50 protein-coding genes and 1 pseudogene (1 of these 51 running past the window's edge) are annotated in these 57,671 nt (G+C 63.4%); 22 read left to right on the top strand and 29 right to left on the bottom strand.

All coding sequences use genetic code 11. The features are described 5' to 3' along the window. A protein-coding gene (locus BBA01S_RS27280) for a porin (RefSeq protein ID WP_084162575.1) crosses the window boundary here: on the top strand, positions 1-680 show its 3' portion. It extends 541 nt beyond the left edge of the window; only the last 680 of its 1,221 coding nucleotides appear in the window; its start codon lies beyond the left edge, outside the window; its stop codon occupies positions 678-680. A gap of 125 nt (positions 681-805) precedes the next feature. Next, positions 806-1,612, top strand: a complete 807-nt coding sequence (locus BBA01S_RS27275; protein WP_027819219.1) for an IclR family transcriptional regulator — start codon at positions 806-808, stop codon at positions 1,610-1,612. Positions 1,613-1,760: 148 nt separating this feature from the next. On the opposite strand, the gene BBA01S_RS47055 is transcribed toward BBA01S_RS27275, so the two are convergent. After that, positions 1,761-2,009 carry a hypothetical protein gene (locus BBA01S_RS47055; RefSeq protein WP_156966098.1) on the bottom strand — a complete coding sequence of 83 codons (249 nt, stop codon included), beginning with the start codon at positions 2,007-2,009 and terminating at the stop codon, positions 1,761-1,763. Between BBA01S_RS47055 and BBA01S_RS27270 the strand changes: the two genes are divergently transcribed. Genes BBA01S_RS27270 through BBA01S_RS27260 form a run of 3 tightly spaced genes read left to right on the top strand, consistent with a single transcriptional unit; the run spans position 2,008 to position 5,971 of the window. Beyond that, entirely contained in the window at positions 2,008-3,096 is a 1,089-nt protein-coding gene (locus BBA01S_RS27270; protein ID WP_027819218.1) for a phosphotransferase, read from the top strand. The genes BBA01S_RS47055 and BBA01S_RS27270 overlap by 2 nt on opposite strands. A gap of 58 nt (positions 3,097-3,154) precedes the next feature. Beyond that, positions 3,155-4,372, top strand: a complete 1,218-nt coding sequence (locus BBA01S_RS27265; RefSeq protein WP_027819217.1) for an acyl-CoA dehydrogenase family protein — start codon at positions 3,155-3,157, stop codon at positions 4,370-4,372. Between the two features lie 18 nt (positions 4,373-4,390). After that, entirely contained in the window at positions 4,391-5,971 is a 1,581-nt protein-coding gene (locus BBA01S_RS27260; RefSeq protein ID WP_027819216.1) for a class I adenylate-forming enzyme family protein, read from the top strand. A gap of 62 nt (positions 5,972-6,033) precedes the next feature. Here the strand turns inward: BBA01S_RS27260 and BBA01S_RS27255 are convergent, their stop codons facing one another. The 5 genes from BBA01S_RS27255 to BBA01S_RS27235 all read right to left on the bottom strand — a co-directional run bounded on the left by BBA01S_RS27255 (position 6,034) and on the right by BBA01S_RS27235 (position 10,618). Continuing rightward, entirely contained in the window at positions 6,034-7,212 is a 1,179-nt protein-coding gene (locus BBA01S_RS27255) for an ABC transporter substrate-binding protein (RefSeq protein ID WP_027819215.1), read from the bottom strand. Positions 7,213-7,275: 63 nt separating this feature from the next. Continuing rightward, positions 7,276-7,983: an ABC transporter ATP-binding protein gene (locus tag BBA01S_RS27250; protein WP_027819214.1), complete on the bottom strand. Its 708-nt coding sequence runs from the start codon at positions 7,981-7,983 to the stop codon at positions 7,276-7,278. Next, on the bottom strand, positions 7,967-8,734 hold the full coding sequence (locus BBA01S_RS27245) for an ABC transporter ATP-binding protein (RefSeq protein WP_027819213.1): 768 nt from the start codon (positions 8,732-8,734) through the stop codon (positions 7,967-7,969). The genes BBA01S_RS27250 and BBA01S_RS27245 overlap by 17 nt, the downstream gene beginning before the upstream one ends. Next, positions 8,727-9,752 carry a branched-chain amino acid ABC transporter permease gene (locus BBA01S_RS27240; protein ID WP_042297984.1) on the bottom strand — a complete coding sequence of 342 codons (1,026 nt, stop codon included), beginning with the start codon at positions 9,750-9,752 and terminating at the stop codon, positions 8,727-8,729. The genes BBA01S_RS27245 and BBA01S_RS27240 overlap by 8 nt, the downstream gene beginning before the upstream one ends. Further along, complete coding sequence (locus tag BBA01S_RS27235; RefSeq protein ID WP_027819211.1) at positions 9,749-10,618, bottom strand: branched-chain amino acid ABC transporter permease; 870 nt, start codon at positions 10,616-10,618, stop codon at positions 9,749-9,751. The genes BBA01S_RS27240 and BBA01S_RS27235 overlap by 4 nt, the downstream gene beginning before the upstream one ends. Positions 10,619-11,048: 430 nt before the next feature. Here BBA01S_RS27235 and BBA01S_RS27230 point away from each other — a divergent pair, with 430 nt between their 5' ends. Further along, entirely contained in the window at positions 11,049-11,831 is a 783-nt protein-coding gene (locus BBA01S_RS27230; protein WP_027819210.1) for an SDR family NAD(P)-dependent oxidoreductase, read from the top strand. Between the two features lie 61 nt (positions 11,832-11,892). Here the strand turns inward: BBA01S_RS27230 and BBA01S_RS27225 are convergent, their stop codons facing one another. Both BBA01S_RS27225 and BBA01S_RS27220 read right to left on the bottom strand, forming a co-directional pair. Next, positions 11,893-12,990, bottom strand: coding sequence for a porin (locus BBA01S_RS27225; RefSeq protein WP_027819209.1), 1,098 nt, complete (start codon positions 12,988-12,990; stop codon positions 11,893-11,895). Between the two features lie 574 nt (positions 12,991-13,564). Beyond that, positions 13,565-14,425: a LysR family transcriptional regulator gene (locus BBA01S_RS27220; protein ID WP_027819208.1), complete on the bottom strand. Its 861-nt coding sequence runs from the start codon at positions 14,423-14,425 to the stop codon at positions 13,565-13,567. Between the two features lie 95 nt (positions 14,426-14,520). Here BBA01S_RS27220 and BBA01S_RS27215 point away from each other — a divergent pair, with 95 nt between their 5' ends. Then, positions 14,521-15,954 (top strand): MFS transporter, encoded by a 1,434-nt coding sequence (locus BBA01S_RS27215; RefSeq protein ID WP_042297991.1) that lies wholly within the window; start codon positions 14,521-14,523, stop codon positions 15,952-15,954. A gap of 8 nt (positions 15,955-15,962) precedes the next feature. Here BBA01S_RS27215 and BBA01S_RS27210 read toward each other — a convergent pair whose 3' ends face one another. Beyond that, positions 15,963-17,045 carry a tartrate dehydrogenase gene (locus tag BBA01S_RS27210; RefSeq protein ID WP_027819206.1) on the bottom strand — a complete coding sequence of 361 codons (1,083 nt, stop codon included), beginning with the start codon at positions 17,043-17,045 and terminating at the stop codon, positions 15,963-15,965. Between the two features lie 265 nt (positions 17,046-17,310). Here BBA01S_RS27210 and BBA01S_RS27205 point away from each other — a divergent pair, with 265 nt between their 5' ends. Genes BBA01S_RS27205 through BBA01S_RS27195 form a run of 3 tightly spaced genes read left to right on the top strand, consistent with a single transcriptional unit; the run spans position 17,311 to position 19,740 of the window. Further along, positions 17,311-18,366 carry an aromatic ring-hydroxylating dioxygenase subunit alpha gene (locus BBA01S_RS27205; protein WP_027819205.1) on the top strand — a complete coding sequence of 352 codons (1,056 nt, stop codon included), beginning with the start codon at positions 17,311-17,313 and terminating at the stop codon, positions 18,364-18,366. Between the two features lie 19 nt (positions 18,367-18,385). Continuing rightward, complete coding sequence (locus BBA01S_RS27200; RefSeq protein ID WP_027819204.1) at positions 18,386-18,553, top strand: rubredoxin; 168 nt, start codon at positions 18,386-18,388, stop codon at positions 18,551-18,553. After that, positions 18,550-19,740 carry an NAD(P)/FAD-dependent oxidoreductase gene (locus tag BBA01S_RS27195; RefSeq protein ID WP_042297983.1) on the top strand — a complete coding sequence of 397 codons (1,191 nt, stop codon included), beginning with the start codon at positions 18,550-18,552 and terminating at the stop codon, positions 19,738-19,740. Before BBA01S_RS27200 ends, BBA01S_RS27195 begins: the two co-directional genes overlap by 4 nt. A 198-nt stretch (positions 19,741-19,938) precedes the next feature. Here BBA01S_RS27195 and BBA01S_RS27190 read toward each other — a convergent pair whose 3' ends face one another. The 6 genes from BBA01S_RS27190 to zwf all read right to left on the bottom strand — a co-directional run bounded on the left by BBA01S_RS27190 (position 19,939) and on the right by zwf (position 26,247). After that, positions 19,939-20,859 carry a LysR family transcriptional regulator gene (locus BBA01S_RS27190; protein ID WP_042297982.1) on the bottom strand — a complete coding sequence of 307 codons (921 nt, stop codon included), beginning with the start codon at positions 20,857-20,859 and terminating at the stop codon, positions 19,939-19,941. A gap of 169 nt (positions 20,860-21,028) precedes the next feature. Further along, positions 21,029-21,688: a M24 family metallopeptidase gene (locus BBA01S_RS27185; RefSeq protein ID WP_027819201.1), complete on the bottom strand. Its 660-nt coding sequence runs from the start codon at positions 21,686-21,688 to the stop codon at positions 21,029-21,031. A 91-nt stretch (positions 21,689-21,779) separates the two neighbouring features. Continuing rightward, positions 21,780-23,126 (bottom strand): MEDS domain-containing protein, encoded by a 1,347-nt coding sequence (locus BBA01S_RS45305; protein WP_052391912.1) that lies wholly within the window; start codon positions 23,124-23,126, stop codon positions 21,780-21,782. Positions 23,127-23,305: 179 nt separating this feature from the next. Beyond that, complete coding sequence (locus BBA01S_RS27175; protein ID WP_027819200.1) at positions 23,306-23,740, bottom strand: GNAT family N-acetyltransferase; 435 nt, start codon at positions 23,738-23,740, stop codon at positions 23,306-23,308. Then, the gene (locus tag BBA01S_RS42995; protein WP_042297989.1) at positions 23,737-24,501 is read right to left on the bottom strand and encodes an ROK family protein; all 765 of its coding nucleotides are present in this window, start codon (positions 24,499-24,501) and stop codon (positions 23,737-23,739) included. The genes BBA01S_RS27175 and BBA01S_RS42995 overlap by 4 nt, the downstream gene beginning before the upstream one ends. Before the next feature lie 108 nt (positions 24,502-24,609). Continuing rightward, positions 24,610-26,247, bottom strand: coding sequence for a glucose-6-phosphate dehydrogenase (gene zwf, locus BBA01S_RS42990; protein WP_084162573.1), 1,638 nt, complete (start codon positions 26,245-26,247; stop codon positions 24,610-24,612). 337 nt (positions 26,248-26,584) lie between these two features. On the opposite strand from zwf, the gene BBA01S_RS27160 reads away from it, so the two are divergent. After that, complete coding sequence (locus BBA01S_RS27160; protein WP_027819199.1) at positions 26,585-27,514, top strand: YncE family protein; 930 nt, start codon at positions 26,585-26,587, stop codon at positions 27,512-27,514. A 65-nt stretch (positions 27,515-27,579) separates the two neighbouring features. Here BBA01S_RS27160 and BBA01S_RS27155 read toward each other — a convergent pair whose 3' ends face one another. Together BBA01S_RS27155 and BBA01S_RS27150 are read right to left on the bottom strand one after the other, a co-directional pair. Then, positions 27,580-28,203 carry a glutathione S-transferase family protein gene (locus tag BBA01S_RS27155; protein WP_027819198.1) on the bottom strand — a complete coding sequence of 208 codons (624 nt, stop codon included), beginning with the start codon at positions 28,201-28,203 and terminating at the stop codon, positions 27,580-27,582. A gap of 91 nt (positions 28,204-28,294) precedes the next feature. Further along, on the bottom strand, positions 28,295-29,197 hold the full coding sequence (locus BBA01S_RS27150; protein WP_027819197.1) for a LysR family transcriptional regulator: 903 nt from the start codon (positions 29,195-29,197) through the stop codon (positions 28,295-28,297). A gap of 115 nt (positions 29,198-29,312) precedes the next feature. On the opposite strand from BBA01S_RS27150, the gene leuC reads away from it, so the two are divergent. From leuC to BBA01S_RS42975, 8 genes are all read left to right on the top strand, one after another. Further along, on the top strand, positions 29,313-30,725 hold the full coding sequence (leuC, locus tag BBA01S_RS27145; protein WP_027819196.1) for a 3-isopropylmalate dehydratase large subunit: 1,413 nt from the start codon (positions 29,313-29,315) through the stop codon (positions 30,723-30,725). Next, entirely contained in the window at positions 30,718-31,353 is a 636-nt protein-coding gene (gene leuD / locus BBA01S_RS27140) for a 3-isopropylmalate dehydratase small subunit (protein WP_027819195.1), read from the top strand. The genes leuC and leuD overlap by 8 nt, the downstream gene beginning before the upstream one ends. Before the next feature lie 108 nt (positions 31,354-31,461). Continuing rightward, entirely contained in the window at positions 31,462-32,805 is a 1,344-nt protein-coding gene (locus BBA01S_RS42985) for an MFS transporter (protein WP_042297980.1), read from the top strand. A gap of 102 nt (positions 32,806-32,907) precedes the next feature. Continuing rightward, positions 32,908-34,236, top strand: a complete 1,329-nt coding sequence (locus BBA01S_RS27130; RefSeq protein ID WP_042297979.1) for a leucine-rich repeat-containing protein kinase family protein — start codon at positions 32,908-32,910, stop codon at positions 34,234-34,236. A gap of 380 nt (positions 34,237-34,616) precedes the next feature. After that, positions 34,617-36,761 carry a type VI secretion system Vgr family protein gene (locus tag BBA01S_RS27125; protein ID WP_027819193.1) on the top strand — a complete coding sequence of 715 codons (2,145 nt, stop codon included), beginning with the start codon at positions 34,617-34,619 and terminating at the stop codon, positions 36,759-36,761. Positions 36,762-36,774: 13 nt separating this feature from the next. Then, positions 36,775-37,236, top strand: coding sequence for a DcrB-related protein (locus tag BBA01S_RS27120; protein ID WP_027819192.1), 462 nt, complete (start codon positions 36,775-36,777; stop codon positions 37,234-37,236). Continuing rightward, complete coding sequence (locus tag BBA01S_RS42980) at positions 37,233-41,444, top strand: RHS repeat-associated core domain-containing protein (RefSeq protein WP_042297978.1); 4,212 nt, start codon at positions 37,233-37,235, stop codon at positions 41,442-41,444. Before BBA01S_RS27120 ends, BBA01S_RS42980 begins: the two co-directional genes overlap by 4 nt. Positions 41,445-41,524: 80 nt before the next feature. Then, positions 41,525-41,920: a hypothetical protein gene (locus BBA01S_RS42975; protein ID WP_156966097.1), complete on the top strand. Its 396-nt coding sequence runs from the start codon at positions 41,525-41,527 to the stop codon at positions 41,918-41,920. A 279-nt stretch (positions 41,921-42,199) separates the two neighbouring features. Here BBA01S_RS42975 and BBA01S_RS27105 read toward each other — a convergent pair whose 3' ends face one another. The 12 genes from BBA01S_RS27105 to BBA01S_RS27050 form a co-directional block, all read right to left on the bottom strand. Then, positions 42,200-42,982 (bottom strand): class I SAM-dependent methyltransferase, encoded by a 783-nt coding sequence (locus BBA01S_RS27105; protein ID WP_245641603.1) that lies wholly within the window; start codon positions 42,980-42,982, stop codon positions 42,200-42,202. 208 nt (positions 42,983-43,190) lie between these two features. After that, positions 43,191-44,225 carry an alpha/beta hydrolase gene (locus BBA01S_RS27100; RefSeq protein WP_167336049.1) on the bottom strand — a complete coding sequence of 345 codons (1,035 nt, stop codon included), beginning with the start codon at positions 44,223-44,225 and terminating at the stop codon, positions 43,191-43,193. Between the two features lie 8 nt (positions 44,226-44,233). Next, positions 44,234-46,678 (bottom strand): TonB-dependent siderophore receptor, encoded by a 2,445-nt coding sequence (locus BBA01S_RS42970; RefSeq protein WP_052391911.1) that lies wholly within the window; start codon positions 46,676-46,678, stop codon positions 44,234-44,236. 106 nt (positions 46,679-46,784) lie between these two features. Then, positions 46,785-47,834 carry a FecR family protein gene (locus BBA01S_RS27090; protein ID WP_084162572.1) on the bottom strand — a complete coding sequence of 350 codons (1,050 nt, stop codon included), beginning with the start codon at positions 47,832-47,834 and terminating at the stop codon, positions 46,785-46,787. After that, positions 47,827-48,381: a sigma-70 family RNA polymerase sigma factor gene (locus BBA01S_RS42965; RefSeq protein WP_052391910.1), complete on the bottom strand. Its 555-nt coding sequence runs from the start codon at positions 48,379-48,381 to the stop codon at positions 47,827-47,829. The genes BBA01S_RS27090 and BBA01S_RS42965 overlap by 8 nt, the downstream gene beginning before the upstream one ends. A gap of 133 nt (positions 48,382-48,514) precedes the next feature. Beyond that, positions 48,515-49,072 carry a GNAT family N-acetyltransferase gene (locus BBA01S_RS42960; RefSeq protein WP_042297975.1) on the bottom strand — a complete coding sequence of 186 codons (558 nt, stop codon included), beginning with the start codon at positions 49,070-49,072 and terminating at the stop codon, positions 48,515-48,517. A 122-nt stretch (positions 49,073-49,194) separates the two neighbouring features. Then, a complete protein-coding gene (locus BBA01S_RS27075; RefSeq protein ID WP_245641602.1) occupies positions 49,195-50,610 on the bottom strand; it encodes a purine-cytosine permease family protein in 1,416 nt (471 codons plus the stop codon). A 109-nt stretch (positions 50,611-50,719) separates the two neighbouring features. Beyond that, positions 50,720-52,189 carry an aldehyde dehydrogenase gene (locus BBA01S_RS27070; protein WP_027819187.1) on the bottom strand — a complete coding sequence of 490 codons (1,470 nt, stop codon included), beginning with the start codon at positions 52,187-52,189 and terminating at the stop codon, positions 50,720-50,722. 20 nt (positions 52,190-52,209) lie between these two features. Next, a complete protein-coding gene (locus tag BBA01S_RS27065) occupies positions 52,210-53,247 on the bottom strand; it encodes an LLM class flavin-dependent oxidoreductase (protein WP_027819186.1) in 1,038 nt (345 codons plus the stop codon). A gap of 11 nt (positions 53,248-53,258) precedes the next feature. Then, on the bottom strand, positions 53,259-54,206 hold the full coding sequence (locus BBA01S_RS27060) for a flavin reductase (RefSeq protein ID WP_027819185.1): 948 nt from the start codon (positions 54,204-54,206) through the stop codon (positions 53,259-53,261). 1 nt (position 54,207) lies between these two features. Then, positions 54,208-55,038 carry an alpha/beta fold hydrolase gene (locus BBA01S_RS27055; RefSeq protein WP_027819184.1) on the bottom strand — a complete coding sequence of 277 codons (831 nt, stop codon included), beginning with the start codon at positions 55,036-55,038 and terminating at the stop codon, positions 54,208-54,210. Next, complete coding sequence (locus tag BBA01S_RS27050; RefSeq protein ID WP_027819183.1) at positions 55,007-55,609, bottom strand: amino acid synthesis family protein; 603 nt, start codon at positions 55,607-55,609, stop codon at positions 55,007-55,009. The genes BBA01S_RS27055 and BBA01S_RS27050 overlap by 32 nt, the downstream gene beginning before the upstream one ends. Before the next feature lie 230 nt (positions 55,610-55,839). Here BBA01S_RS27050 and BBA01S_RS27045 point away from each other — a divergent pair, with 230 nt between their 5' ends. The 3 genes and pseudogenes from BBA01S_RS27045 to BBA01S_RS27035 all read left to right on the top strand — a co-directional run. Next, on the top strand, positions 55,840-56,517 hold the full coding sequence (locus BBA01S_RS27045; RefSeq protein WP_027819182.1) for a GntR family transcriptional regulator: 678 nt from the start codon (positions 55,840-55,842) through the stop codon (positions 56,515-56,517). Further along, a complete protein-coding gene (locus BBA01S_RS27040) occupies positions 56,514-56,804 on the top strand; it encodes a DUF1330 domain-containing protein (RefSeq protein ID WP_027819181.1) in 291 nt (96 codons plus the stop codon). Before BBA01S_RS27045 ends, BBA01S_RS27040 begins: the two co-directional genes overlap by 4 nt. A 271-nt stretch (positions 56,805-57,075) precedes the next feature. Then, positions 57,076-57,671 (top strand): annotated as a pseudogene (locus tag BBA01S_RS27035) (muconate cycloisomerase); the annotation flags it as partial.

Here is a 57,671-nt window from a genome sequence, read left to right as displayed (position 1 = left end):
ACGCCAGCCCGCGCCGTTACGGCCTGCAATTCGAGGCGGTTTACGGTTTTGGCGGCGAGGCGGGCAGCGTCGCGGCGCGCAATGCGTGGAGCGTCGGGCTGGCGTATCGCGAAGGGCCATTCAATCTCGCGGCGGCTTATTTGCACGCCAATAGCGATGCCGCGCAGGGCGCGTGGAATGGTATCTACGACGGTTACTATTCGTCGTCGATCAATGAGGGCTTCGCTTCGGCGGCCAGGCTCGATGTGTTCGCCGCCGCGATGACGTATCGCTATCGCGCACTGACGGCGGGGCTCAACTGGAGCAACGCGCGCTACGACGCTGGCGCGGGATCGTTGTTCGCGGGCAGCGCGGTCTTCGACACGATCCAGGCGACGTTGAGCTGGCAGGCAACGGCGGCGCTGCGCGTGGCGGGCGGCTACGGCTACACGCATCGCAGTTCGGTGGGCGACGCGGATAGCGCGCAGTATCACGAGTTCAACCTCTCCGCGTTTTATGCGTTGAGCAAGCGCACGTGGCTCTATGGGCTGGTGGGCTACCAGCAGGCCAGTGGCGCCACGCTCGACGCCTGGGGCAATCCCGTGGCGGCGACGGCGTCGCTCGGCGACGTGTCGAACGGCGCGTCGTCGGCGAATGGCCGGCAGGTCGTGGCGCGGATCGGATTGCGGCAGTTGTTCTGAACGACGCGGCGGCAAGAAGTTAGGGTAGCCCACCCATTGACGCCGTCTGACGATTTTGCGATACAGAATATAATTCCGCGGACTCATGCCCGCGGGGAACCGCGCTCAATATTCCCACTATCGCAATGTCTGATACCGCGCAGAAGCCGGCCCGAGCAAGCGCTCACAAGGAAGATCGCCATTTCGTCACCGCGCTCGCGCGTGGGCTCGACGTCCTCGCGTGCTTTCGCGGCGGCGACACGACGCTGACCAACCAGGAAATCGCCCAGCGCTGCAAGCTGCCGAGGTCGACGGTCTCGCGGCTCACGATGACGCTCACGAAGCTGGGTTACCTCATTCATCTGGAAGATAGCGGGCGCTATCGCCTGGGCACCGCCTGCCTTGCGCTGGGCAGCTCGATGCTGGCGCGGCTTGACGTGCGCAAGATCGCGCGGCCCATGATGCAGGAGCTTTGCGAGTTTTCGGGCGGCACGGTGTCGCTGGGCGTGCGCGACCGGCTGTCGATGTTGTATATCGAGAGCTGCCGCAGCACGGCGGCGCTTGCGCTCACGCTCGATGTGGGCTCGCGCATTCCGCTGGGCACGTCCGCGATCGGGCGCGCGTGGCTGGCCGCGGTGTCTGCACGCGAGCGCGAGGAGGCGATGGAGCAGATCCGCGAACTCGACGACGTGGCATGGCCGAACGTGCGGCGCGGCATCGAGCAGGGCGTGAGCGACCATGCGGAACTGGGCGTCACCTGCTCGTTCGGCGAATGGCAAAAGGACGTGAACGGTATCGCGCGCGCATTTGAACCGGGCGGCGGCCTGCCCGTCATGGCGATCAACGTGGGCGGGCCTTCCTTTTCGCTTACACAGAAGTTTCTGCTGAACGAAGTGAAACCGCGCCTGTTGCAGATGATCGCGCAACTGGAAGCGGCGATCGCAGGACGATAAAAATCTGGGCGCAGGCCGCCTGCCTGCGCCTTTTTCTTTTTGTTTAATAATTCGGAATGCGAATTTAAATTTGCGCGATTGCCGCTTTGAACAGGCGTCTGGATCGGCCAGAAAGCCTGTCTGCACCGTGGAATCTTGAGCGTCCTTCTCATGCCGCATGAATTGCGGGGGCTTTCAGTTTCCTTCGCGCATAAAAATCCTGGCTTTCAAATCGAACCCTTGCCAGTGGGGTTTTTCCTGATCTCTTGAGTGGAATCGACGCTTTACAGCGCTGCAGCCCCCGCGTTAGCATTTCTGCAGTGCAGAATTCATGATTGCTTTGCAGAATAATTTCCCGGCGCAGACGCGGCTTAATTTCAGTGGCCGCGCCTCGCCTATGGAGGGCTGTCGATTCCATGAGCATCGATCTCCAGTCGAGCTTTAGCGGGACGCGTCCCGTTGCGGCCGCACATGCCTTTAATGTTGGGCGGCTTACCGAATGGATGCGCGAACACGTCGAAGGTTTTTCGGGCGACGTGAGCGTCGAGCAATTCAAGGGCGGCCAGTCGAACCCGACCTTTCTGCTGGAAACCGGCGATGCGCGCTATGTATTGCGTCGCAAGCCGCCGGGCGCGCTGCTGCCGTCGGCGCACGCGGTGGAGCGCGAATACCGCGTGATCCGCGCGCTCGCGCAAACGGCAGTACCGGTTGCAAAGGCCCACGCGCTATGTGAAGACGCCGATGTGATCGGCTCGCCGTTTTATTTGATGGAGTACGTGGAGGGCCGCATTTTCTGGGATGCGGCATTGCCCGGCATGACGCGCGCGGAGCGCGGCGCGGTCTATGACGAAATGAACCGCGTGATTGCCGCGTTGCATGGCGTCGATCCCGATGCGATCGGCCTGGGCGACTATGGCCGTGCTGGCAACTATATCGAGCGCCAGGTCGCGCGCTGGACGCGCCAGTATCGCGCGTCCGAAACCGAACGCATCGAGGCGGCGGATCGGCTGATCGACTGGCTCCCAAAACACATTCCGCAAGGCGACGAACGCCGCATCGTGCACGGCGACTACCGGCTCGACAACGTCATCTTCGCGCCGCACGAACCGCGCATTCTCGCCGTGCTCGACTGGGAGCTGTCGACGCTTGGGCATCCACTCGTCGACTTCGCCTATCACTGCATGATCTGGCGCATGCAGGCCGGCGCGCGGCGCGGCCTGGTGGGCCTCGATATCGCGTCGCTGGGTATTCCCGACGAAAAGGCCTACCTGCGCCGCTATCTGGATACCGTTGCGCACGCATCGAGTTCGACGGTGCCGGAAGCCGACTGGGGCTACTACCTCGTTTTCAATATGTTCCGGCTCGTGGGCATCCTGCAAGGCGTGATGGCGCGCGCATTGCAGGGCAACGCGTCCAACGCGCTCGCGCTCGAAACGGGCCGCCGCACGCGGCCGCTCGCGGAGCAGGCATGGGCGCTGGCGCGCGAAGTCGACGCCATGCGGTAACGCGGCGCGCGCACAGGACGCACGCTTTTCAGGCTGACAATTCACGCGGACAAGGCTTATGAACTTCGAACATTCTGGCAAGGTCAAGGAACTTCAGGCGCGTCTCACGGCGTTCATGGAGCAGCATGTGTATCCGGCGGAGAAACAGTTCGCCGCCGAAATGGACGCGGCGCGCCGCGCGGGCAATCCGTGGCAGCCTGCGCCGGTGATGGAGCAGCTCAAGGACAAGGCGCGCGCGGCCGGTCTATGGAATCTGTTCCTGCCCGCGCACGAAGGACACGGCGGCCTGACGAACCTGGAATACGCGCCGCTGTGCGAAATCATGGGACGTTCGTCCATTGGCGCGGAGCCGTTCAATTGCTCGGCGCCCGATACCGGCAATATGGAAACGCTGCTGCGCTACGGTAACGAAGCGCAAAAACGCGAATGGCTCGCGCCGCTGCTGGAAGGCAAGATCCGCTCGGCCTTTGCGATGACCGAACCTGCGGTCGCTTCGTCGGATGCGACCAATATCGAAGCGCGCATCGAGCGTGACGGCGATCACTACGTGATCAATGCGCGCAAGTGGTGGACGTCGGGCGCGAACGATCCGCGCTGCAAGATCCTGGTTTTCATGGGCAAAACCGATCCAGAGGGCGCGAACCGTCATCAACGCCAGTCGATGGTGCTGGTGCCGCTCGACACGCCGGGCGTCACGGTGCTGCGCCATTTGCCGGTGTTCGGTTACGACGATGCACCGCACGGGCATGCCGAGGTGCTGTTCGAAAACGTGCGCGTGCCGGTGACGAACGTACTGCTTGGCGAAGGACGCGGCTTCGAAATTGCGCAAGGACGTCTCGGGCCGGGCCGCATTCATCATTGCATGCGCCTGATCGGCCGCGCCGAACGCGCGCTCGAAGCGATGTGCCGGCGCACCACGCAACGCACCGCATTTGGCCGCGCGATTGCCGACCAGGGCGTGACGCGCGAGCGCATCGCCAATGCCCGCATCCTGATCGACCAGGCGCGCTTTCTTGTGCTGCACGCGGCCTGGAAGATGGACGAAGTCGGCAACAAGGCGGCGCGCAAGGAGATTGCCATGATCAAGGTTGCCGCGCCCGCCATGGCCTGCCAGGTGATCGACTGGGCCATCCAGGCGCACGGCGGCGGCGGCGTGAGCGACGACTTCGGCCTCGCGCGCGCCTATGCGAGCGCGCGCACGATCCGGCTGGCGGACGGCCCGGACGAAGTGCATCGCAACGCCATCGCCAAGATGGAACTCGCCGCTTACCTTTGAGTTGTGGAGCGCAAGGCCATGAATGCAAATTCTCATCTGGCTGCCGACCCGGTCAACGCGCCGTTTGCGAGCATCGGCGACCAGGTCCGCAAATGGGCGGTGGAGCAGGGCGACCAGCCCGCCTTGATCTGCGACGGTGCGGCCTATACCTACGCCGATCTCGACGCGATGATCGACCGGTGCGCGAGCGCGCTGCAACGCGACGGACTCGTGCCCGAGGACGTGGTGGCGATCTGCGCGAACGCATCGCCCTGGTATGTGGCGGTGTTCCTGGGCGCGCTGCGCGCGGGCGCGGCCGTCGCGCCGCTCGCGCCTTCCTCGCATCCGGACAGCCTCGCGGGCATGATCGCGAATTCCGGCGCGCGCGTGCTGTTTGTAGACGCCGCCGTGCGCGAGGCCCTGCAAACGGCGGCGACGCCGCCTGCGGTGCGCAGCGTGCGGCTGGACGCACAGGGCGACGCCGAAGACACCAAGGGCATTGACGCCTGGCTCGCGCCGCGCGGGACGGTGCCGCGCCATGTCGAAATCAGGCCCGAATGGGCGTTCAACATCATCTACTCGTCGGGGACGACGGGCCTGCCCAAGGGCATCGTGCAGTCGCACGCCATGCGCTTCGCCTACGCGCAGCGCAGCATCGAGCGCGGTTATGGCCCGCACGCGGTCACGCTGATTTCCACGCCGCTCTACTCGAACACCACGCTCGTGAGCTTTTTCCCCACGCTGGCGCTGGGCGGGACGGTCGTGCTGATGCCGAAGTTCGAAACAAAACGTTATCTGGAACTGGCGCAGCAGCATCGCGCCACGCACACGATGCTCGTGCCGGTGCAATATCAGCGCCTGATGGCCGAGCCGGACTTCGACCGCTACGATCTGTCGGCATTTGTTTCGAAGTCCTGCACGAGTGCGCCGTTCAGTGCGCGCGTGAAAGCCGATGTCGTGCGCCGCTGGCCCGGCAGCCTGACCGAGTTCTACGGCATGACGGAAGGCGGCGCGTCATGCGAGCTGTGCGCCAACGACCACCCGGACAAGCTGCATACCGTGGGCCGGGTGATGTCCGGCCACGAGATGCGCCTGATCGATGCGGCGGGCGATGAACTGCCGCCTGGCAGCATCGGCGAAATCGTGGGCCGCTCGCCGACAATGATGACGGGCTACTATCGCCAGCCTGAAAAGACGGCGGAAGCGGAGTGGTACGACCGCGAGTGCCAGCGCTTTATCCGCACGGGCGATATTGGCCGCTTCGACGACGATGGCTTTCTCGTGCTGATGGATCGCAAGAAGGACATGATCATCTCGGGCGGCTTCAACGTCTATCCGAGCGACCTCGAACAGGTGCTGCTGCAGCATGCGGATATCGCGGAAGCGGCGGTCGTGGGCATCGCGTCGGAGCGTTGGGGCGAGACGCCGGTGGCGTTTGTGACGTTGCGTGAGGGTGCTACAGCAGACACCGAGGCGCTGGCAGGATGGGCGAACGAGCGGCTGGGAAAAATGCAGCGCCTGGCCGAAGTCGTTGTCGCCGATGCACTGCCGCGCAGCGCGATCGGCAAGGTACTCAAGCGCGAATTGCGCGAAAGTTTCAAGCCTTCGCGCGCTTATTGATTCAAGGTTCTTTATCGTTCGAAGCGGGCCGCGGATGCGGCCCGTTTGCGTTCAGTCCGGCTTTATTTCGCTGACGCCACCGCCGTATCGGGCAGCGCCTTGATGTTGCCGCCTTCCACCACGGCGACGACCGCGCGGCCCATGGTGATGCCGCCGCGCGCATCGACGCCCGTCAGCCCATGCGGATTATTCTGCGCCGCGAGCGACTTGAGCGCCTGGTCGTAAGCCTTGCGGATCGCGGTCGCGTCAGTGGTTGTGCCTGCAACCTTCATCGCCTGCGCCGTGGCCCACACGGCCGTGTAGTTGAGCGAGGCTTCCTGGCTCGGCAGGCGGCCGCCGTGCGTCTTCGAGAAGCGCGCGACGAACGACTTCGCATCCGGCGAAGGATCGTCGCCAATCGGCATCACGCCGATCGAGCCGTCGAGCGCGCCATAGCCGCCCGCGATCTTCGCGACTTCATCGAGCTTGGCCTGGTCCATCACCACGAAGCCGCCCTTGAAACCCAGTTCGCGCGCCTGGCGGATGATGAGCCCCGTCGGCTCGGACGGCCCGCCCACGAAGATGACCTTGGGCTTCGCCGCCAGTACGCGGCTCACGCCGCTGTAGAAGTCGGTCGCGCGGTTATACGACATCGGATTGTCGGCGACGATGGTGCCGCCCGCCGCTTGCCACGCGGGCTTGAAGGCGGCGGTCCAGGCCTTGCCGTAGTCGGTGTCGGTGTTGGCGATGGCGGCGTCCTTGCCGAACTTGTCCATCTCGTACTTCACGAAGGCGGGCGTGTACGAGGTGAATTCAGGCGGAATGCGTATCGTGAGCGGGTTGCCGCGCGCGGCCAGTTGCGGCACGCTCGTGTAGGCAAGCAGAAGCAGCTTCTGCTGCTGGTTGATGGTCTGGACTGCATAGCAACCACCCGAGTGCGGCACCAGCACGACACTGGCGTTGTATTCCTGCGAAAGACGCCGCGCGTTGATGGCGGTCTCGCTCGGGTTGTACTGGTCGTCGAGCGCCACGACGTCGATCTTGACCTTCTTGCCGCCGACCACGAGGCCCGCCTGATTGATCTCGGCGATGGCCATCTGCATGCCTTCCAGCACTTCCTGGCCGTATTTCGCGGCGCCGCCGCTAAGCGGCCCGGAATAGCCGATATGGACAACGGCTTCCTGCGCCATCGCCGGAGCAGCCAGGGTCAATGAAACAGCGAACGTAGCGGCAACGGCGAGAGACAGCTTCCTGACGATCATGAACGTATCCTCGAAGGAGTGACGATGAAGAACCGCTGAATCGAAACGTTTTGCATGGAGGCGTCAACCGCCCACATAAGCGCGCCGCACGGCTTCGTTGCCGGCCAGCGTTTCGTACGTGCCTTCGAGCACGATGCGGCCCGATTCCACGACATAGGCGCGATGCGCGATCTTGAGCGCCGCGTGCGCGTTTTGCTCGGCGAGCAGCACGGTCGTGCCCGCGCGATTGATGCGCTGGATCACCTCGAAGGTCTGCTTGACGATGAGCGGCGCGAGGCCCAGCGACGGCTCGTCGAGCAGCAGCACGCGCGGGCGGCTCATGAGCGCGCGGCCAATCGCCACCATCTGCTGCTGCCCGCCGCTGAGCGAACCCGCGGGATCGTCCTTGCGGCCGACCAGATCGGGAAAGAGCGTGAGCACGTCGTCGAGGCGCTGGCGATTGCCCGCGCGATCGCGCCGGTGCGTGTACGCGCCCAGCATCAGGTTCTTGAGCACGGACATCGCCGGAAACAGCTTGCGTCCCTCGGGGCAGTGGATCACGCCGGCGCGCACGACATCGGCGGGACGCTTGCCGACCAGGTTGACGTCCTTCAGGCGGATCTGCCCGGTGCTCGCGCGCGTGAGCGCACTGGCCGCGCGAAAGATCGAGCTTTTGCCCGCGCCGTTCGCGCCCAGCAGCACGACCAGCTCGCCTTCGTCGGCGCGCAGGTTGATGCCGTGCAGCGCGCGGAAGCTGCCGTAATCGAGGCTTACGTCATTGAACGTCAGCATGTTCGCTCCCGAGGTAGGCGTCGATCACCGCCTGGTTCTTGCGGATTTCGTCGGGGGTGCCCTCGGCGATCTTCTCGCCGTGGTCGAGCACCATGATCTTGTCCGCCAGGTTCATGATCATGCTCATCTTGTGTTCGACGAGGCAGACGGTCATGCCGCGCCGCGCGATCTTGCGGATCAAGGCGGCCAGGCCGTCGGTTTCCTCGGGGTTAACGCCGCCCGCGGGTTCGTCGAGCAGCAGCAGCGTTGGGTCAGTCGCAAGCGCGAGCGCTATCGCCACACGCTTGCGTTCTTCCTGCGTGATGCCGCCTGCTGGCCGCGCCTCCAGATGCGCGAGGCCCACGAAATCGAGCGCTTCGCGCGCCTTGTCGCGGCAGGTGCGCTCCTCAAGCTTGCAGCGCGAGGTGCGCAACAACGCGTCCCAGAGATTCGAGCGCGTGCGCAGGCGGTGCCCGACGATCAGGTTCTCCAGCACCGAAGCCGCTTCGAACAGCGCCGTGGCCTGAAACGTGCGCGCCACGCCCAGCCGTGCCATCTGGTCGGCGCGCAAGCCCGTCACGTCCTGGCCGCGCAGGCGGATCGCGCCCGCGCTTGGCCGGTACATGCCGCTGATGAGGTTGAAGAAGGTGGTCTTGCCCGCGCCGTTCGGGCCGATGATGGCGTTCACGCGGCCTTCGTCGATCTGCGTGCTGACGTTCGTGACGGCCTTCAGGCCTCCGAACTGTTTTGAGAGCGTGCTTATTTCAAGCATGGCCGTCTCCGCTTGAGGTGGCGCGGCGCGCCGGCGGCGCAGCCACTTCGCGCAGCGCGATGCGGCTGCGCACGCCCTGATAGAGGCCCACGAGACCGCGCGGCAGGAAAATCAGCAGCGCGATCAGCAAGGGGCTGAACACGAGAAAGCGATAGTCCTGCATGAACTGCAGCGACTGCGTGAGCCAGGGCAGTGCAATCGCGCCCAGCAGCGGCCCGACCAGCGTGCCGATGCCGCCCACGACCGCATACATCGTCATGTCGAACGTATGGCTGATGTTGGCCAGATCGGGGCCGAGAAAGCGCACGAAGCCCGCATACAGGCCGCCCGCGATCCCTGCATAAAACGTCGAGATCAGGAACGCCAGCATCTTGTTGCGCATGAGATCGATGCCCAGCGCCTGCGCCAGATGCTCGCTGTTGCGGATCGCGACGAAGGTGTGGCCCACCAGCGAATGCACGATGCGATGCATGAGCCACATGCCCGCGGCAAGGAACGCGAACGTGAGGTAATAGAGCGCGCGCGGGCTTTCGAACGAGACCGGGCCGATATCGGGCGGCGCGGCGATGCCGATGATGCCCACGACGCCGTGCGTGACGCTGTCCCATTTCTCGATGACGAGAAAGATGATGTAGCCCACGCAGAGCGTGAAGATTGCGAAGTAATTGCCCTTCAGGCGCAGCGAGACGATGCCGACGAAAAAGCCCAGCACGACGCTCAGCACGCCCGCGAGTGCAAACGCGGCCCAGAACGGCACCTGATAATCGACCGTGAGAATCCCCACCGTATAGGCGCCGACCGCCATGAAGCCGCCATGCGCGAGGTTGAACTGGCCGGTATAGCCGGTCAGCAGGTTCAGGCCGACGGTTGCGAGCGCAAAGATATAGGCGGTGGACATCACCGTGAGCGAGTAGTCGTTGCGCACGAGAAACGGCAGCACGAGTCCCGCGGCAAACAACGCGATCCAGCCGAGGTTGCGCGTCACGGAAGCGTGAGGAGCGTGAGGTGTTTTCGTCATGATGCGCGCATCTCCCGCGAAAAGAGCCCTTGCGGACGCAGGGACAGGATCGCCACGAGCAGCACGAAAGCGATCAGGTCCTGGTAGTCGGGCGAAACATAAAAGGCCCCGAAACTTTCGGCCAGCCCGATGATGAGCCCGCCCACCACGGCGCCCGGTACGCTGCCCATGCCGCCCAGGATGATGATGACGAATGCCTTGAGGATCACTAATTGACCCATCGCCGGATAGACCAGGTTGATGGGCGCGTAGAGCGCGGCGGCCACGGCGGCCAGCACGCCGGAGAGCGCGAACGTGGCCATGCCGACCTTGCGCGGATCGATGCCCATGAGCGCCGCGCCTTCGCGGTTCTGCGCCACGGCGAGGATGGTGGAACCGGCCACCGTGTGGTGCAGGAACAGCTGCAGCGCCAGCACGAGACCAAATGCAGCGGCGATGATGAGCAGGCGCTGGATGGGCGCGATCACGCCGTTCCATTCGAGCACGCCCGACCACGGCGGCGACATGCGGTGGAAGTCGGTGCCCCAGAGCGCCTGCGCGGCCGCTTCGAGGAACAGCATGAGGCCGATGGCCGCGATCATCGGCGCGAGTTCGGGGGCATTGCGCAGCGGGAAGAACACGAGACGTTCTGCGAGCACGGCCACCACGGCCACGCACACGGCGGCGGCGGCCATCGCGCTCCAGTAGCCCAGCCCGAATCGTGTGGTCAGGTAGAACGCCGCGAACGCGCCGACCATGTAGAACGCGCCGTGCGCGAAATTGGGCACGGCCATGATCCCGTACACCAGCGTGAGGCCTAACGCGACGAGGCTGTAAATGCCTCCGAGCGTCAGGCCGTTGAGCACCTGCTGCAAAAACAGATCCACCGTCACCTCCCGAATACGGGCCTTCTGCGTCGTCTGCCGCGCGCGGCGGCATGCAGGCGAAGGCCGGAGATTGAACTGCCGTGCTCCGATGTGCGGGATCACGGCAGGCGTTTCGATCATGCGGTTGCTGCGAGAACGGGCCGTCGGTAGCGACATCGGCATGCACTTCCGGCCAGGGTCAATTTGGCAATGAATTCTGCAGTGCAGTCAGCCTGGGGAAAATACCAGACGATCGTTCGAAAATTGGAGACCCCGTATTTTTTAGCTGGAATACATGAATTTTGCGGTGCAGCGATTCCTCTTTGGGGCCAACTGACTGCCTTGACGTGTCCGTTTCGCGTGGTTAAGTTCTGCAATGCAGGCAATGATTCTGCAATTCGGAATCCGTGTTTTCATCCTCAACGAGCAATGCGAATGGAGGGCAGGGACGATGCGTTTCATCAACAAGGTCGCCATCGTGACCGGGGCGGCCAGCGGGATTGGCCGCGCAACGGCGCGGCGGCTCTATGACGAGGGCGCGTCGGTCGCGCTCGTCGACCGGCAGGCGGGCGCGCTCGCGGACGTCGCGGCGGGCTTCGACGCGGCGCGCGTGTGGCACGGCGTCGTGGACGTGGCGCGCGAGGACGACGTGGCCCGCTGCGTCGCCGGGGTGCGCGAGCGCTTCGGCGAAATCGACGTGCTCTGCAATGTCGCGGGCATTGCGGGCGGCGATTATTCGATCGTCGCCGAAACGGACACGGCGGTCTGGCAGCAGATTCTCTCCGTCAACCTGATGGGCGTCGTGCATTTCACCAAATGGGCCGCGCAGGCGATGATCGCGCGCGGGCAAGGGGCGATCGTCAACGTGGCCTCCGTGGCGGGCGTGCGTTCGGGCGCCGGCGGCAATGCGTACAGTGCGTCCAAGGCGGCGGTCATCAACCTCACGATGACGAGCGCCTGCGATCTCGCGCCTTCGCAGATCCGCGTGAACGCCGTGTGTCCCGGCCTCATCGAAACGGGCATGACGGCGCCCGTTTTCGAGCGCGCACGCGAACTCAACAAGACCGACCGGCTGGGCTATCGCTGCGAATTGCGCCGTCCGGGCCGCCCCGAAGAAGTGGCCGCGGCCATTGCCTTTCTCGCCAGCGACGATGCCAGCTACGTCACCGGCCAGGCGCTGCCCGTGGACGGCGGCAATACCGCTTCGCTCAACCTGCCGGGCATGAAGGTCTGACTGCACTGCCCACGCGGCCCGCCTCGTGAGCGGGCCGCATGTCCTGCGCCGCCAGCCGCGATCAGAACATATGACGGATGCCGAGGCTCGCGCCCACCGTCGATCCGTTGACCTCGTAGAGCGCGTTGTTGATCGACAGGCCCGTATCCATGCGGCCGTGGTTGTTCACGTAGCCCACCTGGCCGTAGAGCGTCGTGCGCTTGGACAGGAAGAACTGTGCGCCCGCCGAGGTCATGATCGAGTGATTCGCGCCATTGTTGCCGTCGCGCGTGTACCAGACGCCCGCGTTCACGTTGAGGTAGGGCGTGACGAAGTAGCTCGCGCCACCCGAATAGACGCTGTTGTCGAACGATCCCGCGACCTTGTAAAGCGCATAGGAGGCCGAAACAGTGAGGCTGTTCTCGAAGCGATAGGTCGCGCCCAGGGTGCGGCCCACGAATTCGACCGTGCTTGGAACCGGCGTGCTCGCGGCGCTGCCGCCCGAGTTGCCGTTATAGAGCGCGCCGGTCAGCGTGAGGCCGCCCAGATGGTAGCGCAGGCTTGCGGAATACTGCCGGCCCGCCTGGAAGTCGCCCGCCGATCCACCCAGCGCCATCATGCCCGCAGCCTGGATGCCGTAGATTTCTGGCGAGGTATAGGTGAGCGAATTGCTGTTGAAAAGGCCTGTGACGTAGACGTTGTTCACGTAGCTCACGAGGCCGCTGCCGAAATACGACATGCCACGCGGGTCGGTGTCGTAGAGCGAGAGGAAGAACGGCGAATATTGCAGACCGGCCTTCATCGAGCCGTACGGGCTGTCGATGCCGACCCACGCCTGGCGGCCGAAGAAGTTGCCGTTCGAGTTGTTGAACGCGCCGTTGGCCACGCTGATCCCGCTTTCGAGGGTGAAGACCGCGCGCAGGCCGCCGCCCAGGTCTTCGGCGCCACGCATGCCGAAGCTCGATCCCGTCATGCCGCTGTCGGTGAACGAGTACTGGTGCCCCTCGTTCTGGCCCGTCGACATATTCATCGTGTGGCTGGTGTAAAGCAGCGAAGCATCGACGATACCGTACAGCGTCACGCTGCTCTGCGCATGTGCGGCGCTTGCCATGCCCATCAGCCCCGTCGCTGCGACCCCGGTGGCAAGCAGTTTCTTGCGTAGCGTATTGCGTTTTGACATTTTGGAATCCTGATCGACTGGAGTGGCTTGGAATTGGTTGGATCAGTGCACTTCTTGCCGCGGGCGCGTCAGGGTGCGCGGACGTGGCGCATGCGCGCCATCCGTGCGGGTTGCCAGCCTTGTTAAACAGCGCAGGGCCGGCTTCGACGCGTCACGCGGACGTCGTTACGGGGATTGCTGCGGTAACACGGGAAGGACGTCTTGCCGGCGAGGCCAGTGACACCGCTGAGGCGCGCAAGGGAAATTGCCGCGTGCTGCGTGTCGGATTCGGTTCGCAAGTTCAGGCTGTTGCTCGTTCACCGATTGCCTCTCCACATACCAGGTAGGGCTCGCAAGATTGTCCGGAATGTCTGTCAGACGGGGATTATTTTTGTACGGTCGTACGGAAACGTCACCCTGGGGGAAACGTGGGGGCGACACTCTAATTCTAATAAGGTGGGTGTACAGGCAAGGCGAATTGTCGTATGGCCGACAATCTGGAAAGGATTGGCAAAGTGGGCAGGAACGCGTGCGCTGCTGCGTATTTTATGCGGCGCGCAATAATTAGTTCGGAGTCCGTTTTAAGCGGCGGCGCTCAGGAATTGAATGTTTGACCCACCATCTCGGCGACGAAATCGATGACTGCGCGAATGGGCGGCGAGTACCGCAGGTCGTCGTGCACCACCAGCCAGATATCGCGCGAAAAGGCTTCGCCCGACCAGGGCAGGCGCTGGAGCGCCGGGTCGGCGTCACCCATGAAGACGGGCAGGCCCGCCACGCCGATGCCGGTGCGCGCCACGGCCAGTTGCGTGCTGATGTCGCTCACCTCGCAGACGATGGGGCGCTCGCCTGCCGCCGCACGCAGCCATTGTTCGTGGGGCATGTCCGCAAGTCGCGCCTCGTACGCGATGAAGGCCCATTCGGCGGGCTGCACCGCCTGCGCGTAATCGCGGCGCGCGTAGAGCGCGAAGGGCATGGTGCCGAGCTTGCGCGTGACGTTGCGCGGCTCGTCCGGACGCGCGAGGCGCAAGGCGAGATCCGCTTCGCGCCGCCCGAGCGATACGCGCTGGGCCTCGCTTGCGATCGCCAACTGGATGCCCGGATGCCGCTGCGAAAACGCGCCCAGCGTGGTCGCGAAGAAGTTGCTCGCGAGCACGGGCGGCACGCTGATCGTCACCTTGCCCTGCATCGGCGACTGAACCGCGCGCGCGAGCCGCTCGATGGCGAACGCCTCGGCCTCCATGCGTTGCGCGAGTTCGACGATCTGGCGGCCCGACGCAGTCAACTGGCACGCGCGCGGCAACCGGTCGACGAGGCGCATTTCGAGGTCGGCTTCCAGCGCGCTCAGGCGGCGGCCGACGGTTGCGTGATCGACCTTGAGCTGTCGCGCTGCCGCCGAAAGGCTGCCGGTCTGCGCGACAGCCACAAAAAAGCGAAGATTTTCCCAGTCGAACATCGGTGCGTTTTCTCCCAGTTACTGTGCGCGAATGGGGAATATTCGCACAGAACAGGAAGGCTTACGCTGACGCTTTCCGTTTTGAAGGCATGACGATGCAAACATCGACCGCAACATCCGTGCGCCCCCAACCCGGCTTCGTGGAGCTAGCGGCCTGCCTGGGCTTTGTCGTCGTCTCGATCGACGTGAGCGTGGTCAACGTGGCGCTCGACGCGCTGCGCGGCGCCTTTCACGCCGATGTCACCGGCCTGCAATGGGTCGTGAACGCTTACGCGCTGGTGTTTGCATCGGCGCTGCTGCTGGCGGGCGCGCTGGGCGACCGCTTCGGCGCGAAACGCGTGTTCGTGGTGGGCTACGCGCTGTTCACCTGCGCATCGGTTGGCTGCGGGCTGGCGCAGTCGCTGGCGGCGCTGATCGGCTGGCGCCTCGCGCAGGGCCTGGGGGCCGCGCTGCTGGTGCCGAACTCGCTTTCGGTATTGCGCGAGGCGTTTCATGATGCCGGCGCGCGCAGCCGCGCGGTCGGCTGGTGGTCGGCGGGTGGCGGCATCGCGCTCGCGGCCGGGCCGGTGATTGGCGGTCTGCTGATTGCCGCGTTTGGATGGCGCAGCATTTTTCTCGTCAACGTGCCGGTTGGCGCGATCGGGCTCTGGATGACGATGCGTTACGCACCGCTTTCGCGCGGCCATGCGGGGCGCGGCCTCGACCCGCTCGGCCAGGTGAGCGGCGCGCTCGCGTTGGCCGCGCTCGCCTTCGCGTTGACCGAGGCGAGCAGCCTGTCGTGGCAAGACCCGCTGATCGGCGCGGCCTTCGTATTGAGCATCGCGTCCGGTGCGGTGTTCGTGTGGCTTCAGGCGCGCAACCCCGCCGGAATGCTGCCGCTCGCGCTGTTCGCGAACCGCACGGTCAGCGGCACGACGTTCATCGGCCTGATCGCAAACCTCGTGTTTTACGGCATCGTTTTCACCTTCAGCCTGTTGTTCCAGACGGTCTGGCATTTCACGGCCGAGCGCGCCGGCCTGGCATTCCTGCCGATGATGGCCGTGCTCGTCGTCATGAATATCGCGGCGGGGCGGCTCGTCGGTCGCACGGGTGCGCGCAGGCTCGCGATGGCGGGGCTGTCGACGGCCATCGTCGGCTATCTGTCGATGCTGCCCGCGCTTGCCACCCAGTCTTACGCGTGGCTGGTCGCGCCGATGCTGGTTGCAGGCGGCGGCATTGCGCTGGCGGTGCCGACCCTCACCAACGCGCTGCTGGCGGCGGTGCGGCGCGAGCAATCGGGCATTGCATCGGGGCTGCTGAATGCTGCGCGTCAGGTGGGCGGCGTGATGGGTGTGGCGCTGTTCGGGTTCTTCGTGCGCCACACCCAGAGCGTGCTGTTCATGCATGGCCTCGTGCAGGCGCTGGTTGTGTCCGCGACGTTATTGGCAGTGGCGCTGGGCGTCGCGTGGCGCACGCTGGACGCGCGTGCGCTGCAACCGGCGGCGGCAGGCGTGAAGGCGTGCCGCGCCGGTTCGTCATCGCTGCATTAGCCTTTAAATCAGGCCGTCACGCTCACTTTGTCGAGCAAAGCGCAGACGGCCGCCGTCACCTGCGCCGTGGTGGCGTTGCCGCCCAGGTCGCGCGTATGCAGGGAACGGTCTGCGGTCACGGCTTCGATGGCGTGCATCACGCGCGCGGCGGCTTCGGTTTCGCCCAGATGATCGAGCAGCATGACGACCGACCAGAAGGTGCCGACCGGATTCGCCAGCCCTTGCCCCATGATGTCGAACGCCGATCCGTGGATCGGCTCGAACATCGACGGATAACGATGCTCGGGGTCGATATTGCCGGTGGGCGCAATGCCGAGGCTGCCCGCAAGCGCCGCGGCCAGGTCGCTAAGGATATCGGCGTGCAGGTTGGTCGCGACGATCGTATCGAGCGACGCGGGCCGATTGACCATGCGCGCCGTCGCGGCGTCGACGAGTTCCTTGTCCCATTTGACGTCCGGAAACTCCACCGCGATCTGATGCGCGATCTCGTCCCACATGACCATCGCGTGGCGCTGCGCGTTGCTCTTGGTGATGACCGTGAGTTGCTTGCGCGCTCGCGATTGCGCGAGGCGGAACGCGAAGCGCAGGATGCGCTCGACTCCGGCGCGCGTCATGATCGACACGTCGGTGGCGGCCTCGATCGGATGGCCTTGATGCACGCGGCCGCCCACGCCCGAGTATTCGCCCTCGGAATTCTCGCGCACGATCACCCAGTCGAGATCGCCGGGGCCGCAGCGCTTGAGCGGGGCGTCGATGCCCGGCAGGATGCGCGTGGGCCGCACGTTGGCGTACTGGTCGAAGCCCTGGCAGATCTTCAGGCGCAGGCCCCAGAGCGTGATGTGATCGGGCACGTCCGGATCGCCCGCCGAGCCGAACAGGATCGCGTCCTTGTCGCGCAGCGCGTCCAGGCCGTCGGCGGGCATCATCGCGCCGTGCGCGCGATAGTAGTCGGCGCCCCAGTCGAAATCCTCGAATTCGAAAGCGAAACGATCGCTGTGCTTCGCGAGCGCTTCGAGCACCTGGCGGCCTGCCGGCACGACTTCCTTGCCGATGCCGTCGCCGGGAATGGTTGCGATGCGATAAGTCTTCATGATGCTGTCCTGCCTGAATGGAAACCGGGATGAAACCGACTCTACCCATTCGGCGTCGTGACAACCGCCGCGGCATTTAAAGCATCTTTAACTCCAGTTCACGAATCGGCGCCATGCCGGTGCGTGCATAGACTACATGGACGCGCGGGTATGGGTTGCGCGCGCCGGGTTCGCTATCGTTGTTTCCACGCAGCGCCTTTCGCCGGGTCTCTTTAACTCAAGCGCGAAACGCTACGACGATACCCACGATCCAGGAGACAAGAACATGACGCAAGCCCAGCTTGCCGCGCTCACGCGGCCACGTCAGCCGGCCATTCCCCGCAACTGCACGTTCGATTCCCACGACTGGGAAATCCTCGCCCGTTACTGGCATCCCGTCGCGTTCGCGGCGGACGTGCAGGACAAGCCCATTTCCGTCACGCTGCTGGACGAAGCGCTGGTCGTGTATCGCACCCAGGGCCGCGTGGTCGCTGCGCGCGACGTCTGCCCGCATCGCGGCGCGCCGCTGAGCCAGGGCTGGGTCGATAACGGCAATCTGGTGTGCCCCTATCACGGCCTGTCCTACGAGGCGAGCGGCAAGTGCGTGCATATTCCTTCGCAGCCCGAAGGGCCGATCCCGGAGCGTCTTTGCCTCACGACCTATGCCGCGCAGGAAGCCTATGGCCTCGTGTGGGTATCGCTGGGCGGCGGCGAGGTGCCATTGCCCGAATTCCCGGCCTGGAACACCGAAGGCTATCAGCAGATCCTGCCGCCTTCGATCGACATTCACGCATCGGCGGGTCGGCAGACCGAGGGTTTTATCGACGTCGCGCATTTCGCGTGGATCCATCACGACAGCTTCGCAGACCGGCATAACCCGGTGGTGCCGCAGTATTCGGTGGAGCGCCGCCCGAACGGCCTGCGCGCCGAATACGTGAGCACCGTGAGCAATTTCCCGAAGTCGATGCAGCACCGCGCGCCGGAAGGTTTCGTGTGGCGCCGGATTTTCGAAGTCGACGTGCCGTTCTTCGCGCGCCTCACGGTGCATTTCCCGGAAGACGGACGCCTCGCGATCCTCAATGCGGCGAGTCCCGTTTCCGCACGCCACACGCGCCTGTTCGTGCCGATTGCGCGCAATTTCGACCAGGACTTGCCGCTCGACGATGTCTATGCGTTCAACCGCCAGGTCTTCGAAGAAGACCGCGCGATTGTCGAGCTGCAATGCCCCGAAGACCTGCCGATCGACCGTTCGCAGGAAGCGCCGATTCTCGCCGACCGTTCGTCGGGCGCGTATCGCCGCGCGCTGGCCGAGATCGGCCTGGGCCAGAAGTACGTGCGTTGAGCCGAAGGGGAGCACCAACATGAAAATCTGGGAATGCGTGATTTGCGGCTTCCGTTACGACGAAGCCGCGGGAATCCCCGAGGCAGGCATTGCGCCGGGCACGCGCTGGGAAGACGTGCCCGACGACTGGATGTGCCCCGACTGCGCAACGGGCAAGCATGACTTTGAAATGCAGGTGGTGGCATGAGCACGACGACACAAACGGAAGATAGTCAGGAATCCATCGTAATCGTCGGCAGCGGGCTGGCGGGCTATACGCTCGCACGCGAGCTGCGCAAGCTCGATAGCGAGACGCCCGTGCTGATCGTGAGCCGCGACGACGGCCGCTTTTACTCGAAACCGGCGCTCTCCAACGCGCTCGCGACGCGCACCGAACCGCACGCGCTTGCGCGCTTCGACGCCCAGGCGATGGCGCAGCAGTTGCAGGCGCGCGTCTGGACGCATCGGCAGGTCGAGCGCATCGTGCCGCACGAACATGCGATCGTCGTCGATGGGCAGCGCCTTCAGTATCGCGCGCTGGTGCTGGCAACTGGCGCCGACCCGCGCCGCGTGCAGGTGGAAGGCGATGGAGCGGGCGACGTGCTGTCGGTCAACGACCTCGGCGATTACGCACGGTTTCGTGCGCGGCTGGAGGGATGCCGGTCGGTGGCGCTGCTGGGCGCGGGCTTGATTGGCTGCGAGTTCGCCAACGACCTGCTGGCGGCGGGCTACGACGTGACGTTGATCGACCCGGCGCCCGTGCCGCTTGCCCGTCTGCTGCCCACCGAGGCCGGCGATGCTTTCGCGCGCGCGCTTGGAGCGGCGGGTGTCGACTTGCGCCTGGGACGCGGCGTGCAGTCGATTGCAAAGCGCGGGCCGGGTTATCGGCTGAGCTTGAGCGACGGCGCGACAGTCGACGCGGATCTGGTCGTGTCGGCGGTAGGTCTTGTGCCGCGCACGTCGCTGGCTAGCGCGGCGGGCCTGGAAATCGAAGGCGGCGTCGCCACCGATGCATGGTGCCGCACGAGTGCGCCCGATGTCTATGCGCTCGGCGATTGCGCTGCGATTGAAGGGCGCGTGCAGCCGTATGTGCTGCCGATCATGCACGCGGCACGCGCGCTTGCGCAGACGCTTGCCGGGACGCTCACGCGCGTGGCGTTTCCGGTCATGCCGGTCGTCGTCAAGACGCCTGCGGTGCCCGCCGTGATCGTGACGCCGGACAGCGCAGACGGTCGCTGGACAGTCGAGGCCGGCACGGAAGGCGACGCCCACGCCGTACGCGCCATCTGTGCCGACGACGCGACGCAGCGCATGAGCGGCTTCGCGCTGCTGGGCGCGGCGACAGCCGAAAAGGCCGCGTTGCTGAAGACGATGGCGACAGGCGCAGGCGCATAACATCGATTCGGATGCCGAATCAAGTCGCGCGTTGCTGTTCCCGCGCGCACGTCCTCTTCGACAGGCAGCTTCGGCTGACCGACCCCTGTCGCGCTCGCGTAGCGGCGTCCGCTCAACCCTGTCAGCGGAGGGCCGATACGAGGCGTTTCGCACCGCGAGCCGCGCTCGCGGTGCTTTTTTCGTATGGGCGCGTTGCGCTCAGTGGATCAGGCCTTTCGCCACATCGGCCACGAGATGGCGCAGCCACACCGCCGCTGTGCTGCGGTGCGTGCGATCGTGCCAAAGCTGGTAATAGGTGAGTGCGCGTGGTTCGCCGGGCAAAGGCTCGATGCGTAGCGGCAGCAGATTGCAATAATGCGCCGCCAGCGCGCGCGTGGTCGTGAACAGCAGGTTCGAGCGCATCAGCACATAGGGCGCCATGCCGAAGTAGGGCAGCGTGGTCGTCACGTTGCGGGACAGGCCGTTGCGCGCGAGTTCGGCGTCGATGGTGCCCAGGCCCGTGGCGTTGTGCGTCGTCACGGCCAGGTGCTCAGCCTCTTCATAGATCGCCTGGTTCAGCGTGCCGGGCTTGATCGGATGTTGCGCGCGCAACAGACAGACCAGGTCGTCCTTGCATAGCGGCTGCAAATGCAGATGCTCGGGCGGCGTGCGCCAGTTGCCGATCACGAGATCGAGCGTGCCGCTTTCCAGGCCATGTCCATAGCCGCCGTCGACCATCATCAGGTGCTGGAATTCAATGCGTGCGCGCGGCGCCTGTGAATGAAACGCGTCGACGATGGCGGGCAGAAAGAACACGTCGAGATAATCGGGCGAGCCAATCAGGAACGTGCGCCGCGTGGTGGCGGGATCGAAAGCCGTGGTCGGATTGAGGATCGCGGCGATGCCCGCGAGCGCCTGCGCGGCAGGCTCGATCAGTGTGAGCGCGTGACTGGTGGGCACCATGCGACTGCCGCTGCGCACGAGCAGCGGGTCGCCGGTCATCGCACGCAGGCGGCGCAGCGCGACGCTTACGGTGGGCTGTGACTGGCCGAGCAGCGCTGCGGTGCGCGAGACGCTGGCTTGCGTGATGAGTGTGTGGAGAACCTTGAGCAAATAGGAGTCGATGACTTCCCGGGACATGCGAACCGCCGATAGTGTAGACACGTGTGCTTGTTGTATACGTGGCGATATATCGGTGCGTCAAATCAGGGAAATCGCCTGGTAGGCGGGCAAGGCCACGCTGCGCGGGGTTCATTATGCGGCGCGCATGATCGGTATGTTGTGCGCCGCATGCCTGCAAACAGCTCAATCAAACAAGCAGATCCTCATAAAACGCGCCGAAGGCACGCGTCGGATGCGCAATCTGGATTTCCAGGATCCACAGTCCCGCGGCGGGCGCCTGGTCGAAGTCGCCGAGATTGCCCGCCTTGTAGATCGCATGCGGAAAGTCGCTCACGCGATGGCCCTTGATGTCGACATTCAGGCGCCAGCCATGCGCCTGCGCGCGCCCAGCGGCGTAATCGTAGAGCGCCGCGCCGCTGCAACCGGTGCTGCGCCAGTGCGAGGCCACTTCGTCGAAGACGGTTTTTGCCGCCTCGGCGCAGCGCTTCATCTCGGCGTCGTCGCCGGTCACGAAGGTCGCGCCCGCATCGCCCTCATGGCGATCCCAGACCACCCCCAGGTCGACGAAGAAAATATCGTTCTCGCCCAGCACGGGATCGGTTTCGGAGCGCTCCTTGAAGGTGCGCAGCGTGTTTTCGCCAAAGCGGATCAGCACCGGATGCCAGATACGATCCATGCCCATCTGCTCAAGAATCGCCTTGCCTTGCAGGTTGGCTTCGGATTCGCGCATGCCGGGTTTGATGGCCGCGGCGATGTTATCGACGGCCTGCCACGTCTTCGCGCGCGCGTGTTCCATCGCGGCGGCGGAAAACGGTGCGCCTACGGCTTCTCGGGTGTCGCTGTTCACGTGTGGGGGCTCCATCTTTCGGGTTGTCGGTATCAATATATTCTCGCGTATATATCGAAACTTTGACAACGCCCTTGCAACGATGAAGCGCTTAGCTTTCGCTGTCTCCGATCGGCATGCGGAAGGTGAAGCGCGTTTCGGTTTCGTCCGAATTCAGCTCGACGTTGCCGCCGTGCGCCCGCGCGATTTCGGCGACGATGTAGAGACCGAGGCCCAGGCCGCGCTGTTCCTCGCGCACAGGGCCGCGCGTGAATGGCGCGAACAGGCGCTCGTGCAGCTCGCGTGGGATTGCCGGCCCCTGGTTGCTCACGCTCAGCACCAGGCCGTCGGCGTCGTTGACCGTCACCTTGACCGGCTCGTTTTGCGCGCCATAGGTGAGCGCGTTCTTGACGAGATTCGAGAGCATGCGCGCCATGTAGACCGGGTCGGTGGCGACAGGGCGCGTGAGCGACAGCGTGAGGTCGATGCGGCGCAATGGATGCGCGAGACGCAGTTCCTCGATGGCGTGGCGCAGCGACGCTTCGAGTCCGTCGCGCTTGAGGCGCAATGGGATGCCGTCGACGAACCGGCTGCGGCTCGCATCCGAGATATCGTCGATGAGCGCGGTCATGTGGCGCACGCTGCGGCCAATGGTTTCGGAGATCGCGCGCTCGCGCTCGTCGAGCTTGCCCAGGCGCAGCAGGCGCGCGCCTGCACCGATGGCCGCGAGCGGATTGCGCAGGTCGTGGCCCAGCACCGCGATGGCCTGGATGGCGTCGAGGTCGCGCTGGCTGTCGTGGCTATCGTGGCCATCGTGGCCATCGTGGCCATCCACGCTAACCGGGCCATCGGCAGCCGTTGCGGATCGCGCATCGTCGCCGAGATCCGACGCCGCGCTGCGCAGCACGAACTGATGGCGGTCGAGCACGTCGCGCGTTGCGGCCGCATCCATGCCGTCATGCCGATAGCTGCACATGCAGATGAGCCTGCGTCCGCGCACCATCTGCTGCACGCTCGACTCGTAATCGAGGAAGTCGTCCCATTGCGTCTTCTCGACCCACGAACAGTTGCCGTTGGTGCGCAGCCCGCGATACCCGGCGGCGAGCGCGTTGCGTTCGCGCTCCAGCAGGCCTTCGATGAGGGCCTCCGCGCTCAGCGCCGCGCCTTTCGCGTAGAAGCTGCGCACGTCCAGAATCTCGATCTGGCCTTGCTGTTCGCGCGCGTCCAGATCGGGGACGACCGTGCGCAGGGCGGCGCGCGCGTCGTCGGCGCTGAACGGCGCTTCGGTGACCCACAGGCAGCGCTCGTGGTTCTCGATGCCCGCCTGGAAATAGGGGACGAGGAAGTCGCGCAGATCGTCGGCCGAGCGAAACAGCTGGCCGATATGGCTGCCCCACGAGAGCAGGGGCAACGACGCAATGCCCGATGGCGCGTGGGCTTGGGCGGAATCTTCTGACATGGAGCAACGGAGTAAAAAGGCGTGCCATCGGCGATGGCTTCGAGGCGGCAGTACGTGGCCGCCGCCCCACATCTCAATATACTCCGTCTCGCCCTTCGCTCGCTTGCTGAACGGGTTCTTTATGCCGTTTCATCTCTGCAAGGCAGGTAAATATTGCTGATTTGATGCGTGGCGGATATTCAGGGCGATTCGAGCAGCAGCCAGGCGCCGTCCCCGGACACGCCCGCGTCGATCGGCGTGAAGTCTTGCGCGCGATAGAACGCCAGGGCGGCCTCGTTGCGCGTGAGGCACTTGAGCCGGTAGCGCTGGGCGCGCCATTGCGGCAGCGCGCGCAGCAAGGCGCGTCCCACGCCTTGCCGCTGCCTTGACGGGGCGACGAACAGATGATGGATGAAGTGGTCGGGCGTCCAGACCGAGATGAAGCCCGCCAGATGCGCGTCGCCGTCGAGCGCGACGATCAGGTCTTCGCCTTCGGTTTGCTGGTCGAAATCTTCGAGCCGCAAATGCCCGGCAGCCTGCCAGAAGAACGCCTCGCGCCGCGCATGCAGGAACAGTTCGCGCAACGCAGGCCGGTCTGCGGGCGCGGCGGGCCGTATCGTCAACGCCGTGGTCAACGCAACGCGCCCGACTTCTGTGTGGCGTCCGGAAGTTGACGCGTCTCGCGCATCGAAAGCGGGTGCCACAGCCGTGCGCCGCCCTCGATGCCGCGATCGTTCGGCACGGTCGCGACGTTGGGCGGCAATGCGAACGTGAGACGTTCCGCATTGCCGCCGCCAATCCACAGCTTGTCGTAATGCACGAGCGATTCGAGAATGCCGATCACTTTCTGCACGCGCTGGTTCCAGCGCTTGTTGCCCGCCTTGCGGCGCGCGGCGTCGCCGATATATTCATCGTATGCGTGCTTCTTGCTGACCGGATGATGCGCAAGCTCCAGATGCGGCATCAGCTCGCCGTCGCGAAAGAGCGCCGTGCCCGCGCCCGTGCCGAGCGTCAGTACGAACTCCAGGCCTTGGCCTTCGATGGCGGCGAAGCCCTGCATTTCGGCATCGTTGATCATGCGCACCGCGTCGATCCCCAGGCGCTTGCCCAGCATCTGCGCGAGCGGCACATCGTTCCAGTCGTCGAGGCCCAGGTGCGGCGCGGTCAGCACATGGTTATTGCGCACGAAGCCGGGAAAGCCGATCGAAACACGCGTGGGCGCATAGTGATCGACGAGCGGCGCGACCAGCGTATGTAGCGTCTCGACCAGCAGGTCGGGCGGGCAGGGATGCGGCGTCGCCACGCGAACGCGATCGGTAAGCATCTGGCCTTGCGCGTCGACAATCGCGGCCTTTAAACCCGTGCCGCCAATGTCGATGGCGAGAATGTTTTCGATTTTCGGCGCTGGGGTTTTCTTCGCTGCAGTTTTCCTCGCTGCAGTTTTCTTCGCGCGGTCAGGGGTTTTAGCGCTCTTTTTTGTAATCACACGCTCCTCCGGATTGTCTTACTGCTTCTTGGGTTCAACGGGCGTTAGCGTACGCCATGCACGGCCATCCTGCGCGAGCAGTGCGTCGGCCTCAGCGGGGCCGGCGCTGCCCGACGCGTATCCGTGCACGGGCACGGCCTCGCCGTTCTTCGGATGCAGCACGTCGTCCACTGCGGCCCACGTGGCTTCGATGCTGTCGGCGCGCTGGAACAGCGTCGCGTCGCCGAGCATGCAGTCGTACAGCAGCGTCTCGTAGCCCACATTCGCGTGCTGCGCGAAGAAGTCGTCATAGTCGAACGACGAACGCACCGCGCCGATCTCCATGAGCGGGCCTGGCGTCTTCACGTTGAAATCGAAGCTCGTGCCATGCGACGGATCGATGCGCAGCGTGAGCACGTTGGGCGTCAGGGCATCGACGGGCGTGTCGCGAAAGAGCCGGAACGGCACGCTCTTGAGCTGCACGGCAATTTCCGTGCGCCGCGCCGCGAGGCGCTTGCCGGTGCGCAGATAAAACGGCACGCCCGCCCAGCGCCAGTTGTCGATCTGCACACGCGCGGCGGCATAGGTTTCCGTGCGGCTGTCCTTCGCGACGTTCGGTTCGTCGCGATAGGCCCCGCCCTGCGGCCCTTGTTCGTACTGGCCGAACACCACGTCCTGCGGCGTGAGCGGCTTGAGCGCGTCGAAGATTTCCGCCTTCTTGTCGCGCACGGCTTCGGCGTCGAACGAATTCGGCGGCTCCATCGCAATCATGCCGAGCAACTGGAACAGATGGTTCGGCACCATGTCGCGGAACGCACCGGTCTGCTCGTAGAAACTGCCGCGCCCCTCCACGCCGATCACTTCGGCGGCCGTGATCTGCACGCTGTCGATGTACTCGCGCCGCCAGATCGGCTCGAACAGCGCATTGGCGAAACGCACGGCCAGGATGCTCTGCACCGTGTCCTTGCCAAGAAAATGGTCGATGCGATAGATCTGCGATTCCTGCGCGAAATCGAGCAGATGCCGGTCGAGGTCGCGCGCCGAAGCGAGGTCGGTGCCAAAGGGCTTTTCGATCACGATGCGGCGGAAGGCGGCGCTATCACCGTCGCCGCTTTCATCCTCTTTCAGCAAGCCCGCCTTGCCGAGCCTTTCGATAATCGGCTTGAAAAAGCGCGCGCTCACGGCGAGATAGAAAACGACGTTAGCTTTCGTCTTTCCATCGCCAGTCAATTCCCTGGCCAGGTTTTGATAAAGCGCGTCGTCCTCGAATTCGCCCGCGCGATATTCGAGGCGCTGCGCGACCCAGTTCCATGCGTTGTCGTCGAGCTTGCCCGCGTGAAAGGTGCTGGCCTTGTCCGCCGCAAATTGTTCGAGTGCGCTATGCAGGTCGTCGCGCCATTGCTGCGTTGCGCGCTCGCCGTGATTGACGCCGATGATGCGCATGCCGTCGTCGAGCAAGCCGTCGACGGTCAGGTTGTAGAGCGCGGGCATCAAGAGGCGTTTGGTCAGGTCGCCGCCCGCGCCGAAGATCACGAGCGTGCATGGCGGCGCGCGATGTTTGCCCGCAGGGGCGGCAGGGGCTGCCGGAGGCGCGCTGGCGTCGTGCTGATGAATGGGCACCTTGGCGCTGGCGCGCGTGGCGGGGTCGGTCATTTCGGTGGGTTTCTGGGTCGACATGATTTCGCTTTGGCTATCCGGTTCGAATGAAGGGTTGACCTGGCGAGGTCAGCAAAATCGATACCTTGAATGACAGCAGTCGATGCCTCGCAGTTCCGCGCCAGCGCGAGAAGGCGTAGGCAATCTGTAAATACACGTAAGCCGATATGCGCAAAACGCCTCGTTCTGGTGCGCCGCAGCGTGCCGCAAACCCCAATTGGCAAGGTTCACGGAGTTGTATCGCAAGCTGTTGTAGCCTGCGCAAAGCGCTCGGTTTGTCGCGCGTCTTTGGGTCGAATCAAGCGGTAAGCGAAGTGGTATTGGCGACTGTTATCTTGACCAGATGGAGGCAACTACGATGGCAACGAAGCAAGCAACGCTCTATGTTCTGCAGGCCCGTCCCCCCGCGATCATCGCGCTATCGCCGGACGGCTCGCACGAAGTCGTACTCGCGAACCTCACGCGTACGCCCGACGGCATCAAGGTCGACGCCGAAAGCGAGCTCGTGTACTGGACGAACATGGGCACGGGCATTCATCTGATCGACGGCGACCCGGCATCGGGCGCGGTGCCGCCGAACGACGGCACGATCGAGCGTGCAAACCTGGACGGCAGCGGTCATGAGGTGCTGGTGGCGTCGGGCCTCGCGGGCACGCCCAAGGAACTCGTGCTCGACAAGGAAAGCGGCCATCTCTACTGGTGCGACCGCGAGGGCATGCGCGTGATGCGCGCGCGCCTGGACGGCAGCGAAGTGACGGAGCTGGTGCGCACGGGCAACTTCCCCGACGACACCGAAGACGCCACGCGCCACTGCGTCGGTATCGCGCTCGACAAGGCCAACGGCCACGTCTACTGGACGCAGAAGGGGCCGCCCGATGCGGGGCAAGGGCGCATCTTCCGCGCAGGCATCGATCTGCCTGCGGGCGCAGACCCGGCGCAGCGGCCCGATATCGAATGCCTGCTGGCGGAACTGCCCGAGCCGATCGACCTCGATATCGACCATGCCAACGGCGTGCTCTACTGGACTGATCGCGGCGACGACGCGCACGACGGCAACACGCTCAATCGCGCGCACATCACGGCGCAAGGGCTGATTGGGCGCGAGGTGCTGGCGCGCGACCTGAAGGAAGGCATTGGCGTGTCGCTGGATGCGCACGGCCGCCGCGCTTTCGTGACCGACCTGGGCGGCAATGTGCGCGAGCTGAACATCGACACGAAGGAAGCGTCGCATTTCACGACCGTCGCGCACCTCGGGCCGCTGACGGGCATCGATTACATCGATAGCTAAGCCCGGTGCATGACACTGCCCGGCTGCGATATCGCGCCGGGCAGCTTTCCCGCAATTCAGGTCATTCAGGTCAGCGCGCTATTTGCATAGGCCGCCGCGCCGGGGCGCTCGCCCAGGCGCTTCATATACGCGCTCACCGCCGGCAGTTCCGGCTTCTCGAACGGCGTGCCAAGCCATCGATTCACGGACAGGCCAACGGGAATGTCAGCGAGCGAAAAGCTTGCGCCCGCAACGAATTCGCCGGTCTCCTGCAAGCGCGCTTCGAGAATGCGCATGTTGTGCGTCCATTGGTCGATCGATTTCGCGATCTCCTGCGCATCCTGATGCGCCGCCGACTGCCGTACCAGCGCGAGAAACGCATAATTCCACGAGCGGTTCAGGTCGGTGGCCTGCCAGTCCATCCACTGGTCGACGCGGGCGCGCGCGAACGGATCGGCGGGATAGAGATGCTCGCCGCCATAGCGTCCGGCCAGATAGCGGATGATCGAATTCGACTCCCACAGCACGAAATCGCCGTCCTTGATGACGGGCACGAGCGCGTTCGGGTTCAGCGCCAGGAACTCGGGCGTTTGCGTCGAACGAAAGCCCGATCCCCAGTCTTCGCGCGTGAACGGCAGGTTCAGTTCGACGCAAGTCCACAGCACCTTGCGAACGTTGATGGATGGAGTCTTGCCGAGAATTTCGATCATGGCGTCGGGTGGTGAGGGTGGGGGGTAGATAGTCGCGCGTTGGGGTTCGGGGTGCAAGTTTTTTTAGCCGGAGTCGCGCGCGTTGAGTATGTCATTCGCCTTCGTGAGCCCGCTTCAAATACTCCGCCACGAACTCCACAAAGACCCGTACTTTCGCGGACAGGTTCAGCCGCTCCGGATAAACCGCGTAGATATCGGCGGCGGGCAGCGACCAGTCCGCGAGCAGGCGCGTGAGCTTGCGCGCATCGACATAGGGCTGCACGTCCCATTCCGAACGCACCACGATGCCGTGCCCATCCAGCGCCCAGCGCAGCGTCGCCTCGCCGTCGTTGCTGCTCATCACGCCGTGGACTTTCACGAGTTCGTGGCGCTTGCCCTTGGTGAAATGCCAGGTGCCATAAGCCGTGTCGTTCTCGCGCAGCACGATGCAATCGAGCGCACGCAATTCGGCGGGAGTTTTGGGCGCGCCATATTGCTTTAGAAACGCGGGCGATGCGCAAACCACCCGCTGGTTGCTGGCGATCTTTTTGCCGACCACGCGCTGATCGGGCAGGTCGCCAAAACGGATGCCGACGTCATAACCCAGCTCCGCGAGATTCATGGGCCGGTCGGTGAGGTCGAGTTGCACTTCGACGTCGGGATGCTCGCGACGGAATGCCGATAGAGCCGGCACGATATGCCGCCTGCCGAAGCCAAACGTCGCGTTGACCTTCAGTAATCCTTGCGGTTTATCGCGGCTGCTGGAAACAAGGCGCTCCAGTTCCTGCACCTGCTCCAGCAGCTTCGTGCCAGTGGACAGGTACAGCTCGCCTTCCTGCGTGATGGCCAGGCGGCGCGTGGTGCGGTTGAGCAGTTTCACGCCCAGGCGCCGCTCGATCTGGCTCAACCGGGTGCTGATGGCGGGCGGCGTCACACCCATGTCGCGCGCGAGCGCGGAAAGGCTGCCTTGCGTGACCAGCCGGGCGAAGAACTCGATGTCGGAGATCGGATCCATTATTAAATTACATTTAAGAGTAGCTTTAGTTGTGATCCATTTTAATGCGTCAGTCGCCCAATTACACTAGCGCAAACGATCCGGACAGGCCTTTGTCCGGAGCCTGGAGGAAACGATGGGACAGACGCTTTACCAGAAAATCACGCGAGACCACACGGTTTTTCGCATCGACGATCAGCACGTCGCGCTCTACGCCGACCTGCACATCATGAACGAGTACACGAGCCCGCAGGCCTTCGGTGGACTCGATGCGAAAGGGCTCACCGTGCGCTGCCCGCAAAAGCAGATGGGCGTCGTGGATCACGTGATTCCCACCCATCCGGTCGCCGCCGAAAAGCGCACCATCATGATCGACGCCGCCGCGCATCAGGCCGCGAATTTCACGCGCAACTGCCAGAAACACGGCATTCACCTGTTTGACGTGACCGACCGCGAACAGGGCATCGAGCACGTCGTCGCGCCCGAAATCGGCTTGATCCGCCCCGGCATGGTGGTGCTGTGCGGCGACAGCCACACGACCACCTACGGCGCGCTCGGCGCGCTCGGTTTTGGCATCGGCACCTCGGAAGTCGAGCATGTGCTGGCGACGCAGACGCTCGTCTATCGCGTGGCGCAGGACATGCGCATTCATGTCGAAGGCGCGTTGCCTGCCGGGACGACGTCGAAAGACCTCGTGCTTTACATCATTTCGAAGATCGGCGCGCAGGGCGCACGCGGTTTCGTCGTCGAATACACGGGGCCGGCCATCGCGGCCCTTTCGGCGGAAGCGCGCATGACGCTGTGCAATATGACCGTCGAAGCGGGCGCGCGCGGCGCGCTGATCGCCCCCGACGATATCAGCGTGCAATACGTGAGCGAGCGCATCCAGGGCTTCACGCAGGCGCAGATCGACGCATTCGCCGTGCAGTGGAAGCAACTGAAATCCGATGTGGACGCAACCTTCGACGTCACGCATACGTTCGATGCGAGCGAAGTCGCGCCCTTCGTGACGTGGGGCACGAGCCCCGACCAGGCCATCGCCGTCAACGCGCGCATTCCCGCGCTGGCTGACGATGCGCTCGAACGCAGCAATGCGCGCAAGGCGCTCGATTACATGGGGCTCGACGCGGGCCAGGCCATCGACGGGCTGGCGGTCGATCATGTGTTTATCGGCTCCTGCACCAACGCGCGTATCGAAGACCTGCGCGCGGTGGCCGCGATCGTGCGTGGGCGCAAGGTGGCGGGTTCGGTGCGCGCGATGGTCGTGCCGGGATCGGGCCGCGTGCGCGAGCAGGCCGAACGCGAAGGCGTGGCGCAAACGCTGATCGATGCGGGCTTTGAATGGCGTCAGCCGGGCTGCTCGATGTGCCTGGCGATGAACGACGACATTCTCGCGCCGGGGCAGCGCTGCGCGTCCACCACCAACCGCAATTTCGAGGGCCGCCAGGGACGTGGCGCCCGCACCCATCTCATGAGTCCCGCGATGGCCGCCGCCGCTGCGCTGGCGGGCCGTATCGTCGACGTTCGCAAGGAGCTTCAGCATGGCTAAGCCGTTCGCAATTTCGGGCACGGCCGCGCCGTTGCCGCTCAACAATCTCGACACCGACCAGATCATGCCGAAGCAATTCCTGCTCGGCATCGATAAATCGGGCCTGGCTAAAGGCGTGCTGTACGACTTGCGTTACGACGAGGACGGCCAGCCGCGCGAGGGTTTCGTGCTGAATCAGCCGCAATACGCGGACGCAAAGATTCTGGTGGCGGGGTCGAACTTCGGCTGTGGATCGAGCCGCGAGCATGCCGTGTGGGGCTTGCAGCAAGCCGGTTTCGAAGCGGTGATTGCGCCCAGTTACGGCGAGATTTTCTACTTCAATTCGACGAATAACCGGCTATTGGTGGTGACGCTGCCACTCGATCAAGTCGAAGCGCTGGTTGCCGAACTGGAGAACAGCAGCGACAAGCGCGTCGTTATCGATGTGGATAACGAAGTCGTGGTAAGCCCATCAGGCAAGCGCTATGAATTCAGTTTGCCCACGCGACAGAAGCAGATGCTGGTGGAAGGGCTGGACATGGTGAGCATGACCTTGCGCGACGCGGACAGGATCGCCGCATTCGAAGTAGAGCACGCCCGCGCGCGCCCGTGGTGCGGTATCGATTTACCCGCCCAGCAGCATCGCTGAAACCTGTCTTAAAACGCGCAGCACATTCCTCGCAATCCATTCCTATAACGAAAGCCGCCCGCGCGATGAACGCACAGGACATCATGCGCGGAGCGGCAGGAGACAAACATGAGCATCGCCTCAGTTCACGCGGACGACAGTGCCTCGCTCGCCGCGCTGGAAGCCCGCGTCGTGCGCACGGTGTCGCGGCGTATCACGCCGTTCATCATCGTGCTGTATTTCCTGAGTTTTCTGAATCGCGTCAACGTGGGCTTTGCGGGCCTCACGATGAACCGCGACATCGGCCTGACCCAGGCGATGTTCGGCGTGGGCGCGGGGATCTTTTTCGTCGGCTATATCGCGGCGGGCATGCCCTCCAATCTCGCGCTGCAACGCGTGGGCGCACGGCGCTGGATCGCGTTCCTGATGGTGGTGTGGGGCGCGCTTTCGGCGGCGACCGCTTTTGCGAGCGGGCCGTATAGCTTCTACGGCCTGCGTCTCGTGCTGGGACTCGCGGAAGCGGGCTTCTTTCCCGGCATCATCCTTTACCTGAGCTACTGGTTTCCTGCGCGCCATCGCGCCTTCGTCACGGCGATGTTTATGACGGCCGCGCCGCTCGCCAACATGATCGGTTCGCCGATATCGGGGGCGCTGATGACGCTCGAAGGTTTTGCGCATCTGCACGGCTGGCAATGGCTCTTTCTGGTTGAGGGCGCGCCCACGGTGCTGCTGGGTATCGTCTCGTACTTCTACCTCACGGATCGCCCCGAAGACGCGCATTGGCTCGCGCCCGCCGAACGCAACTGGCTGTCCGCCGAAATGCAGCGCGAGCGCGACGCAAGGGCCGCCCAGGGACGCTCGAGCGTCTGGAGCGCCGTGAAAGACCCGCGCGTGCTGCTGCTGGCGCTCGTCTATGCGGGCACCTCGACGGGCCTCTACGCCATCGGCATCTGGGCGCCGATGATCATTCACCGCTTCGGCTTCAGCTATATCGAGCTGGGTTTCGTCAATGCGATCCCGAACCTGTTCGCCGTGGTCACGATGGTGCTGTGGGCGCGCAATTCCGACCGTACCGGCGAGCGCCGCCTGCATGTCGCCATCGCGTGTCTCGCGGCGGGGATTGGCATGCTGATGTCCGGCTATGCGTCCAGCGCGATCATGCTGCTCGTGGGCCTGTCGATTGCGAACTTCGGCATCAATGCCGCGAAACCGCCGCTGTGGAGCATGCCGACGCAGTTTCTCTCGGGCTCGGCCGCCGCTGCGGGCATTGCGCTCATCAATGCGATGGGCAGCCTGCTGGGCGGCACCATCGGCCCCATGGTGATCGGCAAGTTGCGCGACATGGGCGGCGATTACTCGCTGGGCCTGTATTTCGTGAGCGCGACGCTGTTCGTGTCGGCGGTGCTGGCCTGGCTGTTCGGGGCGCGGCAACGCAAGCAGCCTGCGCAAGGGAGCGCCGTCGCCCAGCGCTGAGCGATCCGGCTAGAATGACGGCAACAGGCGGCGCATCGCGCGCCGCCGTGCATTTTTTCTCTCGCCATTCTTCTTGCCGGACTCATCGGATTTATTCCCAGCGTGACGACTGCCACTCTCGACCAACTGCGCGCCGGACAACTCGCCGGCGCGCGCCAGCTCAAACTCGCCTGCGGATTGACCGAATTCCCACGCGAGATTTTCGACCTCGCCGACACGCTGGAAGTGCTCGACCTGTCCGGCAACGCGCTGACGTCGCTGCCCGACGACCTGCCGCGCCTGAAGCGTCTGCGCATTCTGTTCGTCTCGCAGAACCCCTTCACCGAATTGCCGCCCATGCTGGGCGAGTGCGCCTCGCTGAGCATGGTGGGCTTCAAGTCGAACCGTATCCGTCACGTTTCCGCGAGCGCGCTGCCGCCGCTGCTACGCTGGCTGATCCTCACCGACAACGATATCGATACGCTGCCGCGCGAACTCGGCGAGCGGCCGCATCTGCAAAAGCTGATGCTCGCGGGTAACCGCCTGCGTGCGCTGCCCGAATCGATGCGTGCGTGCAGCAAGCTGGAATTGCTGCGGATATCGGCGAACCAGTTCGATGCGTTGCCCGACTGGCTGTTTGAGTTGCCGCGGCTTTCGTGGCTTGCCTATGCGGGCAATCCGTTCAATGCGGCGCGCGAGCAGGCAGCGGCGCTGCGATCGACCGTGCCCGACATCGACTGGCATGAACTCGCGCTAGGCCAGGTCCTGGGCGAGGGCGCATCGGGTGTGATTCATCGCGCCACGCGTCTGCTCAAGGACGGTCATCCGGCGCAGGCGCTCGCCGTCAAGCTGTTCAAGGGCGCGCTGACGAGCGATGGGCTGCCGGGCATGGAAATGACCGCGTGCCTGCAGGCTGGACAGCATGGCAACCTGATTGCGGTGCTGGGGCGCATCACGGGACACCCGCTGGGCGAGCCTGGCCTTGCGATGGCGCTGATCGATCCTGCCTTCGGCAACCTGGCCGGGCCGCCTAGCCTGGATTCGTGCACGCGCGACGTGTATGCCGATGACGTGCGCTTCGACTGGGCCGTTGCGCTGGGCGTCGCGCGCGGCATTGCGTCGGCCGCGCAGCATCTGCATCGGCGCGGCATCATGCACGGCGATCTCTACGCGCACAACATCCTGCACGATGGCGCGGGGCATGCGCTGCTCGGCGACTTCGGCGGCGCGTCGTTTCACGATGTCGGCGACCAGGCGACGGCAGGCGCGTTCGAGCGGATCGAGGTGCGTGCGTTCGGTTGCCTGCTGGAGGAACTGGCGCAACGTGCGATTGCGGCTTCGGCAGCCCGCACCGCCGCGCTTGAGGCATTGGTGCAGGACTGCATGGGTGAAAACGTGAAAGCGCGCCCGTCGTTCGATGAGATTATCGGGCGGCTGGATGTGCTGATTTAAATTGGATAGGGCGCGCGGTGCGCGCCCTACCTATTTGATTGCCAATTAAACGGCAACGAGCCGATTTTAAAAGTTTATGAGCGTCGACATAGATTGGCGCTTCAATCCGGTAATTCATTCCTGATTTTATGCGGCACCTTATTCAGGGTGCTGCATTTTTTTCCACATCCCGCCATATCCCAGCTGCTGATCCTTGCTCCGCCGCGCCCAGGCTCATTTTATCGATGCAAATTGAATTAAAGCCGGTGCGTTGTAACAAATGTTGCATTTAATCGTGCTCCCATATGTTTTTAATCGCGTTATTTTCGCCTACAGTAGCGATGCCCCTGACCAGGGATCCGGTTTGCCGGATAAAAACTTGAGATGAACAAGGAAGAACAATGAGTTTCGCCTTTAATGGCGGCTTGCCTGGCGACCTGAGCGGCGGATCCTCAGGCGCATTCAGCACGCTCGGCGGCCTGACGAATGCGGCCGCTTCGGCCATCTCCGGCAGCGCCGGCCCGCTCGCTGGCCTGGCTGGCCACCTCGACACGATTCAGCGCGCGCAGCAACTCGCGCAGACCGGCTTTTCGCTGCTCGGCAAGACGCCGGGCGCGGTCGCGCAGGCGATCAACAGCACTGCGGGCGATTCCGCGTTGCTCACGCAGATGAACCGCTACGTGACGATTGAGACGCAGCTCGGGAGCGATGTGCTGCTGGTGAACGCACTGGTCGTCGACGAGCATGTGAACCGATTGCCGGAGATCCATCTGGATCTGCTCTCGCATCGGCACGATCTACAGCCCAGCGATCTGATTGGCCAGCAGGTGAAAATCCAGCTCGACCAGAACGCGGCGGATTTTTCGGTCGAGCGCGTGGTGGCGGGCGCGACAGGGGCGGACAACACGCGCTATTTCGACGGTTATGTCGCGTCGTTCGACCGTGCGAGCAATCCGGGACGCGTCACGCAGTATCAGATGACACTCGTACCGTGGTTCTGGTTTCTCACGCGCTCCACGGATTGCCGCATCTTCCAGAACAAGACCGCGCAAGACATTCTCACCGAGATTTTCCAGGAATTCGGTTTCGCGGATTTCGCCTTCGACATTCACGGCGTGCAGACGCCGCTTGAATACGTCGTGATGTACCAGGAGTCGTATTTCAACTTCTGTGCGCGGCTGATGGAGCAGGAGGGGCTGGTCTGGACGCACCGCTACGAGAAAGACAAGCACTTGCTGGCGATCGGCGATTCGAACCTTGTGTTCCGTCCGATCGACGGATTGCCGACCGTACCGTTTGCGGACAGTGCGTCGAGCGAGTTCAACGGCATCGATCAATTGCACGAAGGCGGACACTTCGGACTCGGCAAGGTCACGTATCGCGACTTCAATTACCACAATCCGACTTCGCCGCTGATGCTGGTGGAAGCCGAATCGCAGACCATCAGGCACGCCCGGATCAATTCCACCGAACGCTTCGAGCACCAGTCGCTCTACGATCGCAGCGACGACGGCAATCGTTACGCACGCTACGCGATGGAAGCGGAAGAGGCACAGGCACAGCGTTTTACGGGCTCGGGCTACGCATGGCGCATGACGACGGCGGGCACCGTGACGGTGACAGGGCATCCGGTGATCACGATGAATCGCGAATATGTGATTCTGCGTGTGCGACACGAAGCCGTGAACGACTACGCGCAACACGACGTGAAGCTGCCGTACCGCAACTCGTTCGCGCTGCTGCCCAACAAGGTGCCGTACCGAGCGATGCGTACGACGCCTAAGCCGCTGATTCAAGGCACGCAATCGGCAATCGTGGTGGGGCCGAAGGGCGAGGAAATCTACACCAACGGCAGCGCCGTGAAAGTACATTTTCTGTGGGACCGGCGCGGCAAGATGGATGGATCGGATTCAATGTGGATTCGCGTTTCGCAGCCTTGGGCTGGAGCGGGCTGGGGCGCGGCTGCGATTCCCCGCATCAACCAGGAAGTGCTGGTGGCCTTCAATCAGGGCGATCCGGACAATCCGGTGATTGTCGGGCGCGTCTATAACGGCGACAACGGCAATCCGTATCACGGCGCAGCAGGCCAGACCATGGGGATCAAGAGCCAGACCTTTAAGGGGCAAGGCTCGAATGAAATCCGCATGACCGATACGAATGGCCAGCAGGAGTTCTTCCTGCATGCGCAGAAAGACCTCAATACGGTCATTCAGGATACCGAAACGCATCGCGTGGTAGGCGGCGCGCGCATCGTCACGCTCGATGCCGGAGACGAAACCAAGTGGATCGCCAAGGGCAACCTGACCGAAACCATTGCCCAGAAACGCGGCACCACGGCCACCACGGTCGAAGTGACCACGCCCGCGAAGGACGGTGGCGGCGGCACGCAGCAATACGAAGCCGAACTCGGCTTGATGCTCAAGGTACAGAACAGCTTTATCGTACTCGCGCCTGAAGGTATCACGCTGCAGCACAACGGTTCCGTGATCCGTATGGACGATTCCGGCGTGTCGATCAACGGCCAGCGCATCGACCTGAATAAATAAACGACCATTTACCATGCACTACGCGATTCATGAAGGCAGCTTCGTGCTGCCCGATACGGCGCTCGATCGCACCGTCAATATTCTCATGCTCAACGACGGCCCCGGGGGGCTGAATCTCGTCATCTCGCGCGGACGACTGCGTGAGGACGAGAACCTCGATGCGTTTATTGCGCGTGAATGGGCGCTCGCCACACGTGAAGCGCCGCAACTGACCGAGCGCTTGCGCACGGCGGTGACGGTGGGTGGGCGCGCAGGCGTACAGATCGAAGCGACGCACGAACAGGATGGGCGTTTGCGTCACCAGGTCCAGACGGTGTTTCCGAGCGACGATAGTGGGCGCGTGCTCGTCATGACGCTCACCAGCGCCACGCCGTTCACGGACGAACAGCGCGCGATGGCGGCACGCATGATCGACAGCTATCAGCCGCGCGTGGCACGTCCCACCTTGATCGAGTCGCCGGACAGCACATCGTGAGCAGCGAACAGTTCGCAGCCGCGCGCAAGGACGATCCGATCAGTCACACCAGCTTGCTTGGCGATTTGCTCAGCATGGGTGGTTCGCTACTCGGCGGTGCCGCGATTGGCTGGGCCTTGACGACGCTTGTTGAAGGCGCTGTTTTCGCCGGGCTGGGTGCGCTCGAAGTCGCGACGGCAGGTATCGCGACGCCGCTCGTGATCGGCATCGGCATTGGCGTGGCGGCCGCGATGGAAGGCTCGGGGCTTAACGAGAAGATCGATGACGCCGCTCATGCGCTGGGCAACGCGATCGCGCCGCCCGAGATCAAAGGCCAGATTTCAAGCGGATCGGGCAACGTCTACGTCAATGATCATCCGGCGGCACGTGCGGCCAGTCCCGGCGACAGCGATACGGCGGCCTGCCAGAACCATTCGGGCCCGCAGATGATTGCCCAGGGCTCTGGCAACGTCTACATCAATGACCAGCCGGCCGCGCGCGTGGGGGACAAGACCACTTGCGACGGCACCATCGCCGTGGGCTCGGACAACGTCTTTATCGGCGGCGGAACGCAGCAGGTGCGCGACATCACCCCGGCGCGCAAGTGGGTTGCGTGGCTGGGTACGGTGATCGGCATAGCGCTTTCCTTGTGCGGGCGCGGCAAGGGAAACTGGAGCGCGCTCAAGTCCGCGTTGCCGTGTCTGGCGGTCAACCTCGCCGGCGGTCTGGTCGGCACGGCGCTCGGGCACCTGTTCAGGGTCGCGGCGGGCCACCCGGTCAACGTGATTACTGGGGGCAAGATTCTCGACGGCGCCGACGATACCGACTTCGTGCTGCCGGGGCCGCTGCCGCTCGTCTGGCAACGTTTCTACAGCAGTCACGACGATCGCGCGGACAGCCTCTTTGGGCGCGGCTGGAGCGTGCCGATCAGCATCGAGCTCAAGATCGCTCGCGACGCGGACGGCAAGATCGCATCGATCACGTACTGGGACGAACAAGGGCGCGATATCGTGTTCCCCGCTGTCGCTCCTGGCGAGAGCCACTTTAGCGTGCCAGAAGGCCTGTATCTGATTTGCACGGCTGGCGGCCACTACGTGGTCGAGTCGGTGGACGGCATGTACCGTGATTTCGGCATGGCTATTAATTCGGATGCCGAAACAGATATTCTGAAACTATGGCGACTTGAAGATCGCAACGGCAACTGGATCGAAGTTGCGCGCGATGAAGCCGATGGCAAGCCGCAGCGTCTGCTCGATGCCACCGGGCGCGTGCTTGCGCTGAATTACGCCGAAGCGCATCCATCGCGTATTGCCACCATCGACCTGGTGCGCGGCGCGGACGGCGAGCAGGCGGACACGCTGGTGCGCTACGCCTATAGCGCGGATGGCGAACTGACCTCGGTTACTGACCGCAGCGGCCATGTGGTGCGCAACTTCGCGTACGCCGACGGCCTGATGACGATGCACACGCTGCCCGGCGGCCTGCGATGCTTCTACGCATGGCAGGGCGCGGGCCGCGACGCGCGCGTGGTGCGCCACTGGACCGACGACGGCGAAGCCTATACATTTGCCGCCGATCCCGAGCACCGCGCCGTCACGATCACGGATCAACTGGGTCGCGTCACGCACTGGACCTGGAACGAAGACCAGCAGCCGCTCAGCTACACAGACGCCGAAGGGCACACGTGGCGCTTCGAATGGAACGCGCTGCGCCAGTTGTTGCGCGCTATCGATCCGGCGGGACACGCGACGCGTTTCGAATATGACGACCGTGGCCGCCAGATTGCGAGTATCGATGCACTTGGCCAGAGCGAACGCACCGAGTGGAACGGCTACTACGATCTGCCTGTCGCCGAGACCGATGCCGCTAATGCACGCTGGACTTATCGCTACGACGAGCGCGGCAACCTGACGATGACGCGCGACCCTGCGGGCTTCGCGACCGAATATCACCGCGACGAACGGGGCCTTGTGCATACCGTACGCGACGCGAGCGGCGGCTACAAGCACCTCGAATGGAACGCGCGCGCGCAACTCACGGCCTATACGGACTGCTCCGGGAAGACCACGCGCTTTGCGTACGACACGCGCGGCGCGCTCGCACGCGTGACCGACGCTGCAGGCCAGCAGACCGTCTATGAAGCCGATGCGATGGGACGCGTAACGACTATCGTGAGCGCCGATGGCGCGCGTCAGGCGTTCCGTTACGACGACGCGGGCCGTCTTGTCGAAGTTGTCGATACGAACGCGCGAAGCACGCGCTACGAACTGAATCCGCGCGGCCTGTTGCTCGCGCGCACGGATGCGGCGGGACGTGTCGTGCGATTCAGCTACGACGAAGCATTCCGGCTTGGCACGCTCACCAACGAAAATCGCGAACGCTACACCTTCCGTTACGACCACCGCGATCAGTTGATCGAGGAGATCCGTCTGGATGGGAGCCGCCGCGCGTACGAGTACGATGCTTGCGGCTTCGGCGTGGCGTTGCATGAAGGGAGGCTGCATACACGGTACGAACGCGACGCAATTGGCCGGCTCATCGCGAAGGAGGCGGGCCGCGAACGTTGCGCGTATCGCTATGACAAGGGCGGACGGATTGCATCGGCGGAACTGTATGCCGTCAACGCAAACGGCCCTGCATTGAAGAACCGCGTGAGTCTCAAATACGGCGTGCGCGGCGAAGTGCTCGAGGAATACACGCCGACCGGCTGGCTGACGCACACCTACGATGAACTCGGCAACCGCACGCAAACGACGATCTCCGGTGAACGCACGGTTGACTGGCTGCACTACGGCTCTGGCCACGTTCACCAGATCCGCATGGATGGTGCGGAAATTGCTGATATCGAACGCGATGATCTGCACCGTGAAGTGCTGCGCACGCAGGGCAAACTGACGAGCCACTTCGGCTATGACAGCGTGGGGCGGCGCGCGCGTCAGAGCGCGATGCGCGGGGCCGCGCCGGATCCACTGCTGGCCAAGCAATGGCATTACGACCTGGCCGGCGACATGATCCGCAAGCAGGATCTGCGCTATGGCGCGACCTCGTATCGCTACGATCCGACCGGGCGTATCGAGCAGGCGATGGGGCCCGGACTGCCTTCGGAAGTGTTCCGCTGGGACGCGGCGGCGAATCTTGTGTCGGGCGATCATCCCGGTGGCTATGTCGAGCACAACCGGCTGAGGATGTTCGAGGACAAGCGCTTTGAGTATGACGCGTATGGGCGCTTGTCGCGCAAGCTGAGCGGGCACGGGCCAACGAAAGAACAGACCTTCGAGTACGACGACTGGCATCAGTTGAAGACGGTGGTGACGAAGGATCGTTTGAATCTTTCGACGACGCACTTTGAGTATGACGCGTTTGGACGGCGCATTCGCAAGCTGAACGGTAGTTACGCGAGCACGGATTTTCTATGGGACGGCATGCGCCTGGTGCAGGAGACGTATCATGACCGGCGTGGCGTGGAGGCGCTGACGTATCTCTACGAGCCGGATAGTTACGTGCCGCTGGCGCGCATCGATCGTGCGGCGCCTGCCGCCAACGATGCAAGCGGTGGTGCGGCACGCGATGCGGTCTATTATTTTCATAATGACGTGTCGGGGATGCCGGAAGAACTCACCGATGCCGAAGGCGATCTGGTCTGGCAGGCGCGCTACAAGGTGTGGGGCAATGCGGTGCAGGAAGAGTGGATTGAGCGCAAGGCGCCACGTCCGCAGAATCTGCGCTATCAAGGCCAGTACCTGGATCGGGAGACCGGGCTGCACTACAACACTTTCCGGTTTTATGATCCGGATGTGGGGCGGTTCATCAACCAGGACCCGATTGGGTTGAATGGTGGGTTGAATCTTTATCAGTATGCGGTGAATCCGGTGTTGTGGATTGATCCGTGGGGATGGGCTTGCTGGAATACTGGGCGGAAGAGTTTTTGGAGAAAGGAAGCTGCAGAAAATCCTGCGCAATATTCAAAAAATAATATTGCGAGAATGCAGGATGGCAAAGCACCTAGAATTCGGGTAAAAATGACAAACAGAAAGACTGGTATCCAGGTGGAGAGTGATGTATCTATGGAACTGCATCACCGTGACATTCCACAGCGTGTGGGTGGTGACGGAGTTCACGATTCTGGGAATCTGGATGTCTTAACGCCTTGGCAGCACGAAGCTGTCGACTCGTACCGACATGTTGGGTACGATCTGGACGAAATAGTGAAAGGAGTGGATATATTTTGAACGCGATAAATGAGTTGAGCGATGTAATAAAGAGTCAAGAGTACGAATCTATTATTCGTTCTATTGAGCAAAGATTTGTTATGAAAATTATCTCGGAGGTATCCCAGTTAGCACTGGAGAGGGACGCGGGTAAGCTTAAATATATCGATATATTGCCCGGTGAACTGTTGAAATTCACAGTTGATAAAAAAAGCAAATTCATAAATTTCACTGTTGAAAAGCTGCATAAATTTTCTAAGCTGACTTTTAGATCGGAGCAAGAATTTAGTGAAAACGACGATCTGAATAGTAATATTGAGGATGGGCGGGAAGAGGTGATTGGATTCCCCAAAAATTTCTTGGTGATTTACATGGCTGAGTTTTTTATTCTTTGCGAAAAATCTGATTTTCTTGATTCATATTTGGGATACGTTCGTGTTAGTGGTGCAAAGAAGTATGCGGCTGATTTAAGAAAGATATTTTCATCTGCAGGTTAATATCTGTTAATTAAAAATTGAAATAAAGAGTGGTCGTCGCTCCGTGATTTCATAGGTGAGGAATCGGAAAGAATATCCAGTCTGTTTGACGCAAACGGTCGATTGATCGACGAGTCAGCATCGACGCTTCCCGCTTGACGGTCGGCTGCTGTGCGGCGACCAGGTGGTGCGGTGCAAGCCCGATCAAGTTGATCACTGATCCATGGCCTGCACCGCTGCAATATCGAGGTTCGCGCAACTCGACCGGGCAACGCGTGCGCCCAGACAAGCCGCCAATCCCTACGGCTTGATAAATTTCAACGTCATCCGATCCGACTCGCCGATCGCCGCAAACCGCGCGCGGTCGACATCGCCGCCTTTGTAGGTAGGCGGCAGCGACCAAACACCATGCGGATAATCTTTGGTGTCCTTCGGATTGGCATTGATCTCACTGCGCCCGGCCAGCACGAAGCCTGCCGCTTGCGCGTGTTCGATAACGTAGTCCTCGGTCACGTAGCCGCTGTCGATCATCTGCTGCACCGTCGCGCCGCGCTGCGCGCGATGCTCCTCCACGCCTAGCACGCCGCCCGGCTTCAGCGCGAGCCAGAACGCACGCAGGTTGTCGTCGATCTGACCATCCTTCATCCAGTTATGGATATTGCGAAACGTGAGCACGCGGTCGAACTGCTCATGCGCGTCGAAGCCCTTGAACTGGCCCGCGTGCAAGCCGCCGGTTACGACGTTGCCATAAAGCGCGGGCGTCGCGGCGAGCTTGCGCAGGAAAGCGGCGTCGGTGTCGCGGTCTTCGGCGGCCAGTTCCGGCGAGGTGCTGACGTATTGGGCTTCGACAAGATGGCCGTGATCATGCAGCCAGGGCGCGAGAATATCCGTATACCACCCGCCGCCCGGCGCAATCTCAAGCACGTTTTGCGTCGGCTCCACGCCGAAGAACTGCAGGGTCTCTTTCGGATGGCGATACACGTCGCGCGCTTTGGCTCGCTCGTTGCGCTGCGGGCCGTTGATTGCGGCGTCGAGTGAACTCGCACTTTCCGCAGGCGTGAGTGTTGCCTGCGAGGTTTGCATACCCTGGCCAGCCTGTTGCGTGGGCGCGGCGCAACCCGCAGCGAATAGAACGAGTGACGCGGTGGAGATAGCGGCAGCGCGCTTCAAGGCAATACGTGCGGGGACTCGATGAAGCAGGATCGGGTTCATGGACGAAGGCGCGGATTTTGGACAGTCCACACGATACCCGGTTATGCGCCGTTGTGCTGGCCGGGCATCGTGTGTCGCGTCACCGTTGCGCGGATTGCGTCGCTTTCGCGGCCTGCGCGCAGCCTTGTTGGGCAGTAAGCGCGACCGCCTCGCTGATCGCCGCGGGCAGATATGAAACGTGATTCTGGCCCGGGTAGACCTGCATATCGGCAATGAAGCCGAACGCGGGCGCATCGTTGAGCGCTGATGCAAAGGCTCGCGCATTGTCGATCATCGCAGCGTGGCGCACGCGTTCGACGCGCGCGGGCGGGCTGTCGGGCGCGAGATGCTGCTCGTCGCCGCCGACGCGAATCGCGAGCGGAATGCCCGACGTTGACGCTTTAACCGCATGCTGAGGATCGCGCACGCGTTCGAGCAGCGCGCCCGCGTCCCACCATAGCGACGGGCTGGCCGCCATGTAGCGCGAATACGCCTGCGGATGCGAAAGCGCATCGTGCAGCACGAAAAAGCCGCCCAGCGAATGCCCGAACAGCATGCGCGAACGTGGCGTTTCATGTATTTGCGCTTCGACGGCGCGCGGCAGCGCTTCGTTGACGAGCGTCTCGAACGCCGCCGCACCGCCGGTTTGCAGCGGCTTGCCTTGCGCGTCGCGCGGCACGCCCCAGCCGTCGCGGGTCGCCGTAGTGAAATCGCGGAAACGCTGCGGCTCGTCGAAGAGCGCATCGTTATCGGCGGCGATGGCGGCAATCGTGACGGGCCCGATCACGCGCGCCTGCAAGCGCGCGGCGCTCACGGCAAGCGCGAAGGTGGCGTTGCCGTCGAGCAGCACGAGCAGCGGCGCAGCGCCTTCACGCACGCACGTATTGGCGATTTCGCCGGACGCACGAGGCATCGCTCCCGCCGCTGGCGCAGCGACAGGGTGATAGAGCCAGACGCGATAGCGCGGGCCTTGCGGCCCGGCTTGCAGGAAGAACGAAGTCGTATCGGGCAGCAATGCGTTCGATGCGCCGATCGATTCGACATCTGTTTTAACAGGTGCGGCGTGAAGCGACGCAGAAGCCGCCACAACGAAGCCGGCCAGCACGCGCGGCAAGGAAGAACGAGAACGTTTCATCGTCGGGTTCACCATTGATAGCGCGCGGTGCCGATCACTTCGCGGCGCACGCCCCAGAAGCATTGCGTTGCGCTCGCGCAGGCGGCGACGTATTGCCGGTCGAACAGGTTCGACGCATTGAGCGCGAAACGCCAGTTGCGCAGTTCGTAGTGCAGAGCGAGATCGACGAGCGTAAACGAGCCGACACGGAACGAATCATCTGCTGCGCCATACGTGCTGCCGATATAGCGCACGCCCGCGCCCATGCCCAGGCCCTTGAGCGTGCCGCGATGCAGCGTGTAGTCGGCCCACAGCGAGGCAGTCTGCTTCGGTACGGCGGCGGGCGTGTGACCCAGCGAGCTGTCGTTCGCGCTGGCGACCCATGCGCTCGTATAGCTGTAGGCCGCGATCAGCGACAGCTCGCGCGTGAGGTTCAGGTGCGTTTCCACCTCGACGCCGCGGCTTTTTACGGCGCCCGTCTGCACGCGGTAGTTCGAGTTGTTCGGATCAGGCGTGGACACGTTGTGCTGTTCGAGATCGTAGAGCGAGAGCGTGGTGAAGCTGCTCGTGCCTGGGATCTGGTATTTGAGGCCGACTTCGAACTGGCGTCCCGTCGTCGGCTTGAGCGCGCTGCCGTCCGCCGTGGTGCCCGACGTGACGGGCTGGAACGAACGCGAAAAGCTCGCGAACGGCGACAGCCCGTTATCGAAGGCGTAAAGCGCGCCCGCGCGCCACGTGAACGCACGATCGAACTGCGTCGTGGACGTGTGCTTGACGTACTCGTTCGCACTGGTCGTGGCGTAGTCCTCGCGTGCGCCAAGCACGAACGACCACTTGCCCAGCGTGATCTGATCCTGCAGATACAGGCCGAGATCGTCGGTGCGCTGGCGCGTGTAGCTCGCGAGCTTCGGGGCCGTGAGCGCCTGGCCGTAGACCGGATCCGTGATGTCGAGCGACGGCGCCTTACCCGAAGACAGGCGGCGGTCGGCCATCGTCATCTGGTAATCGAGGCCCATCAGCACGGCATGCCGCACCGCGCCGGTGTTGAAGTCGGCTTCGAGCTGCGTGTCGGTCGACAGCGCGTCCAGATGCTCCATCGAAGCGGTCGTGAGGCGGTTCAGGTAGCGGTTCAGGTAGCGGTTCGCCGAGGTCGTATAGCCGCTCGAATAGACCGTCTGGTAGTCGCTCCACATATGCATGTAGCGCGCGTTCTGACGCACCGTGAAGGTGTCGTTGAAGCGATGCGTGAAGGCATAGCCGATCTGCGCCTGCTCGCGGCGGAAGTGATCGTAGTCGGGTTCGCCGTCGTTGAAGCCGGTGCCGATCATCCCGTTCGGGTTGTACGAAACCGTGCCGTAGCGCGGCAGGAAGCCGTAGTAGCCGTTGTTCGGATCGTACTGGTAGCTTGCGAGCAGCGTGAGTTCGGTGTTGGCGTCAGGGCGCAGCGTGAGCGAGGGCGCGACATAGATGCGCTGCTCTTTCGTTCCGGAGACCTGAGTATCGGCGTCGCGTGCAAGGCCGACGAAGCGGTACAACACGCGTTTATCGGCGTCGATTGCGCCGCCCAGGTCGAACGCGCCTTCCCAGCGATTGTGTGTGCCCGCGCCCAGCATCACCTCGTTGACGTGATCGGCTTCGGGGCGCTTGCTTTCCAGCACGACCACGCCGCCGGGATTGGCCTGGCCATAGAGAATCGAGCTGGGGCCGCGCAGGACTTCGATGCGTTGCAGTCCATATTGCTCGATCTGCGGCACCGCATAGGACAGGCCGCGCCCGAGATTCAGTCCATCGAGAAAATTCACGTACACGGCATTGCCGCCGAAACCGCCAAAGCCGCGCATCTGCAAGCTGTCGTAACGGTCGCCGATCCCGCGCGTTTCCGGCACGATGCCCGCCGAGTAGCGCAGCGCCTGCGAAACCGATTGCACGTTCTGTTCGTCCATCTGCTTGCGCTCGATGATCGACACCGATTGAGGCGTGCGCGACAACGCGACGTTTGACTTGAGCGCAGCGCTGGCGATGGTGGGATCGTGGCTGTCGCCCGCGTTTTGCGCGCTGATCTTCACAGCGGGCAGCGCGGTTTCAGGCGTCGTATCGGCGCTGGGGCGAGGCGGCTCGGGATCGACTTCGAGCACGAACGCCGCGTTCTGGCCGGGCACGGCGCGCAAGCCGGTGCCGCGCAGCAGTTGCGCGAGCGCGCGGGCGGGATCGGCGTGGCCGGTGAAACCCGGCGATTGCTTGCCCGCGACGAGCGCGCTGGCGTAGGCCAGTTGCACGCCGCTGGTCTCCGCGAACTGGTTGAGCGCGGCGTTCAGGCCGGACGGTGCGATGCGGTAGTCGAGCAGCGCGCTGCGCTGCGCCGTGGCGGCGTCGCGCGCCGCGTCCTGATCCGCGAGTGCGGGCCATGCCGTGCCAAAGAGTGCCGCTGCCGCCGCGCTGATCGCGAGCGGACGAAAAGATGCTTGCGTGAACAACGAAATTCCCCCGAACTGATGCTGTAGATGCTGTGCGTTTCTGGTCTTGCTGAGGGAATAGACGTTTGCGCGCGCAAAAACCGGACGTCCTGCGCGAAATATTTTTTTATTCGGCGTCGGCGGCGTTCTGGGCCGAGAGAATCACGACGCGCCCGGCGATCTGCGTGGAGCGCAGCGAGAGCGTTTCGGCGAGTGTGGCAAGGGCCTGGCCTGGCGCATCGATCGCGAAGTTGCCCGATACGCGCAACGTCGCCGCGCTGCCGCGTACGTAGATGAAGTGGCCTTTCCAGTAGCGGTTGAGCGTGGCGGCGACATCGGCGAGCGGGGCGTCGGTGAAGACGATGCGTCCGCGCTGCCACGCCGTGGCCGCAAAAGTATCGATGGCAACGGGTTGGGGCGCGTGCGTCGGCGCGCTGTATTCGACGCTTTGCCCGGCGGCGGCTTCCACGCTGCCCGCGGTGTTGTGCACGGACACGCGGCCCTGTGTGACGGTGACCAGCGTGGCAGCCGTGGCGTTGCTGCGATCCGGCAGGCTGGCCTGGAAAGCCGTACCGATATCGACGATCTCGCCCGCCGCTGCCTGCACGATGAAGCGGCGCGCGTCGCCGTGCTTCACGTCGAAGGCGGCGCGGCCGCGTTCAAGGACGACGCGGCGTTCGTGTCCGTCGTAGCGCACGTCGACAGCCGAATCGGCATCGAGCCGCATCACGCTGCCATCGTCGAGCGCAACGGTGCGCACTTCGCCAGCCGTGGTCGTGAAGTCCGGTGCGTGAAGAAACAGCGCGAAGCCGATTCCCGCTGCCGCGAAAGCGCACGCAAACGCGGCGCGGGGCGCGGTGAAGCCAAAAGAGAAACGCGCACGCGGCGCAGGCGCGGGGACTGGCGGCGCGGCGGGACGTTCGGCAGGACGCGCGCGCAACGCATCGGCGTGTTGCCATTGCGAGGTTGCCGCATCGAACGCGGCGCGATGCTCGGGCGAGCGCGCACACCAGCGTGCGAGGCGCGCATCGTCGCGCGTCGCGCGGCCCGCGTCGATGCGCACGACCCAAACGGCGGCCTCGGCGCGCAGGCGCCTGGCGCGCGCGTCGACAGCGCCGCTGGTCGAACTACCTGAAGAAGAAACGGGCATACCCAGTGGCTGGAAATCCTTAGTCATGGGCCGTCGGTGCAGTCTCGCCGGACGCGTCCTGATCGAATGCGGTCAGCCCGATCAGCGCGCGCCGCAGATGCTTCTCGACCATGTTGCGGCTGATTTGCAGGCGCTCGGCGATGGCTTCGTGCGACAGGCCATGCACCTTGCGCAGCACAAACACCTCGCGGCAGCGGGCGGGCAGCGCGCTCACGGCCTGCTCCAGCGCGCGGGCAGTCTGCGCGGCTTCGGCAAGCAGGCTCGGGTCGATGCGGTCGACGGCCAGATCGGCAAAGGCGTCATTATCGTCGTCGTGCGGCGTCACGTCGACGTGCAATAGCGTGCTCGTGCGGCTCTCGCGGAAGCGATCGACGATCAGGTTCTCGATCACGCGCACGAAGAATGCACGCGGCTGGCGCACCTCGGCGGCGCCCGGCAGGGACGCGACCTTCACGAACGCATCGTGAACGAGATCCGACGCGGCCTCCGCCGACTTCACGCGGCGCGAGGCGAACGCCAGCAGCGCGCGATAGTGCGCTGCGAACGTATGAGCGAGGCTGGAAGACGGCTGCACGAGTGGATCTGCAAGAGACCCGCGCGGCGTGGCCGGCGGGTTTCATGGCGCTTACGATAATTTTACGAATGAGAATTATTATCGTTTATGCGCGTTCGTGCAAGCGGGGATTTGCGGGAGCGTGTGACGCTGGCTAGATGCCCGCGCTCGCCGGGCCGGTGCAGGGCGCTTGCCCGGCTTCGCCCAGATGCCGCTCGTAGTGGAGGAGGTCGTGCCATTCGCCGTGCAGGTACATGCTGCGCGTGGCGCGGCCAAAGGCGGTGAAGCCGTTGCGTTCCAGCACGCGCGTCGATCCGACGTTTTGCGGCCGCACGACGGCTTCCAGGCGCGACAGACGCAAGTCCTTCGCGGCGCATTCCAGGGCAAGTGCAACGGCCTGCGATGCGTAGCCTTGCCCCGCGAACGGGCTGCCGATGCGATATCCCAGCGTGGCCCGGTTGAAATACGGCCGCGTCACGTCGACGAGATTTACTCTGCCGACAATCTCATCGCCTGACCAGACGAGATATTGGTAAGCGCGGTCTTTGTCGATATCGGTTTGTGCATTGGCTATCGCTTCGCGCACAGCATCGAGGCTGTAATAAGCGGGGGAGCGCGCGTTGATCCAATGCTCGAAATACGCGCGATTGTCAATTTCGAACGCCAGCAGCGCATCGGCATCGTTAAGCGTCGGGTGGCGGATCGTCAGCATAGGCCAGGAGTGAATAGGCGAATTTGCGAGTTTGAATTCGCTGGCGATTCTACAACCGTGCTCCAAAAAACAAACGGCAGCCTCGCAAACGAGGCTGCCGTGCCGAACTGATGAAGCTTAGGTTATTCGGACGCTTGCGCACCGGCGGGCGAGCGGCGCAGGGACGGCGAGCCGTTTTTCGACGCGAGCACATAGTAAGTCAGTGCGGTTGCAACCAGACCCACCATCCACGACACGTCCGCGCCGCCCAGGATCGATGCCCAGGGGCCGTGGAAGAAACTCTCTTCCATGAACGGCACCTGAATCGCGATACCGAATACATAAATCGCAATCGACTTCACATTGACCGAGCCATACATGACGCCGTTGCTGCTGATGATTTCCGACACGCGGTAGCGGCGCTTGTTGATCAGATAGAAGTCGACCAGGTTAATCGCAATCCACGGCGCAAGCACGATGCGCATGGCGAAGATTGCCGTGAGGAAGATCGCGATGAAGTTGCTCGACGCCCACAGCGCCGTCACCGTCGATGCCACCAGCAGCAGCGTCGACACGACGATACGCACCTGGCGGCCCGGCACCCAGCTCGGGCGGAACGTCTGCGCGGCCGTGATGATGGACAGCACGCCGCCGTAGAGATTCATGCCGTTGTGGCCGATGATGTTGACGAGGAAGAGGCCGATCAGCACGTAACCGAATGCGCCCGTTTGCGTGCGGATCGCTTCCATCGCGTCGGTGGCGTGGCCGGTGCTCACGGCCAGCACGCCGAACAGGAACGCGAAGATCGTGCCCAGCGACGTACCGAAGTAGGTGAAGGCAAAGGTCTTCGCGAAGCCCGTCGTGGTCGGCAGGTAGCGCGAATAATCCGACGTATAAGGTGCAAAGCTGATTTGCCACACGGCGCACAGGCCGAACATCGCGAACCAGTTGGCGATATCGAAGTGGCCCTGATGGAATGCGCTTGCGTCGAGGCTCGGGATCATCAGCACCATGCCCACGACCAGCGCGCCGCCCATGAACCATGCGCCGATCTTGTTGAAGCGGTGAATGAAGTGATAGCCGATCACGCCCACCAGCGTCGCCAGCACGGCGCCCAGCACCGTCCCGACATGCACCGGCACGAACGGCGCGGCGGTGTGCAGCGTCTTGCCCGCGAGAATGATGTTGGAAACAAAGAAGCCCAGATAAATCAGCGTGGTGAAGCCGACGACCAGCAGCGAGCCATAGCGACCGAATTGCGCCCGGCTTTGAATCATCTGCGGCACGCCCACGAGCGGGCCTTGCGCCGACGTGAGCGCATGAAAGATCGCGCCGAAGAACTGCCCGGCGGCGATAGCCAGAATCGCGCTGACCAGATCGAGGTGGAAAATCAGCACCGAAGTTGCGCCGGAAATCACGGCGAGCGGCGCGACGTTGGTGCAGAACCACAACGTGAACAGGTCGGCGGGCTTGCCGTGCCGGTTCTCCGGTGCAACATATTCGATCGAGTTGCTTTCGATGGTCAGAACGCTGTTTTCGTTCGCCGGGTTTGTCATCATGTCTCCAACTTTATTGCCAGGCCATGCCGTGCCACACGCGTGAATGGTGTGGCGAGGCAGGGCGTCTACGGCTATGTCTCTATCAACGCGGTGGTCGATGGGTTAGCGCCTAGCGCATCACGAACGGGTCGCTGATCGGCTCGTCCGAAGTCCGCAGCCAGACCGACTTGGTGGTCGTGTATTCGAGCGCCGCGCTCATGCCGCCTTCGCGGCCGTGGCCCGACAGGCCGAAGCCGCCAAACGGCACGAGCGGCGAAACGGCGCGATAGGTATTGATCCACACGATGCCCGAACGCACCCGCTTCGACACGCGATGCGCGCGCGTGAGATTCGTGGTGAAAATGCCTGCCGCAAGGCCATATGCCGTGCTATTGGCTTTTTCGATCGCTTCCTGCTCGGTCGAGAAAGTGTCGACCGACAGCACCGGGCCGAAGAGTTCGGTCGTGATGCTATCGGCGTTTTCCACGCCGGTGCAGTCGATGATCGTCGGGGCGTAGTAGAAGCCGTCGCGATCGAGCGCCTTGCCGCCTGCGAGCACTTTCGCGCCCTGGGCAACCGAGTTCGCGACGATCTTCTCGATGTGGCGAAGCTGGCGCTCCGTGCACAGCGGGCCGTATTCCGTGGCGAGATCGTCCGGTGCGCCCACCTGGATGCGCGACACCCGCTCGACCAGCATCGCAAGAAACTGCTCCTTCACCGACGCTTCCACCAGCAGGCGCGAACCCGCCACGCAGCTCTGGCCGCTCGCGGCAAAAATCGCCGCGACCTGCGCATTCACTGCGCTTTGAATGTCGGTGTCGGCGAAGACGATGAACGGCGACTTGCCGCCCAGTTCCAGCGAGACCTTGGCGAGGTTTTTCGATGTGTTCGCAACGATATGCCGGGCCGTTTCAGGGCCGCCCGTGAAGGCGACCTTGTCGACATCCGGATGGCTGCTGAGCACTGCGCCGCATTGCGCCGCGAAACCGGTAATCACGTTCACGACGCCGGCAGGGAAGCCCGCTTCGTGAATCAGCTTCGCGAATTCGAGCAGCGGGCCCGGTGCTTCTTCCGATGCCTTGAGCACGACGGTGCAACCGGCGGCGAGCGCCGGGCCCACCTTCACGGCCGACAAAAACAACTGGCTGTTCCACGGCACGATGGCGGCGACCACGCCCACGGGCTGACGTTCGAGCCACACCTGCATATCCGGCTTGTCGACGGGAATGTGGCTGCCTTCGAGCTTGTCGGCGATACCGGCGTAGTAGCGGTAATACTCCGCCACGTACGCGATCTGGCTCGACGTCTCGCGGATGATCTTGCCGGTGTCGTGCGTTTCAATTTCAGCGAGTCGCGGCGCGGCTTTCTCGACGAGATCGGCGAGCTTGTGCAGCAGCTTGCCGCGCGCCGACGCGGTCAGTCCAGCCCACGCCGGGTCGCTCAATGCGCGGCTGGCGGCGGCGACGGCACGGTTGACTTCGTCGGTGCGGGCTTCGGGCATCTGCGCCCACACCTTGCCGGTTGCCGGATTGATACTGCCGAAACTCGCGGCGCCCGGCTCGAACTGCCCGTCGATATACAACTGAAATTGAACACTCATGGAATCCGTCCCTTAGTCCCTTACTTGAACGCGGGCATCACGTCGTTGATCATGCGCTCCAGCGAGGCCTTCTTGCGCTCGAAGCTCATGCCGGTGTCGATCCAGAACGAATACTCGTCGAAGCCCAGCGCTTCGTAAGCCTTCAGTCGGCCGATCACTTCTTCAGGTGTGCCGATCACATTGTTCTTGCGCATCGCTTCCGGCGTGTAGAACGGATGGGCGTCCATTTCTTCCTTCGTCAGCGGCTTGATGAGGCCCTGGCTGACCGGGCGCTCGTTCTTGAACCACGCCCCAAAGTAGTTATAGAACGCGTTCACTTCTTCCGCCGCGACCTGCGCGTCGTCTTCGTTGCTGGCGACGTACGTGTGGCGCAGCAGCATGATCTGCGGACGCGGCACTTCGCTGAACTTCTCGCACGCGGCGTTGAAATGGCCCACGAGCTTTTCGACTTCTTCGTCGCCGAAATGCAGCGGCGTGACCTGCACGTTGCAACCGTTCGAGACCGCGAATTCATGGCTGTTCGGATCGCGCGCGGCAACCCAGATTGGCGGGTGCGGCTGTTGCAGCGGCTGCGGCGCCGAGGTCGTCGAAGGGAACTGCCAGAACTCGCCTTCGTGCGCGTAATCGCCTTCCCAGAGCTTCTTGACCGCAGGAATCAGTTCGCGCATGCGCTGGCCCGCGCCCCATGCGTCGAGGCCCGGCATCAGGCGTTCATATTCGAACGAGTAAGCGCCGCGCGCAATGCCCAGGTCGAGACGGCCGCCCGTGATGATGTCGGTCATCGCGGCTTCGCCCGCAAGCTTGATCGGGTGCCAGAACGGCGCGATCACGGTGCCGGTGCCCAGACGGACGTTCTTCGTCTTGCTCGCGAGATCGACGAGATTGAGGAACGGATTCGGCGCGATCGTGAAGTTCATGCCGTGGTGCTCGCCCGTCCAGACGGCGTGCATGCCGCCCCGGTCTGCGATCTGGCAAAGCTCGACCATTTCGTCATACAACTGCTTTTGACTGGTCTGGTCGGAGACGCGCTCCATGTGAACGAAAAGCGAAAAACGCATGGTGTGACCTTTCAGGAAAGAAGCGGGCGAACCGTACCGTTGCTATGGTCGCCGTAGTACATGCCGTAGCTCTTGAGCTGGCTCTCTTTGCGATAGCGCTGGAGCATGCTGGCCACCGCGCTGTCCTGGAACTGATCCTGCTCGATGTCGTCGAGGCTCACGAACTGGCCGGCGGCGCCATCTGCGGCCGCTGCCTCTTCCGGCGCGCTGCAGAGGAACGAGATGTACTGGTAATGGGTTTCGGTGTTGTTATAAGCCGAATAAATAAAGCTTGCAGACGCATCGGGCTGATATTTGCCGAAGAGTTCGGCAAGCGCCTTGTCCGCGCCTTCCTTGCCGATTTCTTTCGACGGCAGGCCCCACTTGTTATCGGCGGTGCGCGTGAGCAGGACTTTTTCGTCGCGCGCGATGATTGCGCTGACGATGACTTTCGGCCCCGCGATCACTTCGGCGGACACCCTGGCCGGCGTGAAATAGCCGCCGCGGTAATAGCCGAGGCCTGCGTAGCCCGCCGAATGGAACGCCTCGACCTTGCCGACGAGCAGCGCGTGGTCGCCCGCATCGATCACGGCGTGCGTGGTGCAATCGAACCACGCGCTGACCTCGCCGATAAGCGGGTTGTTATTCGCGCTCAGATTCCAGTTCACGTTGGCGAAGCGGTCTTCGCTGGGGCGCGCGAACGTGTTGGACAGGTCTTTTTGTCCTTCCGAGAGAATGTTGATCGCGAAGTGGCGCGTGGTCGAAAACGTCTGATAGTTGCTCGACGTCTTCGCGATGCTCACCAGCAGCAACGCGGGATCGAGCGACACCGACGAGAACGAATTGGCGGTAAAGCCGAGCGGCTGGCCATCGTCGCGCGAGGTGGTGACGATGGTCACGCCGGTCATGAAAGCGCCGAACGCGTCGCGAAGTTCGCGAGTGTTCAGGGCGGCGGTCGTGGGGACGGTCTCTTGGCTCATATCAGACTTCCGACTTCAAAGGTTCAACCGGCGACTGGACTTGCGTCGTGACGCTCAGCCATTCGCGCAGGGCGCGATTGACGGCTTCGGGCGCGGTCAGGTTCACCATGTGGCGCTCGTCCTCGATCACGACGGCGCGGCCGTTGTGCGCGGCGCTGGCCATCTGCTGCGCCATGTCGGGCGTCGAGTTCGGGTCGTCCGAGCCGGTCAGCACGAGCGCAGGGCAGGCGATCGTGTTCCAGCCGTCGGCGTAGACTTCGTCGCCTTTCGCGAAGGCCGTGTACGCCGTGGCGTAGCCCGCGAGATCGACCGACTTCAGCCACGATTCGACCTTGTGCGCGGCGACCTGCTGCGCCTCTTCGGCGTTGAACCAGCGCTTGAGCGGCGTCTGCACGTCGATCGTTCCCGAGCGCAGTTCGGCGGCGCGTTGCAGCACGGCGTCGCGCGCCTGCTGCGTGCGGCGATAGACGCCGTTGAGCACGGCTACGCGCTTCACCAGATCGGGACGCGTGACGGCGACACCCGCCGCGATCAGCGACCCCATCGAATGACCGGCCAGGTTCACGGGGCCGGCGTCGAGCGCCTCGATAAAGGCGATGGCCCACGCGACGAACTGCTGGAGGCCCGCACCGGCGTCGAGCGCAGTGCTCTGGCCGTGGCCCGGCATATCGACGGCAATCACGCGGAAATCGCGCGAAAGCTCGTCGATCTGCGGATACCACGCGTGCGCCTGCATGCCCACGCCGTGAATCAGGACGAGCGGCTCGCCACTACCTTGTTCGAGGTAGTGCGCGACGCGCTTATCGGACAGCGGCAGGATTGTTGACGTCATTTCCGAGCTCTGCGAGATCTTTGTAGCGGTCGCCAATGCGGTGATGCGGACGGCCACCCGTTGCGCCGCCGATGGCGATGACGATTTCGTCGGCTGCGGGCGCGTCGGGGATGGCGAATTGCAGCGTCAGGTAGTGCGAGCGACGGCCTTCGTCGTTCTTGTCCATCATCGGGATCAGCAGCGGCGCATTGGCCGGGCCGCGCGTGTTGTTGAACGCCAGATACGACTTGGCGCCCACCGCCGAGCGGTACGTATTGCCGAAATGCAGCGTGTGGATCAGCGCCGAAGCGTGTTCCAGTTCGCCGTCCAGGCCGACGATGGCGCTCTTGCCGAACGCTTCGACCGCTTCGCCCGAACCGGCTTCATCGATGATCAGCTTGGTCAGGTGCGCGCTGAGTTGCGGCGCGAGTTCGCGGATTTCCGGCGAGAGGTCTTCCACATAGCCGCGGCCCGCCCAGGGATTCTTGATGACGGCGACCGCGCCGATCATCTTGAGCGGCCTGGCGGCGGTCTTGTCGCCGTCGACGAAGACGTTCTCGACATGGAGGATGGACTTGCGAATCAGGCTCATGGCGCATTCCTTACGTGCGTTGATTGTGGCTGCTAGTTTGGTATACCATGTTACGGCATGCCATGAGTGTTAACCCTGAACGAGTGCCCAGGGGAAGTCCTGAGGGCTTCGGGACGGCGAAGTGTTGGGGGAGCGGCGGGCAGCGCGACAGACGCAATGATCTGTAAGGAAGGCGCAAAGCCTTTCGTATCATCCGCGCCAAAATCGCCAAATGACTTATTGAATGGTTTATGAATCTGACTATTGAGAACCCGCCGGTGACGCTGCGCGAGCTGTCGTTGAACAAGCTGCGCAATGCGATCATCAGCGGCTATTTCCCGGCGGGAAAACGGCTGGTCGAACGCAGCCTGTGCGAAGAGATGGGCGTGAGCCGCTCGGTCGTGCGCGAGGTGATCCGCTATCTGGAGGCGGAAGGACTCGTCGAGATCGTGACCGGAAAAGGCCCGACCGTATCGACGATGAGCTGGGAGGTCGCCGCGCAGATCTATCAGATCCGCATGGTGCTGGAGCAAGGCGCAGTGGCCGCGTGCACGCAGAATCTGACGCCTGAAACGGCGCTACAGATTCAGGCGCAACTGGCGGAATTCAAAGGCGCATTTGGCGGCGACGACGTGAATGCGATCGTCAATTCGTCGTCGAAGCTGTACGAGAAGATCTTTTCGGTGGCGGGGCAGAGCGTGGCGTGGGAAGTCGTGCAGCGACTGAACGGCCGGATCAGCCGCTTGCGCGCCATGACGATGAAGTCGACGAATCGCAGTGAAACCGGTTATCAGCGCATTGAAAAGATTTGCCGCGCGATTTGCGAATTGCGCGATCCGGAGCAGGCGAAACAGGCCGTGCACGAACATATCAGCGAAGCGGCCGCTATTGCACAACGCATTCTTGAGAACGAAAAGGAGAAGTCATGACGGCATACTGGATTGCTCACGTGACGGTGCTCGACGCCGACAGGTACAAAGGCTATACGGACGCCGCGCCGGAGGCTTTCAGGAAGTATGGCGCGGTATTTCTGGCGCGTGGCGGTGCGTATGAAGTGCTCGAAGGCGATACCTTCCAGCGTCATGTCGTGATCCAGTTCAAGGACATGGAGACGGCGCTGGCCTGCTACCACTCGCCGGAGTACCAGGCGGCCAGGGCGAAGCGGGAAGGGTATAGCACCGCCCAGATCACGATTGTCGAAGGACTGCCTGGCTGATTCCATGGCTTGAATCGTGGCCTGAAATGTAGGCGTGCAGGGATGCAACGTCCCTGCCTGTTTGCCTTTGCGTTACCCGCTTTTTCCCCCTCCGCTGCTTTCTCTAGTCCTCTCCGCGTCCCCGGTCATATCCATCGTATCGATGATAGGACGCATATATGATTGATTTGACAGATGAGCGAGCGATCGCTAATTTGTCATGCCGGGACATCATCCATTCCCATCGACTGTTTCATTCCCCGCGATGGAAGCGATTTAATTTGCAATCCAAATGAATACCGCAAAAATCGAACGCATCGAAACCCGCCTCGTCGACCTGCCGACGATTCGCCCCCACAAGCTGTCCGTGGCGACGATGTACGGCCAGACGCTGATGCTCGTGAAGGTGTACTGCAGCGACGGTACGGTGGGCATCGGCGAGGGCACCACGATCGCGGGCATGGCCTACGGCCCGGAAAGCCCGGAAGCGATGAAGGTCGCCATCGACACCTACTTCGCACCGGCCATGATCGGCCAGGACGCCACGCGCATCCAGGCGCTGATGGCGCACCTGGGCAAGCTGGTGAAGGTCAATCACTTTGCAAAGAGCGCGCTGGAAACGGCGCTGCTCGACGCGCAGGGCAAGCGCCTGGGCGTGCCGGTGAGCGAACTGCTGGGCGGGCGCCGCCGCGACCGTCTGCCGGTGGCATGGACGCTGGCCTCCGGCGACACCGCGAAGGACATTGCCGAAGCCGAACATATGCTTGAAGTGCGCCGCCACAACGTCTTCAAGTTGAAGATTGGCGCAAAGGCGCTTGCGACCGATATCAAGCACGTCGCCGAAATCAAGAAGGCCGTGGGCGATCGCGCCGCCGTGCGCGTGGACGT

Source organism: Paraburkholderia bannensis NBRC 103871, assembly GCF_000685015.1.
In the GTDB taxonomy this organism is placed as follows: domain Bacteria; phylum Pseudomonadota; class Gammaproteobacteria; order Burkholderiales; family Burkholderiaceae; genus Paraburkholderia; species Paraburkholderia bannensis.
This window is presented reverse-complemented; position numbering and strand designations above follow the sequence as displayed.

Coding starts and splice junctions, on each gene's coding strand:
- BBA01S_RS27275 (WP_027819219.1), top strand. CDS start 806: ATGTCTGATACCGCGCAGAAGCCGGCCCGAGCAAGCGCTCACAAGGAA.
- BBA01S_RS27270 (WP_027819218.1), top strand. CDS start 2,008: ATGAGCATCGATCTCCAGTCGAGCTTTAGCGGGACGCGTCCCGTTGCG.
- BBA01S_RS47055 (WP_156966098.1), bottom strand. CDS start 2,009: ATGGAATCGACAGCCCTCCATAGGCGAGGCGCGGCCACTGAAATTAAG.
- BBA01S_RS27265 (WP_027819217.1), top strand. CDS start 3,155: ATGAACTTCGAACATTCTGGCAAGGTCAAGGAACTTCAGGCGCGTCTC.
- BBA01S_RS27260 (WP_027819216.1), top strand. CDS start 4,391: ATGAATGCAAATTCTCATCTGGCTGCCGACCCGGTCAACGCGCCGTTT.
- BBA01S_RS27255 (WP_027819215.1), bottom strand. CDS start 7,212: ATGATCGTCAGGAAGCTGTCTCTCGCCGTTGCCGCTACGTTCGCTGTT.
- BBA01S_RS27250 (WP_027819214.1), bottom strand. CDS start 7,983: ATGCTGACGTTCAATGACGTAAGCCTCGATTACGGCAGCTTCCGCGCG.
- BBA01S_RS27245 (WP_027819213.1), bottom strand. CDS start 8,734: ATGCTTGAAATAAGCACGCTCTCAAAACAGTTCGGAGGCCTGAAGGCC.
- BBA01S_RS27240 (WP_042297984.1), bottom strand. CDS start 9,752: ATGACGAAAACACCTCACGCTCCTCACGCTTCCGTGACGCGCAACCTC.
- BBA01S_RS27230 (WP_027819210.1), top strand. CDS start 11,049: ATGCGTTTCATCAACAAGGTCGCCATCGTGACCGGGGCGGCCAGCGGG.
- BBA01S_RS27225 (WP_027819209.1), bottom strand. CDS start 12,990: ATGTCAAAACGCAATACGCTACGCAAGAAACTGCTTGCCACCGGGGTC.
- BBA01S_RS27220 (WP_027819208.1), bottom strand. CDS start 14,425: ATGTTCGACTGGGAAAATCTTCGCTTTTTTGTGGCTGTCGCGCAGACC.
- BBA01S_RS27215 (WP_042297991.1), top strand. CDS start 14,521: ATGCAAACATCGACCGCAACATCCGTGCGCCCCCAACCCGGCTTCGTG.
- BBA01S_RS27210 (WP_027819206.1), bottom strand. CDS start 17,045: ATGAAGACTTATCGCATCGCAACCATTCCCGGCGACGGCATCGGCAAG.
- BBA01S_RS27205 (WP_027819205.1), top strand. CDS start 17,311: ATGACGCAAGCCCAGCTTGCCGCGCTCACGCGGCCACGTCAGCCGGCC.
- BBA01S_RS27200 (WP_027819204.1), top strand. CDS start 18,386: ATGAAAATCTGGGAATGCGTGATTTGCGGCTTCCGTTACGACGAAGCC.
- BBA01S_RS27195 (WP_042297983.1), top strand. CDS start 18,550: ATGAGCACGACGACACAAACGGAAGATAGTCAGGAATCCATCGTAATC.
- BBA01S_RS27190 (WP_042297982.1), bottom strand. CDS start 20,859: ATGTCCCGGGAAGTCATCGACTCCTATTTGCTCAAGGTTCTCCACACA.
- BBA01S_RS45305 (WP_052391912.1), bottom strand. CDS start 23,126: ATGTCAGAAGATTCCGCCCAAGCCCACGCGCCATCGGGCATTGCGTCG.
- zwf (WP_084162573.1), bottom strand. CDS start 26,247: ATGTCGACCCAGAAACCCACCGAAATGACCGACCCCGCCACGCGCGCC.
- BBA01S_RS27160 (WP_027819199.1), top strand. CDS start 26,585: ATGGCAACGAAGCAAGCAACGCTCTATGTTCTGCAGGCCCGTCCCCCC.
- BBA01S_RS27155 (WP_027819198.1), bottom strand. CDS start 28,203: ATGATCGAAATTCTCGGCAAGACTCCATCCATCAACGTTCGCAAGGTG.
- BBA01S_RS27150 (WP_027819197.1), bottom strand. CDS start 29,197: ATGGATCCGATCTCCGACATCGAGTTCTTCGCCCGGCTGGTCACGCAA.
- leuC (WP_027819196.1), top strand. CDS start 29,313: ATGGGACAGACGCTTTACCAGAAAATCACGCGAGACCACACGGTTTTT.
- leuD (WP_027819195.1), top strand. CDS start 30,718: ATGGCTAAGCCGTTCGCAATTTCGGGCACGGCCGCGCCGTTGCCGCTC.
- BBA01S_RS42985 (WP_042297980.1), top strand. CDS start 31,462: ATGAGCATCGCCTCAGTTCACGCGGACGACAGTGCCTCGCTCGCCGCG.
- BBA01S_RS27125 (WP_027819193.1), top strand. CDS start 34,617: ATGAGTTTCGCCTTTAATGGCGGCTTGCCTGGCGACCTGAGCGGCGGA.
- BBA01S_RS27120 (WP_027819192.1), top strand. CDS start 36,775: ATGCACTACGCGATTCATGAAGGCAGCTTCGTGCTGCCCGATACGGCG.
- BBA01S_RS42975 (WP_156966097.1), top strand. CDS start 41,525: ATGAAAATTATCTCGGAGGTATCCCAGTTAGCACTGGAGAGGGACGCG.
- BBA01S_RS27105 (WP_245641603.1), bottom strand. CDS start 42,982: ATGCAAACCTCGCAGGCAACACTCACGCCTGCGGAAAGTGCGAGTTCA.
- BBA01S_RS27100 (WP_167336049.1), bottom strand. CDS start 44,225: ATGAAACGTTCTCGTTCTTCCTTGCCGCGCGTGCTGGCCGGCTTCGTT.
- BBA01S_RS27090 (WP_084162572.1), bottom strand. CDS start 47,834: ATGACTAAGGATTTCCAGCCACTGGGTATGCCCGTTTCTTCTTCAGGT.
- BBA01S_RS42960 (WP_042297975.1), bottom strand. CDS start 49,072: ATGCTGACGATCCGCCACCCGACGCTTAACGATGCCGATGCGCTGCTG.
- BBA01S_RS27075 (WP_245641602.1), bottom strand. CDS start 50,610: ATGATGACAAACCCGGCGAACGAAAACAGCGTTCTGACCATCGAAAGC.
- BBA01S_RS27070 (WP_027819187.1), bottom strand. CDS start 52,189: ATGAGTGTTCAATTTCAGTTGTATATCGACGGGCAGTTCGAGCCGGGC.
- BBA01S_RS27065 (WP_027819186.1), bottom strand. CDS start 53,247: ATGCGTTTTTCGCTTTTCGTTCACATGGAGCGCGTCTCCGACCAGACC.
- BBA01S_RS27060 (WP_027819185.1), bottom strand. CDS start 54,206: ATGAGCCAAGAGACCGTCCCCACGACCGCCGCCCTGAACACTCGCGAA.
- BBA01S_RS27055 (WP_027819184.1), bottom strand. CDS start 55,038: ATGACGTCAACAATCCTGCCGCTGTCCGATAAGCGCGTCGCGCACTAC.
- BBA01S_RS27050 (WP_027819183.1), bottom strand. CDS start 55,609: ATGAGCCTGATTCGCAAGTCCATCCTCCATGTCGAGAACGTCTTCGTC.
- BBA01S_RS27045 (WP_027819182.1), top strand. CDS start 55,840: ATGAATCTGACTATTGAGAACCCGCCGGTGACGCTGCGCGAGCTGTCG.
- BBA01S_RS27040 (WP_027819181.1), top strand. CDS start 56,514: ATGACGGCATACTGGATTGCTCACGTGACGGTGCTCGACGCCGACAGG.